The 56540-nt window shown below is 62.5% G+C and carries 54 protein-coding genes and 1 pseudogene (2 of these 55 running past the window's edge); 41 read left to right on the top strand and 14 right to left on the bottom strand.

Annotation, left to right across the window (positions count from 1 at the left end; genetic code table 11):
• Both H6M51_RS06805 and H6M51_RS06800 read left to right on the top strand, forming a co-directional pair.
• Positions 1-241, top strand: partial view of an ABC transporter permease gene (locus H6M51_RS06805; RefSeq protein WP_185809131.1) — the end only. The gene continues 731 nt to the left of window position 1, outside the view; the window shows 241 of its 972 coding nt (coding positions 732-972); its start codon lies beyond the left edge, outside the window; the stop codon is at positions 239-241.
• Positions 242-320: 79 nt separating this feature from the next.
• Positions 321-1337 carry a zinc-binding alcohol dehydrogenase family protein gene (locus tag H6M51_RS06800; protein ID WP_185809130.1) on the top strand — a complete coding sequence of 339 codons (1017 nt, stop codon included), beginning with the start codon at positions 321-323 and terminating at the stop codon, positions 1335-1337.
• A 64-nt stretch (positions 1338-1401) separates the two neighbouring features.
• On the opposite strand, the gene H6M51_RS06795 is transcribed toward H6M51_RS06800, so the two are convergent.
• Both H6M51_RS06795 and H6M51_RS06790 read right to left on the bottom strand, forming a co-directional pair.
• Entirely contained in the window at positions 1402-2010 is a 609-nt protein-coding gene (locus H6M51_RS06795) for an alpha/beta hydrolase (RefSeq protein WP_185809129.1), read from the bottom strand.
• 58 nt (positions 2011-2068) lie between these two features.
• A complete protein-coding gene (locus tag H6M51_RS06790; protein ID WP_185809128.1) occupies positions 2069-3001 on the bottom strand; it encodes a ring-cleaving dioxygenase in 933 nt (310 codons plus the stop codon).
• A 123-nt stretch (positions 3002-3124) separates the two neighbouring features.
• Between H6M51_RS06790 and H6M51_RS06785 the strand changes: the two genes are divergently transcribed.
• Complete coding sequence (locus H6M51_RS06785) at positions 3125-4036, top strand: LysR family transcriptional regulator (protein WP_185809127.1); 912 nt, start codon at positions 3125-3127, stop codon at positions 4034-4036.
• 6 nt (positions 4037-4042) lie between these two features.
• Here the strand turns inward: H6M51_RS06785 and H6M51_RS06780 are convergent, their stop codons facing one another.
• Positions 4043-4729, bottom strand: a complete 687-nt coding sequence (locus H6M51_RS06780; protein ID WP_185809126.1) for a type 1 glutamine amidotransferase — start codon at positions 4727-4729, stop codon at positions 4043-4045.
• Between the two features lie 158 nt (positions 4730-4887).
• Between H6M51_RS06780 and H6M51_RS06775 the strand changes: the two genes are divergently transcribed.
• Entirely contained in the window at positions 4888-5565 is a 678-nt protein-coding gene (locus H6M51_RS06775) for a GntR family transcriptional regulator (RefSeq protein WP_185809125.1), read from the top strand.
• Between the two features lie 26 nt (positions 5566-5591).
• Here the strand turns inward: H6M51_RS06775 and H6M51_RS06770 are convergent, their stop codons facing one another.
• On the bottom strand, positions 5592-8297 hold the full coding sequence (locus tag H6M51_RS06770; protein ID WP_185809124.1) for a cation-transporting P-type ATPase: 2706 nt from the start codon (positions 8295-8297) through the stop codon (positions 5592-5594).
• Between the two features lie 376 nt (positions 8298-8673).
• Here H6M51_RS06770 and H6M51_RS06765 point away from each other — a divergent pair, with 376 nt between their 5' ends.
• Positions 8674-12921, top strand: coding sequence for a hypothetical protein (locus tag H6M51_RS06765; RefSeq protein ID WP_185809123.1), 4248 nt, complete (start codon positions 8674-8676; stop codon positions 12919-12921).
• Positions 12922-12992: 71 nt separating this feature from the next.
• Here the strand turns inward: H6M51_RS06765 and phnF are convergent, their stop codons facing one another.
• On the bottom strand, positions 12993-13712 hold the full coding sequence (phnF, locus tag H6M51_RS06760) for a phosphonate metabolism transcriptional regulator PhnF (RefSeq protein ID WP_185809122.1): 720 nt from the start codon (positions 13710-13712) through the stop codon (positions 12993-12995).
• A gap of 103 nt (positions 13713-13815) precedes the next feature.
• Here phnF and phnG point away from each other — a divergent pair, with 103 nt between their 5' ends.
• The 18 genes from phnG (at position 13816) to H6M51_RS06670 (ending at position 28561) form a co-directional block, all read left to right on the top strand.
• Positions 13816-14286 (top strand): phosphonate C-P lyase system protein PhnG, encoded by a 471-nt coding sequence (gene phnG, locus H6M51_RS06755; protein WP_185809121.1) that lies wholly within the window; start codon positions 13816-13818, stop codon positions 14284-14286.
• Complete coding sequence (gene phnH / locus H6M51_RS06750; RefSeq protein ID WP_185809120.1) at positions 14286-14894, top strand: phosphonate C-P lyase system protein PhnH; 609 nt, start codon at positions 14286-14288, stop codon at positions 14892-14894. The genes phnG and phnH overlap by 1 nt, the downstream gene beginning before the upstream one ends.
• Positions 14895-14897: 3 nt before the next feature.
• Positions 14898-16004: a carbon-phosphorus lyase complex subunit PhnI gene (locus H6M51_RS06745; RefSeq protein WP_185809119.1), complete on the top strand. Its 1107-nt coding sequence runs from the start codon at positions 14898-14900 to the stop codon at positions 16002-16004.
• An 11-nt stretch (positions 16005-16015) separates the two neighbouring features.
• Positions 16016-16894: an alpha-D-ribose 1-methylphosphonate 5-phosphate C-P-lyase PhnJ gene (locus tag H6M51_RS06740; RefSeq protein WP_185809351.1), complete on the top strand. Its 879-nt coding sequence runs from the start codon at positions 16016-16018 to the stop codon at positions 16892-16894.
• 253 nt (positions 16895-17147) lie between these two features.
• Entirely contained in the window at positions 17148-17924 is a 777-nt protein-coding gene (gene phnK, locus H6M51_RS06735) for a phosphonate C-P lyase system protein PhnK (RefSeq protein WP_185809118.1), read from the top strand.
• A gap of 37 nt (positions 17925-17961) precedes the next feature.
• Positions 17962-18669 (top strand): phosphonate C-P lyase system protein PhnL, encoded by a 708-nt coding sequence (phnL, locus tag H6M51_RS06730; protein WP_185809117.1) that lies wholly within the window; start codon positions 17962-17964, stop codon positions 18667-18669.
• Positions 18666-19280 (top strand): DapH/DapD/GlmU-related protein, encoded by a 615-nt coding sequence (locus H6M51_RS06725; protein ID WP_185809116.1) that lies wholly within the window; start codon positions 18666-18668, stop codon positions 19278-19280. The genes phnL and H6M51_RS06725 overlap by 4 nt, the downstream gene beginning before the upstream one ends.
• A 121-nt stretch (positions 19281-19401) precedes the next feature.
• Positions 19402-20259, top strand: a complete 858-nt coding sequence (gene phnC / locus H6M51_RS06720; protein ID WP_185809115.1) for a phosphonate ABC transporter ATP-binding protein — start codon at positions 19402-19404, stop codon at positions 20257-20259.
• Positions 20260-20337: 78 nt separating this feature from the next.
• Positions 20338-21243 carry a phosphonate ABC transporter substrate-binding protein gene (gene phnD, locus H6M51_RS06715; protein ID WP_185809114.1) on the top strand — a complete coding sequence of 302 codons (906 nt, stop codon included), beginning with the start codon at positions 20338-20340 and terminating at the stop codon, positions 21241-21243.
• A 78-nt stretch (positions 21244-21321) separates the two neighbouring features.
• Complete coding sequence (gene phnE, locus H6M51_RS06710) at positions 21322-22284, top strand: phosphonate ABC transporter, permease protein PhnE (protein ID WP_113459021.1); 963 nt, start codon at positions 21322-21324, stop codon at positions 22282-22284.
• 7 nt (positions 22285-22291) lie between these two features.
• Entirely contained in the window at positions 22292-23830 is a 1539-nt protein-coding gene (gene phnE / locus H6M51_RS06705; protein ID WP_185809113.1) for a phosphonate ABC transporter, permease protein PhnE, read from the top strand.
• Between the two features lie 53 nt (positions 23831-23883).
• Positions 23884-24585: a DUF1045 domain-containing protein gene (locus tag H6M51_RS06700; protein WP_185809350.1), complete on the top strand. Its 702-nt coding sequence runs from the start codon at positions 23884-23886 to the stop codon at positions 24583-24585.
• A gap of 4 nt (positions 24586-24589) precedes the next feature.
• The gene (locus H6M51_RS06695; protein ID WP_185809112.1) at positions 24590-25726 is read left to right on the top strand and encodes an alpha-D-ribose 1-methylphosphonate 5-triphosphate diphosphatase; all 1137 of its coding nucleotides are present in this window, start codon (positions 24590-24592) and stop codon (positions 25724-25726) included.
• The gene (gene phnN, locus H6M51_RS06690) at positions 25726-26328 is read left to right on the top strand and encodes a phosphonate metabolism protein/1,5-bisphosphokinase (PRPP-forming) PhnN (RefSeq protein ID WP_185809111.1); all 603 of its coding nucleotides are present in this window, start codon (positions 25726-25728) and stop codon (positions 26326-26328) included. The genes H6M51_RS06695 and phnN overlap by 1 nt, the downstream gene beginning before the upstream one ends.
• Before the next feature lie 263 nt (positions 26329-26591).
• Positions 26592-26906, top strand: a complete 315-nt coding sequence (gene rplU, locus H6M51_RS06685; RefSeq protein WP_185809110.1) for a 50S ribosomal protein L21 — start codon at positions 26592-26594, stop codon at positions 26904-26906.
• Between the two features lie 36 nt (positions 26907-26942).
• Complete coding sequence (gene rpmA / locus H6M51_RS06680; RefSeq protein ID WP_185809109.1) at positions 26943-27212, top strand: 50S ribosomal protein L27; 270 nt, start codon at positions 26943-26945, stop codon at positions 27210-27212.
• 126 nt (positions 27213-27338) lie between these two features.
• Positions 27339-27977: a GNAT family N-acetyltransferase gene (locus H6M51_RS06675; RefSeq protein ID WP_185809108.1), complete on the top strand. Its 639-nt coding sequence runs from the start codon at positions 27339-27341 to the stop codon at positions 27975-27977.
• Positions 27974-28561, top strand: a complete 588-nt coding sequence (locus H6M51_RS06670) for a GNAT family N-acetyltransferase (protein ID WP_185809107.1) — start codon at positions 27974-27976, stop codon at positions 28559-28561. Before H6M51_RS06675 ends, H6M51_RS06670 begins: the two co-directional genes overlap by 4 nt.
• 35 nt (positions 28562-28596) lie before the next feature.
• Here the strand turns inward: H6M51_RS06670 and H6M51_RS06665 are convergent, their stop codons facing one another.
• Positions 28597-29457, bottom strand: coding sequence for an endonuclease/exonuclease/phosphatase family protein (locus tag H6M51_RS06665; protein ID WP_185809106.1), 861 nt, complete (start codon positions 29455-29457; stop codon positions 28597-28599).
• 87 nt (positions 29458-29544) lie between these two features.
• On the opposite strand from H6M51_RS06665, the gene obgE reads away from it, so the two are divergent.
• The 10 genes from obgE to H6M51_RS06615 all read left to right on the top strand — a co-directional run bounded on the left by obgE (position 29545) and on the right by H6M51_RS06615 (position 39542).
• Positions 29545-30633: a GTPase ObgE gene (gene obgE, locus H6M51_RS06660; protein ID WP_185809105.1), complete on the top strand. Its 1089-nt coding sequence runs from the start codon at positions 29545-29547 to the stop codon at positions 30631-30633.
• Positions 30633-31808, top strand: a complete 1176-nt coding sequence (gene proB / locus H6M51_RS06655; RefSeq protein ID WP_185809104.1) for a glutamate 5-kinase — start codon at positions 30633-30635, stop codon at positions 31806-31808. The genes obgE and proB overlap by 1 nt, the downstream gene beginning before the upstream one ends.
• Complete coding sequence (locus tag H6M51_RS06650) at positions 31801-33084, top strand: glutamate-5-semialdehyde dehydrogenase (RefSeq protein WP_185809103.1); 1284 nt, start codon at positions 31801-31803, stop codon at positions 33082-33084. Before proB ends, H6M51_RS06650 begins: the two co-directional genes overlap by 8 nt.
• Positions 33085-33121: 37 nt before the next feature.
• Positions 33122-33718 (top strand): nicotinate-nucleotide adenylyltransferase, encoded by a 597-nt coding sequence (locus H6M51_RS06645; RefSeq protein ID WP_210314751.1) that lies wholly within the window; start codon positions 33122-33124, stop codon positions 33716-33718.
• Positions 33719-33825: 107 nt separating this feature from the next.
• Complete coding sequence (rsfS, locus tag H6M51_RS06640; RefSeq protein WP_185809349.1) at positions 33826-34257, top strand: ribosome silencing factor; 432 nt, start codon at positions 33826-33828, stop codon at positions 34255-34257.
• A gap of 103 nt (positions 34258-34360) precedes the next feature.
• Complete coding sequence (rlmH, locus tag H6M51_RS06635; protein WP_185809101.1) at positions 34361-34843, top strand: 23S rRNA (pseudouridine(1915)-N(3))-methyltransferase RlmH; 483 nt, start codon at positions 34361-34363, stop codon at positions 34841-34843.
• Between the two features lie 71 nt (positions 34844-34914).
• A complete protein-coding gene (locus tag H6M51_RS06630) occupies positions 34915-36426 on the top strand; it encodes a murein hydrolase activator EnvC family protein (RefSeq protein WP_407073560.1) in 1512 nt (503 codons plus the stop codon).
• Positions 36416-37735, top strand: a complete 1320-nt coding sequence (locus H6M51_RS06625) for a S41 family peptidase (RefSeq protein ID WP_185809100.1) — start codon at positions 36416-36418, stop codon at positions 37733-37735. The genes H6M51_RS06630 and H6M51_RS06625 overlap by 11 nt, the downstream gene beginning before the upstream one ends.
• An 84-nt stretch (positions 37736-37819) precedes the next feature.
• A complete protein-coding gene (locus H6M51_RS06620) occupies positions 37820-39001 on the top strand; it encodes a divergent polysaccharide deacetylase family protein (protein WP_185809099.1) in 1182 nt (393 codons plus the stop codon).
• A gap of 7 nt (positions 39002-39008) precedes the next feature.
• Positions 39009-39542, top strand: coding sequence for an RNA pyrophosphohydrolase (locus H6M51_RS06615; RefSeq protein ID WP_185809098.1), 534 nt, complete (start codon positions 39009-39011; stop codon positions 39540-39542).
• Positions 39543-39560: 18 nt separating this feature from the next.
• Here the strand turns inward: H6M51_RS06615 and H6M51_RS06610 are convergent, their stop codons facing one another.
• Complete coding sequence (locus tag H6M51_RS06610) at positions 39561-39959, bottom strand: rhodanese-like domain-containing protein (protein ID WP_185809097.1); 399 nt, start codon at positions 39957-39959, stop codon at positions 39561-39563.
• Between the two features lie 68 nt (positions 39960-40027).
• Here H6M51_RS06610 and ftrA point away from each other — a divergent pair, with 68 nt between their 5' ends.
• Positions 40028-41050: a transcriptional regulator FtrA gene (gene ftrA / locus H6M51_RS06605; protein WP_185809096.1), complete on the top strand. Its 1023-nt coding sequence runs from the start codon at positions 40028-40030 to the stop codon at positions 41048-41050.
• Positions 41051-41074: 24 nt separating this feature from the next.
• Here the strand turns inward: ftrA and H6M51_RS06600 are convergent, their stop codons facing one another.
• A complete protein-coding gene (locus tag H6M51_RS06600) occupies positions 41075-41518 on the bottom strand; it encodes a metallopeptidase family protein (RefSeq protein ID WP_054150240.1) in 444 nt (147 codons plus the stop codon).
• A gap of 160 nt (positions 41519-41678) precedes the next feature.
• Here H6M51_RS06600 and H6M51_RS24585 point away from each other — a divergent pair, with 160 nt between their 5' ends.
• From H6M51_RS24585 to bfr, 5 genes and pseudogenes are all read left to right on the top strand, one after another.
• Positions 41679-42608: a hypothetical protein gene (locus tag H6M51_RS24585; RefSeq protein WP_246780426.1), complete on the top strand. Its 930-nt coding sequence runs from the start codon at positions 41679-41681 to the stop codon at positions 42606-42608.
• Positions 42508-44076 (top strand): DNA polymerase Y family protein, encoded by a 1569-nt coding sequence (locus H6M51_RS06595; protein WP_348644428.1) that lies wholly within the window; start codon positions 42508-42510, stop codon positions 44074-44076. Before H6M51_RS24585 ends, H6M51_RS06595 begins: the two co-directional genes overlap by 101 nt.
• A gap of 10 nt (positions 44077-44086) precedes the next feature.
• Positions 44087-47449, top strand: a complete 3363-nt coding sequence (locus tag H6M51_RS06590) for an error-prone DNA polymerase (protein WP_185809094.1) — start codon at positions 44087-44089, stop codon at positions 47447-47449.
• Positions 47450-47484: 35 nt separating this feature from the next.
• Positions 47485-47889 (top strand): annotated as a pseudogene (locus tag H6M51_RS06585) (bacterioferritin-associated ferredoxin).
• A 224-nt stretch (positions 47890-48113) separates the two neighbouring features.
• Positions 48114-48599, top strand: coding sequence for a bacterioferritin (bfr, locus tag H6M51_RS06580; RefSeq protein ID WP_166601653.1), 486 nt, complete (start codon positions 48114-48116; stop codon positions 48597-48599).
• 81 nt (positions 48600-48680) lie between these two features.
• Here bfr and H6M51_RS06575 read toward each other — a convergent pair whose 3' ends face one another.
• Together H6M51_RS06575 and leuC are read right to left on the bottom strand one after the other, a co-directional pair.
• The gene (locus H6M51_RS06575) at positions 48681-49511 is read right to left on the bottom strand and encodes a DMT family transporter (protein WP_185809092.1); all 831 of its coding nucleotides are present in this window, start codon (positions 49509-49511) and stop codon (positions 48681-48683) included.
• Positions 49512-49694: 183 nt separating this feature from the next.
• Entirely contained in the window at positions 49695-51104 is a 1410-nt protein-coding gene (gene leuC / locus H6M51_RS06570; protein ID WP_185809091.1) for a 3-isopropylmalate dehydratase large subunit, read from the bottom strand.
• 345 nt (positions 51105-51449) lie between these two features.
• On the opposite strand from leuC, the gene ppk2 reads away from it, so the two are divergent.
• Positions 51450-52343 carry a polyphosphate kinase 2 gene (gene ppk2, locus H6M51_RS06565; protein ID WP_185809090.1) on the top strand — a complete coding sequence of 298 codons (894 nt, stop codon included), beginning with the start codon at positions 51450-51452 and terminating at the stop codon, positions 52341-52343.
• Between the two features lie 7 nt (positions 52344-52350).
• Here the strand turns inward: ppk2 and H6M51_RS06560 are convergent, their stop codons facing one another.
• The 3 genes from H6M51_RS06560 to H6M51_RS06550 are packed head-to-tail and all read right to left on the bottom strand — an operon-like array spanning position 52351 to position 55005.
• Positions 52351-53355, bottom strand: coding sequence for a glycosyl transferase family 90 (locus H6M51_RS06560; protein WP_185809089.1), 1005 nt, complete (start codon positions 53353-53355; stop codon positions 52351-52353).
• Positions 53352-54170, bottom strand: a complete 819-nt coding sequence (locus tag H6M51_RS06555) for an amino acid ABC transporter permease (RefSeq protein ID WP_185809088.1) — start codon at positions 54168-54170, stop codon at positions 53352-53354. The genes H6M51_RS06560 and H6M51_RS06555 overlap by 4 nt, the downstream gene beginning before the upstream one ends.
• A gap of 37 nt (positions 54171-54207) precedes the next feature.
• Complete coding sequence (locus H6M51_RS06550; RefSeq protein ID WP_185809087.1) at positions 54208-55005, bottom strand: basic amino acid ABC transporter substrate-binding protein; 798 nt, start codon at positions 55003-55005, stop codon at positions 54208-54210.
• A 222-nt stretch (positions 55006-55227) separates the two neighbouring features.
• Here H6M51_RS06550 and H6M51_RS06545 point away from each other — a divergent pair, with 222 nt between their 5' ends.
• Positions 55228-55734, top strand: coding sequence for a nuclear transport factor 2 family protein (locus H6M51_RS06545; RefSeq protein ID WP_210314733.1), 507 nt, complete (start codon positions 55228-55230; stop codon positions 55732-55734).
• Positions 55735-55799: 65 nt separating this feature from the next.
• Here H6M51_RS06545 and H6M51_RS06540 read toward each other — a convergent pair whose 3' ends face one another.
• A protein-coding gene (locus H6M51_RS06540) for an aldo/keto reductase (protein ID WP_185809086.1) crosses the window boundary here: on the bottom strand, positions 55800-56540 show its 3' portion. The gene runs 90 nt beyond the window's last position; 741 of the gene's 831 nt are visible here — the last part of the coding sequence; the start codon falls outside the window, past its right edge — the gene reads right to left on this strand; it ends in the stop codon at positions 55800-55802.

The raw sequence follows: 56540 nt of genomic DNA, 5'->3' as shown, positions 1-56540 counted from the left end.
CGCCACCCAGGCCGAAGGCTGGGAACTGCAGGCGATCGCGTCTTCGGTCATCGGCGGGACCAGCCTTTTCGGCGCGGTCGGCTCGGTCCAGGGCCCGCTGCTCGGCGCCTTCATCCTGGCGACGATCAACAACGGCGCCAACCTGATGAACGTCAATTCGTTCTGGCAGCGCATCATCACCGGTGCCCTGATCATCCTGATCGTCTATTTCGACCAGCTCCGCCGTCGCGGCAGCCGCTGATTTTCCCAAGGTGGGGGTGCCGCGAATGGCATCCCCCTTTTTTTCATCAGAACTTGCCGGGCAGCCGAAAGGAACCAGGATGAAGGCCGCATTGTGTGTCGAACCGGGCCGTCTCGAGATCGTCGAGCGCGTTCCCGCACCCCGACCGAAGCCGGGCGAAGTCCGCATCGCCGTCAGCCATGTCGGGATCTGCGGAACGGACTATCATATCTTTGAGGGCAAGCACCCCTTCCTCGAATATCCGCGCGTCATGGGCCACGAGATCTCGGCAACGGTTCGCGAAGCCGGCGAAGGCGTGGACATCGCGGTCGGCACAAAGGTCATCGTCAATCCCTACATCGCCTGCGGCACATGCATCGCCTGCCGCAAGGACAAGCCGAATTGCTGCACGAATATCCGCGTGCTGGGCGTGCATACCGATGGCGCCATGTGCGAGGAAATCACCGTTCCCGCTGGCAATCTCTATCCGGCAGACGATCTGTCACCCGAGGCAGCGGCCACCGTCGAATTCCTGGCGATCGGGGCGCATGCAGTCCGTCGCTCCCTGTCACCTGCGGGTTCAAGGGCACTGGTCATTGGCGCCGGTCCGATCGGCCTCGGCACGGCAATCTTCGCCCGCATCGCCGGCCATGACGTCACCCTGCTCGACACCAGTCCGGAACGCCTCTCCATGGCAGCGGACCGCCTCGGTTTCACATCAGGCCTGCTTGCCGATGATCGCCTGGACGCAGCGGTCGAGAAATTGACCGGTGGCGACGGCTTCGATGTGGTCTTCGATGCCACGGGCTATCGAGCCTCCATGGAACGCGCTTTCCGCTTCGTCGCCCATGGCGGCGCTCTCGTGCTCGTCAGCGTCGTGAAGGAGGACATCACCTTCTCCGATCCGGAATTCCACAAGCGTGAGATGATGCTGATCGGCAGCCGCAACGCCACCCGCATCGATTTCGACCATGTGCGCCAGTCGATTGCGGACGGTCTGGTGCCGATCGACCAGCTGATCACCCACCGCACTACGCTGGACGATCTGGCGGAAGACCTGCCGCGCTGGGCGCGCGAAAAGTCCGGCCTGATCAAGGCCCTTATCCGGATCGGCTGAAAACCCCGAAACGCGAAAGGCCCGAAGCTCTGCCTCGGGCCTTCTCAAGTTGATGAGACTGGGCTCACGCCTTCTGCAGGAAGGCGGCGATCGCATCGATCTCACCTTGCGAGACCTCGTGCCCGCCCTGATGCAGGAACGTCTCGACCGATGCCCCCTGCCCCTCGAAGTAGGAAATCAGACGCTCGGTGAGCGGCAGCGGGCAGATCGGGTCGCGTTGACCAGCCGTGATCAGCGCGGAAAGCGATCCCAGCCCCGGCTGAACCGGCGGGTCGAAGGGGATCAGCGGGTGCATCAGCACCACGCGGTCAAAGAGATCGGGCGCTTCGAAAAGGACGGAGGCCAGGATATTGGCACCGTTCGAATAACCGAGCCCATAGATCGGGCGATCCGGGCTCTGCGCCTTGTGAGCGCGGATGAATGCCGCCATCTTCGCCGTCCGCTCGGCGAGGTCGGCCATGTCGTAGACGCCTTCGCCGGTGCGCTTGAAAAAGCGGGCTGCCCCGTATTCCGAGACATCCCCGCGCGGCGAGACGATACCCGCCTCGGGCAGGATCCGGTTTATGAGTCCCGGAAACTGATGTTCGTCTCCACCGGTCCCATGGAAGGTGAAGACCAGCGGTGCGGCACCCTGGGGTGCCTGATAGTGATGGATATAACTGTCGATTGCCATGATGATTTCCTCTGCAACAGGGACGACGCCTGGGTGGCAGGCATCGTCCTCTGTGCGTTCAGTCCTGGATCGGGGGCAGATGGGCTTCGATCTGCGAGCGATACTGCTGGTAACGGGTCGGCAGCTTCAGCGCCTCGCCGAGATGAGCGGTGTCTTCATCACGGTTGAAGCCCGGTTCGTTCGTGGCAATCTCGAACAGCACGCCACCCGGGGTGCGGAAATAGATCGCCCAGAAGTAATCGCGGTCGATAACCGGCGTGACCTGGTAACCCGTGTCGAGCAGCGCCTTGCGCACGTCGAGCTGGGCGGCCCGGTCTTCGACGGCAAAGGCCACGTGATGGACCGATCCGGCGCCCTGCTGCGCACGCGATGCACCGGGCAAGACTTCGAGATCGATATAGTCGGCGCCATTGCCGCCGGGGACTGCGTAGCGCACGAAGTCACCCTGTTTGTCGACCGGCTGATAACCCATGAACTTGAGGAGTTCACCCGTAGCCCCTTCGTCGCGCAACCGCATGGTCACGCCCCGGAAGCCATGAATGCCTTCGGAGACTCCGACCGGACCACCGGCAAACGGCACGCGGCTGTCGCCATCGACTTCGGCAAGGGCAAAGCCATCGCCATCGGGACCGGCGAAACGCAGGCGGTCTTCACCGAAGAGCGAATAGGAGCCAAGCTCCTTGACACCTTCCTTCGACAGACGCTCCTGCCAGAAGCCGAGCGTGCCCTTCGGCACGGAGAAGACAGTCTCCGACACTTCACCGGCGCCGCGGCCACCCTTGCCCATATTGGCAAAGGGGAAATAGGTCATGACCGATCCGGCATTGCCGACTTCGTCGCCGTAGTAGAGGTGATAGACATCGGGAGCGTCGAAGTTGACGGTCTTCTTGACGCGGCGCAGGCCGAGCGTCTTGGTGAAGAAGTCATTGTTTTCCTGGGCATCCGCGGCCATCGAGGTAACGTGATGCAGGCCTTTGATCTGGGTAATCATGGCTTTGATCCTTTCCCGGCACTCGCGCCGGTCTTGTTCTGTTGAACGGAATATGGGCCATGGCTTTCCTGTTGTGAACAGTTGTAATATTGTGGATATTATTTCACTGGGAGCAATAATCCAATGGGCGAGCTCGAAGCGATCAGAACCTTCCTGACGGTCGCGGACCAGAGCAGCTTCACCGCCGCCGCCCGCCTGCTCGGCATGACGCCTGCCTCGGTGACCCGCACGGTTTCAGGTCTTGAGGAACAGCTCGGCGTGCAGCTGCTGTTGCGCACCACCCGCAAGGTCTCGCTCACCTCCGCCGGCGCCGCCTATGCCGCCCGTGTCGCCCCGCTGGTCGAGGGCCTCGCCCGCGCCACGGAAGAAACCCGGGACCTGCAGAAGGTAACCGCCGGTTCGCTGCGGGTCTCGGCCCCGATGTCGCTCGGCATGAAGGTCCTGCCGACGGTCCTCTCACAGTTTGCGATCATCCATCCGCGCACCAGCGTGGCAATCGAACTCTCCGACCGCTTCATCGATATCGTTCAGGAGAATTACGACCTTGCGATCCGCATTTCCGGCCCGCCGACCGACAAGTCGACGATCTGGCGCAAGATCCGCCCCGTGCCCCGGCTGCTGGTCGCCTCACCCGCCTTCATTGCCCGCCATGGCATGCCTGTTATGCCTGAGGACCTGAGTGCGCTCGAATGCCTGAGCTACAACGATCAGCTGAAAACGGAGACCTGGGTGCTGAGCCGGCCCGGGCAGACCAGAACCATCGAAGCCAAGGGCCGCTTCGCGATCAACAACGGCGATTTCCTCTGCAAGCTGGCTGTCGCAGGCGAGGGCATCGCCCTTCTGCCGCATTTCATCGTCGAGGAGGACTTGCGTGCCGGCCGGCTCGTGGAAGTGCTCCCCGACTGGAGCACGCCGGAAATCTGGCTCACCCTGTACTATCCGCCCTATGAGCAACTGCCGCTGCGGGTCGCGACATTCTCGGACTTCTTCGAAGCCTTCATCAAGGAAAGCTGGGACGCGGGACGAAGCGCCTGACCAAGATCAGCGGTCGCGTCCGAGAAATTCGCCGATTTCCCGGGCGATGCGGTCCGTCGCAATCGGTACGTCGACCTTTTTCACCTTCTCGAACAGCGGCTCGGGGATCGCGGACTTGCGGGCCTCGGCGAGCCCCTCGAAGAAACGCGGTGAAAACTCCGGATGCGGCTGATAGGAAAGGCCCCAGTCGCCGTAGCGGAGAACGGCATTTTCGCAGGTGTCGGTCTTGCCGACGACTTCGGCTCCCTCGGGCACCGTGATCACCTGATCCTGATGCCAGGCAAGCAGTACCTGCTCCTCGCCCGTATCCGAGCGCTTGTAGGTCACCGGCCCGGCAGACCAGCCGCCCTTGAACTTCTCGACATGACCGCCGAGCGCCTTGGCCATGACCTGGTGACCGAAACAGATGCCGACCATCGGCACCTTGGCTGCATGCACCTGGCGGATGAAATCCTCGAGCTTGCGGATCCAATCGTGATCTTCATAAACCCCGAACTTCGATCCCGTCAGAAGCCAGCCGTCCACTTCGGTGGGGCTTTGCGGAAACTCGCCGTCAACGACGAAATAACGCTTGAACGAGAAGTCGAAACCGCCAAGCAGCGCCGCGAACATGTCGGCATAATTGCCGTATTCGGGCGTGAGTTCTGCCGGGGAATGGCCCGTAACGAGAATGCCGATGGTCTTGGCGGTCATGTGATGTTCCTGATCCATGCGAAAAGAGGCACTTCAGGCCTTGCGCTGTCTTCTTCTATACCAAATGTTAGTTTGATCAAATTTCAAGAGGGTGAACGCGCTTCGGGTAAATGTCCGGGCTGCCAATCTTGATCTGAGACGGAGATATCGGCTGAACGATGGCAAGCGAAGAGCGCAGGGCTGAACAATCGCTGAAGCAACGGGTCTACCGCACCATGCGGGCACGCGTGATGTCCGGTGCCGTAGCCCCCGGTCTGCCGATCACCATCAACGGCGTTGCAGATGACCTTGGCGTCAGTGCCATGCCGGTGCGCGAAGCGCTGCATCGGCTTGTCGCGGACGGGGCCCTGGAATATCTCGACAACCGCCGGGTCCGCGTGCCGGAAATGACGCTTTCGAAGTTCGAGGAAATCATCGCGGCTCGCATTGCCCTGGAAACGCTCGCCGCTGTCAGGGCACTGCCGCACATCGACAACGAGCGCCTCGACCGCCTGCAGGCGATCGACCGGTCCATAGACGAGGCCTATGCGGCCGAAGATCTTCTTCGTTCGACCGAACTCAATTTTCTCTTCCACCGCACCCTTTACGAACCCGGCGCGAGTGGTGTCCTTCTCGACCTCATGGAATCCGTCTGGTTGCGGCTCGGGCCTTTCATGCGGCTCGCAACCGCAAAACTTGAGGACAGCTACCGCATCGACCGCCATGCCGAGGCCATGGATGCGATCCGCGCGAGCGATCCGATCGCCCTGTCGAAGGCGATCGAAGCCGATATCCAGGACGGTGTAGGCCACCTGGGGCGGCATTTTCTGCGCGAGGCCGATTCCACGCGAATTTGATCTGGAACGCGGCACAGCCAAACGACTCAGAACCGCTTTCGCAGGGCTAAACGCATCTGCTTCTCGACCTCGACCAGGGCGAAGAACACGATACCCAGTCCAACAATCAGCACTCCATCTTGCAGCGGAACGCTCTGCGTGCCGAACAAGGACTGCATGATCGGCAGATAGGTGACGGCAAACTGGGCAAGCGTCACCGAGATCACGCAGATCCAGACGACCTTTGTTCCGCGAACCGCCCGCCATGTGAGCGAGGTGCCGTAGATGTTTCGGATGAAGAAGACATGGAAGATCTCCATGACCACCAGCGTATTCATCGCCATGGTGCGGGCAAGCTCGATCGAATGGCCCTTGTCCAAGGCATAGAAGAAGATGCCGAAAACGGCAGCGGCGAAGAGGGCGGAGACGAGCAAGACATGCCAGATGAGATCGGCAGTCAGCAACGGCTCGTTGCGCGGGCGCGGAGGCCGACGCATCGTTCCCTCCTCCGAAGGTTCGAAAGCCAACGCGAGCCCCAGCGTGATCGCCGTCACCAGATTGACCCAGAGTATCTGGACGGCGGTGACCGGAAGAGCCAGTCCGGCAAACAGCGCGATGATGATCGTCGTGGCTTCCCCGGCATTGGTCGGCAAGGTCCAGCTGATCACCTTCTTGATGTTGTCATAGACGGTGCGGCCCTCCCGCACCGCAGCCGCGATGGACGCGAAATTGTCGTCCGCAAGAACCAGCTCAGCCGCTTCCTTGGCCGCTTCGCTGCCCTTCACGCCCATCGCGATGCCAGCATCGGCTCGCTTGAGAGCGGGAGCATCATTGACGCCATCACCGGTCATCGCGACAGTCAGACCCTGGGACTGAAGCGCCATCACCAGACGGAGCTTGTGCCCAGGAGATGTCCTGGCAAAGATGTCCGTCTCGGAAGCGGCCAGAGAAAGGGTGGCATCGTCCATCCGGTCGAGATCCGCTCCCGTCAGCACCTTCTCGCTGTTCCTCAGACCGATCAACCCGCCGATCGCCCGCGCGGTTGCGGCATGATCACCGGTGATCATCTTCACGCGGATACCTGCGTGATGACAATCCGCCACCGCAAGAACGGCTTCCGGACGCGGCGGATCGATAAGCCCGACCAGGCCGACCAGCGTCAAGGTGCCCGCGATGGTCTCCTGGCAAAGCGAAGTTTCACCAGGCGGGGGGACGCCCACCGCCACAGCCAGCACTCGTTGCCCCTCCGCAGCCAGCGTCTCGACCATCCGGTCCCAATACGGCAAGTCGAGCCCGGCTGTCGCACCATCGGGCATGCGCTGCAGGGTACAAAGAGCAAGCACGGCTTCGGGTGCGCCCTTCACATGGATATGATGCTGATGGTGCTCGTCCACATGCAGCACGGCCATGTATCGATGCGCCGCATCGAAGGGAATGGCATCCACGCGCCGCCATCCCTCTGTGAAAGGATCGTGCCCGCGGCCGGTGATCTTGCCGGCAAGCGCCATCAACGCCCCTTCCATCGGGTCGCCTTCCACGCGCCAGGCCCCATTCGCCGAGCGCAGAACCGCATCGTTGCAAAGCCCGGCAGCGCGCGCAAATTCAATGAGAACCGCGTGGTCCTGAGGATGGGCGTCTGCATCGTTCCATCGCACGGCCCCGCGAGGTGCGTAGCCCTCACCGTCCACGGCATAGACATGCCGGGCCGACACAAGGCTCGCAACGACCATTTCATTGCGCGTCAGCGTGCCCGTCTTGTCCGTGCAGATCACGGACACAGATCCGAGCGTCTCGATCGCCGGCAGACGCCGCACGATCGCGTTGCGGCCCGCCATGGCCTGGACGCCGACCGCGAGCGTGATGGTCATCACCGCGGGCAACCCCTCGGGAATGGCCGCAACGGAGAGACCGACAATGGTCATGAACAGTTCACCGAACGGCAGATGCCCGACAACTGTACCGTAGACGAGCAGCAGCCCTGCGATGATCAGGATGAACAGGGTCAGCCAGCGGGCGAAGACATCCATCTGCCGAACGAGGGGCGTCGAGAGAGGCTCGACCGTCTCCAGCATGCCACTGATCCTGCCGATCTCCGTGGCCATGCCCGTTGCGACCACAAGCCCGCGGCCCGTTCCCGTGGCAACCAGCGTACCGCTGAAGAGCATGGAACTGCGGTCGCCCAGAACGGCGTCGCATGAGACAGGTTCAGGGGACTTGTCCACCGGCACGGATTCGCCCGTGAGGGCCGCCTCCTCCACTTTCAGGCTCCGCGCCTCCAGGAGTCTCATATCTGCCGGTATCCGGTCTCCGGCCTCCACAAGCACGATATCGCCGGGGACGAGTTCTGCCGCATCGACGGACGTCCGGCGGCCGTCCCTGAGAACGGCGGCATGTGGCGCCAGCATGACCCTGATCGCCGTCATCGCATCTTCTGCACGGCCCTCCTGCAGGTATCCGACGATGGCATTGCCGATCACAACGGCAAGGATGACCCCTGTATCGATCCAGTGCTGCAGGAAGCCGGTGACGGCCGCAGCGCCGATCAGCACATAGATCAGCACATTGTGGAACTGTGACAGGAACCGGAGAAGCGCGCTGCGCGTGGGAGCGGCAGGAAGGCGGTTTGCCCCGTAACGCGCCAGCCTGCGCTGCGCCTCCTCGGTATGCAGCCCTGCGGCATTCGTTTTCATGGCCGCGAGGACCTCTTGTGCCGACAGGGCATAGGGCATTGAGGGCGCGAGGTGATCTGTCATGCCTTTTCCTTCGTGCTCTCGTCTCTTCAAAACGAAAGACGCTTGCTGTCGTAGGCCCCCCAGAGGCCCGATCTGTTTCTAGATGAACTCAGCATGCCCTCACGGTCCGGGGCTCACCTTGATTTAAGACAATTCTGGCCGGTTCCGCGCCAGCCTGCGGGCCGCCTGGCCTCTCCAACCGGGGGCTGTGGAAGCACAGGCTCGGGCAAGCCTAGGGAACTAGAAACGTGCCGTCTGGGCGGCACCCCGTGACCCGCCCGGCAAGACTTTGTGCCGGAAGGCGTTGGGAAGATCGAAACCTCTCGTCTCGGTCGGCCGGATACTGACCGGTCCACCCCTTTTAAGCACATTCGTTTTAAACCAGAGGCCGATTGACATGACGTCGCCGATTTCCCAGCTCAGCCCCGCCCAGATCCGGACACTCTCCAATCAGACGGTCAGTTCGTGGTCCGACGATGAAGTCCGCCAGCTGTCGAGCGCACAAGTCGGCGCCCTGACCTCGTCGCAGGTCGGCGCATTGCAGACCGAGGCGATTGCCGGACTGTCGACGTCGCAGCTGAGAGCGATTGCGCCACGCTCCATCACGGGTCTGACGCTCGACCAGATCGCGGCTCTGTCGACGGAGGACGTCTCCAGTCTGGCAACGACTCAGATCGCCGCGATGACCTCGACCCAGCTCGGAGGCCTGGATACTGCCCAGTCGGAAGCGCTGACTTCAAGCCAGATTGCGCGCCTGACGGCCACCCAGCTGGCTGCCTTCAGCCCCGAAGATCTCGCGACCTTCTCAGGATCGGATATGGCAGCCATCAACACCGCTGCGCTGAGAAGTATGTCGACGCAGGTGCTTTCGGGCCTCTCCACCACGCAGATCGCAGCGCTCAAGACGACCCAGATCGCTGCCTTGACGCCTGCTCAGATTGCCAGCCTGACACCCCAGCAGGCCGCCGCTCTTACCCCGGCGCACATACAGACTTTAAGCGCCACCCAGGTCGCGGCCTTCACCACCGACCAGCTGGGTGCCATGTCGACCACCCAGTTTGCCTCGATCAGCGCCCGTGGGATCGTCGGCTTGACGACCGCGCAGATCACTTCGCTCGCAAACGATAAGATTGCGGCCATGACACCGGCGCAGATGGCCGGACTGACGTCCAGGCAGCTCGGGTCGCTGACGGTCGCGCAGGTCGCGGGCTTCTCCACGACTCAGATCGCGGCAATCAATCCCCGGGCAATCTCTGGTTTGACGACGGAACACATTGCCGGGATGAGCCCGGAGCAGACAGCAGCACTGACCGCGCCCCAGATGGCCGCCCTGACCGGCACCCAGATGTCGGCCTTCTCCGAGGCCCAGCTGTCAGCCCTGACGCCCACCCAGATCCGCGCCCTTGGGGCAACCCAGGTCGCGGCCCTGCCGACGGCGACGGTCGCCGGTTTCACCGCGACACAGATTGCCGCGCTGGTGCCGCGAGCAGTGGCAGGTCTGACGGCCGGCCAGCTGCAGGCCATGAGCACCGAGCAGCTGCAGAGCCTGAGCACGTCGCAGATCGCCGCCATGTCCGCGACTCAGGTATCGAGCCTGTCGCCCACACAGGTCGCAGCTCTCTCGCCGGCTCAGGTCGCAGCCTTCAGCCCGCCGGCAGTGACGGGGCTGACGACGGCACAGATCGGATCGCTCAGCCTCGCACAGCTGGGGGCGATGGCGACGAATCAGATCTCGGCTTTGAAATCGACGCAGGTGGCTGCCTTGACACCTGATCAGATCGCAGGGCTGACACCGGCCCAGATTCGTGGTCTGACAGGCACTCAGGTTGCAGCCATGCCCGCGAATGCACTGGCCAGCTTCTCGGAAGAGCAGGTTGCCGCGCTGAACGCGAAAGCGATTGCGGGGTTGACCGCCGACCAGATCGGCGCCATGTCGGCGGACCAGTTGGACGCGCTTTCGACCGCCCAGATCAGCGCTTTGAGTGCGGCTCAGATCGCGGCACTGCCGGCACAGACGGTCGCAGCCATGACGCCGGCGAAGATCGCGGCGATCAGCGCCAAGGGCATCACCGGCCTGACGGCAGAGCGTATGGCAAATCTTGCGCCGGAGCAGATCGCGGCACTGACCACGACCCAGATCAAGGCCCTCAAGGCTGATCAGCTTGCTGGTCTGACGGCGTTCCAGACAGAGGCGATGACCACCGCACAGATCGGAGCATTGAGTGCGGCCCAGATCACGGCCCTCTCCGTCCAGGCCGTGAAGGCCTGGTCGCCCTCCCAGATCGCAGCAATTGCCCCCGCCGCCATCGCAGGTCTGACGACCGATCAGATCGCAGCCTTGGATGACAGCCAGATCGATGGCATGACAACCGCGCAGATTGCAAAGATGAGCGGCGAGCAGATTGGTGCATTGTCCGAAGTCCAGCTATCCGCCCTGTCTGCGGCCGAGATGGCAGCGATCTCGCCAAGCGCCATCTCCTCGATCGCGGCCGGCAAGATTAAAAGCCTGAGCATCGAACAGATCTCCCGCCTGACGACTGCGCAGATTGCTGCGATGAAAAACGAGCAGATCGTCGCCTTCACGCCGACCCAGCTTGCTTCACTCAGTGCAACTCAGCTCCAGGCCGTCACTGCGGCACAGATCGCCTCACTGTCTCCCAGCAACATCGCCTCCCTCTCGCGCGAGCAGATCGCAGGTCTTTCCGCCCGCACGATTTCCGCCCTGAGCAAGGATCAGATTTCCGCTTTGTCTGCCAGCCAGATCGACGCAATGACGGCAACACAGATCGCTGGTTTGACCGCTGAACAGCTTGGCGTCATGCGCAATGCGGATATTCTGGCATTCGAGCCCGCTGAAATCGCGGCGATCACCACGAATGCTCTAAGCGGTCTCGACACCGAAACCATCGCCGCGTTGAGCCTGGACCAGATCGGGGCGCTCACACCGGCCCAGCTTGGCGCCATGAGCGCGCAACAGATTGGTGCGCTGACGGCGACGCAGGTGGACGCCCTGAGCACGAAGCAGATCGCCGGCCTGGGCGCGACTCAGGCAGCGGCGCTGACGACGGGAGCGCTCGGTGTCATGTCGCAGGAACAGATCGCGGCACTGAGCACGGCCGCAGTGGCCGCCCTGTCGACCACACAGATCGCAGCATTGTCGACCAACCAGATTGAAGCCCTGACGACGGCGCAGATGGGCGCCCTCACTGCCACCCAAGTGGCGGCATTCACGCCCACCCAGCTCTCCAATCTTCCGGCCGCCAAATTTGCGGCAATCGGTGTCGCGGGGATTGGCGGCCTGACGCCCCAGCAGATCGCCGCCTTGGGCTCCGATCAGATCACAGGCATGACGGCCACTCAGCTGGCGGCTTTGAGCGCGAGCCAGGTCGGGGCGCTCACACCGCAGCAGGTGACACTGCTGTCGGCGACCCAGATCGGCGCCTTGACCGCCACACAGGTGGCAGCGCTCTCCAATGACAGCCTTGCCACATTGACGAGCGACAAGATTGCCGCGCTGAACGTCAAGACGATGCCGGGTCTGACGGCCTCGCAAATCGCGTCCATGTCGACAACCCAGATCGAGAGCCTCAGCCAGGCGCAGATCGCTGCTCTCGTCGCGACCCAGGTCAGCGCGCTTTCTGCAGCCCAGCTTGGCACGTTCTCCAATGCGAAGCTTGCAGCCATAGCGCCTGCGGCAATTTCCGGGCTGTCGGCGAGCAATGTCGCCGCATTGAGCCAGGAACAGATCGGCGCTCTGACCCAGGCACAGATCGGCTCGCTGACTTTCGACCAGTTGAATGCACTAAGACCGGACCAGCTCGGTGTGATGACAGCTGCGCAGATCGGCGCGCTGACAGCAACCCAGGTCGCCTCCCTCTCGGCTGGGACGATCTCCGCGCTGACGACGACCCAGATTGCAGCCTTGTCCGCAAAAGCCATTCCCGGCCTGAGCACGGCACAGATCGCCACGCTGACACCAGGTCAGATCGACGCGATGACGTCTGCCCAGTTCGGAGCCTTGAATGCCACCCAGCTCGCCGCCTTCAGCCAGACGGCGCTGGAAACCCTGACCTCGGCGGATATCGCGGCGCTCTCGCCCAACGCCATCGGCGGCCTATCGCCCACCATCTTCGCCACATTGCAGCCTGAACAGATCTCTGCACTGACCACCGGGCAGATCTCGGCAATCAGCTACCACCAGCTGAGAGCGATGACCCAGCCCCAGATCGGTGCGATGACGTCGGCACAGGTCGGCGCGATGAATGCCATCCAGTTGGCAACCCTCGGCACGGATCGGATGGGTTGGCTGAGCACGTCCCAGATTGCGGCCATGGATCCGAAGGCCATTGGCGGTCTGACCGTGGCGCAGATCGGCGTGCTGACGGCGGCGCAGGCTGAGGCCTTTACGCCGGCTCAGGTCGCGGGGCTGAGCTCCACGCAGTTGACCGCGCTCGGAGCCAACAATCTGCGGACCTTCTCGACGGAGGATCTTGCGGCCTTGAGCCAGCAGGCCATTCCGGGCCTGACGGTCAGCCAGATCTCCAACATGACGACCTCGCAGCTCCGGGCGATTACGGCTACCCAGTCGAACAACCTCAGCCCGGAACAGATCGCTGCGATTCTCGCCGCCTATCAGGCCGTCTGATCGAGCTCGAGACACCAGGAGGTCGACCTCCTGGTGTCGCAACCGTTCAGGTGGTCCATATCGGCACCAAGTCAATTCCGGATCGTGAACTGCACCCGATCCGCCGGAAACCGCGTGACTGCAAACTGGATCGGCCGACCGTCAGGATCCGTATTGACCGCCCGCGTCACCAGCACGATGGCGCCCGGCGTCAGCTCGAGATGGGCAACATCGTCCGGCTCGGCATGAACAGCCGAGATCTCCGTCACGTCGCGCAGATAATCCTCGACCCCGCAGTATGATAGCGCCCGCGTGATCGAGCCCGTATCGGCGAACGCCTTGTCGATGCCTTCGAAGCGCTCGGCCGGAAACCACATCGTGGACCGGGAGACGGCACGTCCGTCCGCCTTCCTGATCCCGTCCAGCCTCAGCACCTCGTCACCCGGAGCAAGCTTCAGCCGCTCGATGAGCTCGGGCGTCGCAACCTCCCGTCCGGAGGACAGGAGGATGCCCTTGAGATCACGGGCCTGCTCGCCGATCCCCTCGGTGAAGCGGGTTCGGCGTCCGATCGGAAAATCGAATTTGTCGCGCTGGGTGATCATTGTGCCGCGCCCCTGGGCTGCCCGGACGATCCCCTCCTGAGCAAGCGCCGCCAAGGCTGCCCGCACGGTATGACGGTTGACACCGAATTCCTCCGCCAGCGCCGTTTCCGCCGGCACCATGCCCGTCTTGTCATAGAGACCTGCGAGAATGTTGGCGCGAATCCGGTCGGAAATCTGGCGCCAGAGAGCGACACCCTTTTGTCTCTGCATCACGGAAATACCGGCTCCCTGTCACAAGCTTGTCACGACCACGGGTTACTCCTAAAGTAACTTGTATGGTTGTCTATATTACTAGACATTTCGAGGACTGACAATGCACAGAGCCAACGAAATCGACCCCGGTGCACAGGCCAATCGCAAGCGGATCGTCGATCTGCTGGCGAAAGCCACGCTGACCGAACTTCAAGAAACCCTTGCCGCCTTTGACCAGGCGCCGGCTCACAAAACGCTGCGCGGCCCGGAGACTGGCCTCGTCATGGTCAAGGGCCGTATCGGCGGTGGCGGCGCGCCCTTCAACCTCGGCGAAGCGACGGTCAGCCGGGCAAGCGTGCGGCTCGCAGACGGACGGATCGGCCATGGCTACCGCCTCGGAACCGACCGCAAGGCAGCTGAGCTCTCGGCCGTTCTCGATGCCATGGCGCAGGACGATGCCGCCCGCGCTCTGCTGGAGGCCCGCCTCCTGACGCCTCTCGAAACACGCCTCGCGGCGGAAGCAGAACGGCTCGAAGCCGAAACGGCCGCCACGAAGGTCGATTTCTTCACCATGGTTCGCGGAGAAGACTGATGCTCGACGTGACTGAAAGCCTCGACGGCGGTTTCCCGGATGCCGTCACCCATGCTCAAGCTGTCTTCCGCAGCGTGATGGACGCCATGGCCCGCCCCGGCAGCATCGGTGTCGTCGACGTCGCCGTCGCACCACCCGCACCGATCGGCATTGCGGCAGGCGCCCTGCTGCTGACGCTCTGCGACCACGACACGCCGATCTGGGTCACGCCTTTGCTCGCCAAATCCGCCCTGCCAGGCTGGATCGGCTTCCACACCGGCGCCAGCCTGACGTCCACAAAGACCGATACCAAATTCGCCTTCGTCGAAGCGGGAGCACCGTTCCCTTCGCTCTCACAATTTGCATTGGGAACGCAGGAATACCCGGACCGTTCAACGACGCTGGTCGTAGAGGTCGCATCGCTGGAGGGCGGCCAGCCTCTGCAGCTGTCGGGCCCCGGTATTCGCGACACCGCCACGATCGCCCCGAAGGGTGTGCCTGATACTTTCCTGCGCCAATGGGCCGACAATCGCGCCCTGTTCCCGCGTGGCGTCGATCTGGTGCTGACGGCAGGTCGACGTTTCATCGCGCTCCCGCGCACGACAAAGATCCGCGAGATGGAGGCCTGAGCCATGTATGTTGCCGTCAAGGGTGGCGAGAAAGCCATTGCCAACGCCCACAAGCTGCTCGCTGACCGCCGCCGTGGCGACAGGTCGCTGCCGTCAGTGACGATCGACCAGATCGTTGCCCAGCTCGGCCTCGCCGTGGACCGCGTCATGGCCGAAGCCTCGCTCTATGACTGCGCGCTCGCAGCACTCGCCCTCAAGCAGTCGCGCGGCGACATGATCGAAGCGATCTTCCTGCTGCGCGCCTACCGCACCACGCTGCCGCGCTTCGGCACGTCGCGACCGATCGAAACCGGTGAGATGCGCGTCGAGCGCCGCGTCTCCGCCACCTACAAGGATCTGCCCGGCGGACAGTTGCTCGGCCCCACCTTCGACTATACCCACCGCCTGCTCGACCCCTCGCTGCTCGATGACGAGACGGTGGATATGGGCGAGCAGCGTGAGGAAGGCCTGGATTATGTCATGCGGGTCTCGGACATCCTCGACGGCGAAGGCCTGATCGAGCCGGATGGCGAGATGCCCGAGGATCACATCGCCGGCGACATCACCCGCGAGCCGATGGAATTTCCGATGCCCCGCGACCTGCGCCTCCAGGCGCTGGCCCGTGGCGACGAGGGCTTCCTGCTCGCCCTCGGCTATTCGACCCAGCGCGGTTATGGCCGCACCCACCCCTTTGTCGGTGAAATCCGCATGGGTCTGGTCGAGGTCGAATTCGACGTGCCGGAGCTGGGTTTTGCCGTTTCGCTCGGCGAGATCCGCGTCACCGAATGCCAAATGGTCAATCAGTTCAAGGGTTCGGCCAAGGCCCCGCCGCAGTTCACCCGCGGCTACGGCCTCGTCTTCGGCCAGAGCGAACGCAAGGCCATGTCCATGTCGCTGGTCGATCGGGCGCTACGCACGCAGGAATTCGGCGAGGACGTCGTGGCACCGGCCCAAGACGAGGAATTCGTGATTTCCCATTGCGACAACGTCCAGGCGACCGGTTTCGTCGAACATCTGAAGCTGCCGCATTACGTCGACTTCCAGGCCGAACTCGATCTCGTCCGCCGCATGCGGACAAAGCACGATGCCGCCAAGACAGAACAGACAGATCTGAAGGAGGCCGCAGAATGAGCGCGCCGGCAATGGAACTCGCCACCTACAATTTCGCCTATCTGGACGAACAGACCAAGCGTATGATCCGCCGCGCGATCCTGAAGGCGATCGCCATTCCTGGTTATCAAGTGCCGTTTGCAAGCCGCGAAATGCCCATGCCCTATGGCTGGGGCACCGGCGGCGTGCAAGTCACCGCCTCGATCATCGGGCAGGACGACACGCTGAAGGTCATCGACCAGGGCGCCGACGACACGACAAACGCCGTCTCCATCCGCGCCTTCTTTCAGAAAGTCGCCGAGGTCGCCGTCACCACCAATACCGGCGAAGCGACGATCATCCAGACGCGCCACCGGATACCGGAGGAGACGCTGAAAGAGGGCCAGGTTCTGGTCTACCAGGTGCCGATCCCGGAACCCCTACGCTTCCTTGAGCCGCGCGAGACCGAGACCCGCAAAATGCATGCGCTGGAAGAATACGGCCTTATGCATGTGAAGCTCTACGAAGACATCGCCAAGCATGGCCGCATTGCCACGACTTATGCCTATCCGGTGAAGGTCGAGGGCCGCTACGTGATGGATCCGTCGCCGACACCGAAGTTCGACAATCCGAAGATGCACATGTCGCAAGCCCTGCAGCTCTTCGGCGCGGGCCGTGAAAAGCGCATCTATGCGGTGCCGCCCTATACCGACGTCGTCAGCCTCGACTTCGAGGATCACCCCTTCGAGGTCCAGACCTTCGACAAGCCCTGCGCCCTCTGCGGCGCCCGGAACGTCTATCTCGACGAGGTCGTGCTCGACGACAAGGGCGGCCGGATGTTCGTCTGCTCGGATACCGACCACTGCGAGACACGCCAGGCGGAAGGCCATGTCGGCGAGATGCTCTTCCAGAAAAAGGAGGCCGCGGAATGAAGGTTGCATTCGCGGCTCACCCCCCTCTGCCCTGCCGGGCATCTCCCCCTCAAGGGGGGAGATCAGCTCACGGCCTCGTCGGCTGGCCAACCACCACCGGTAGACAAATCTCTTCTGAGAGATCGACCGAACCTAGGGCGTTTACTGGCTGGACGCGCAATCGCCGCCAACCGATCTCCCCCCTTGAGGGGGAGATGGCCGGCAGGCCAGAGGGGGGTAACGCCCAGCTCAAAATTACCTGGAGGATCGCCCGATGAGCGAGCAACCGCTTCTGAAAGTTCGCAACCTCTCGAAATTCTACGGCAGCCGGATCGGCTGCTCGAACGTCTCCTTCGATCTCTGGCCGGGCGAAGTGCTCGCCATTGTCGGCGAAAGCGGCTCGGGCAAGACGACACTTCTGAACTGCCTCTCGACCCGGCTGATGCCGACGACGGGCAGCGTCGACTACCACATGCGCGACGGCCAATACCGCGAGCTCTACCATATGGGCGAGGCGGAACGCCGATTCCTGATGCGCACCGACTGGGGCTTCGTGCACCAGAACCCGTCTGACGGTCTGCGCATGACCGTCTCGGCCGGCGCCAATGTCGGCGAGCGCCTGATGGCCATCGGTGACAGGCACTATGGGAAGATCCGCCAGACGGCGAGCGAATGGCTGGAACGCGTCGAGATCTCGACCGACCGCATCGACGACCAGCCGCGCGCCTTTTCGGGCGGCATGCGCCAGCGCCTGCAGATCGCCCGCAATCTTGTGACAGGACCCCGCCTTGTCTTCATGGACGAGCCGACCGGCGGTCTCGATGTCTCGGTTCAGGCACGCCTGCTCGATCTCGTCCGCGGCCTCGTCAACGACCTCGGCCTCTCGGCCATCGTCGTCACCCACGACCTCGCGGTCGCCCGCCTGCTCTCGCACCGGATGATGGTGATGAAGGACGGTCATGTCATCGAACACGGGCTGACCGATCGCGTGCTCGACGACCCCCGCGAACCCTATACCCAGCTGCTCGTCTCCTCGATCCTCCAGGTCTGACATCCAAGTCTGACGGACGTCGCGAAAGGAAAATATCATGCCGACCCCGCTCATCGTTTCGGAAGTGGCGAAAAGCTTCACCATGCACCTGCGCGGTGGGCTGGTCCTTCCGGTCGTGGCCAATGTCTCGTTTTCTGTCACAGCCGGGGAATGCGTCGTGCTCGGCGGCCCCTCGGGCATCGGCAAGAGTTCGATCCTGAAGATGCTCTACGGCAACTACGCCGTCGACCAGGGCCAGATCCTCATCAACCACGGCGGCCGCATTGTCGACATCGCCTCGGCAGATCCCCGCACGGTGCTCGAAGTCCGACGCGGCACGCTGGGTTATGTCAGCCAGTTCCTGCGCACCGTCCCGCGCGTCTCGACCCTCGACGTGGTGGCCGAACCGCTCGTCGCCCGCGGTGTTTCGACGGACGAAGCACGCGACCGCGCCGCTGAGCTCCTGAGCCGGCTAAACTTGCCGCGCGATCTCTGGCAGCTGCCGCCCTCCACCTTCTCCGGTGGCGAACAGCAGCGCGTCAACATCGCCCGTGGCTTCATCACCGACCACGCCGTGCTGTTGCTGGATGAGCCGACCGCCTCGCTCGACGCGGCCAATCGCGCTGTCGTGGTCTCGATGATCCGCGCGAAGAAGGATGCCGGTGTTGCCCTGCTTGGCATTTTCCACGACGAGGAAGTGCGCGAAGCCGTCGCCGACCGCATTCTCGACGTCATGCAGTTTTCACCGCGAAAGGTCGCGGCATGACGAAGAAGCTCGGGCTTGAGCCCCTCGTCCACGAAACCGCCCGGGTCGTCAATTCGACCCTTGGCCGCTACACCGAAGTCGCCGATCGATGCCGTCTCGATGAAGTCGAGATGGGCGACTACTCCTACATCATGCAGGACGGCGCCGTCTGGTGCGCGACGATCGGCAAGTTCGCCAACATCGCAGCCGCCGTCCGCATCAACGCCACCAATCACCCGACCTGGCGCCCCACCCTGCACCACTTCACCTATCGCGCCGCCGACTATTTCGACGGCGCGGAAAACGACCACGACTTCTTTGCCTGGCGCCGCGATAACAGGGTGTCGATCGGCCACGATGTCTGGATCGGCCACGGCGCAACCGTGCTGCCCGGCGTCACTGTCGGCGATGGCGCGGTGATCGGAGCGGGCGCCGTCGTTTCCCGCGATGTTGCCCCCTACACCATCGTCGGCGGCGTGCCGGCAAAGCTGATCCGCGAGCGTTTTCCAAAGTCGGTCGCCGAGCGCATGCAGGCGCTTGCCTGGTGGGACTGGGATCACGACCGTCTCTTTGGCGCGCTTGAGGATTTCCGTCACATGGACGCGGAAAACTTCCTCGAAAAGTACGCCTAAGCCCAAGCATTTCAGCGGCTTGGCTGGTTTCACAAATCCTACACGAAACTGACATTCGCATTTCACGGGCCAAGGCTAATGCCTATCCAGCACCGCAATCAATGACGGCGAAGGAAAGACGATGCTCTTCAGGCTGGACAACCTCACCCGCCAGTTCGGAACCAACAAGGCCGTAGACTCGGTCACGCTTGAGATCCCGGCTGGCCAGATGGTCGGCGTGATCGGCCGCTCCGGCGCCGGCAAATCGACGCTGCTGCGCATGATTAACCGCCTGGTCGACCCGACCTCCGGCAGCATCCGTTTCGGCGATCTCGAGATCTCCAATCTGCATGGCACGGCGCTCCGCAACTGGCAGCGCGACTGCGCCATGATCTTCCAGCAGTTCAACCTGGTGCCGCGTCTCGACGTGCTGACCAATGTCCTGCTTGGCCGCCTCAATCACCGTTCGACGGCCCTCTCGATCCTCAATGTCTTCACCCGCGAGGAGCGCCTGATGGCGATCGCCGCTCTCGAGCGTCTGGGCATCGAGCAGACCGCCCTCCAAGCAGCCGGCACCCTGTCGGGTGGCCAGCAGCAGCGCGTGGCAATTGCCCGCGCCCTGATGCAGTCGCCGAAAATGGTGCTGGCTGACGAGCCGATCGCCTCGCTTGATCCCCTCAACGCCAAGATCGTTATGGATGCGCTCCGCGACATCAACGAGAGCGAAGGCATCACCGTCATCACCAATCTCCACACGCTGGATACCGCCCGCAATTACTGCGAGCGCATCATCGGCATGGCCCGTGGTCGCGTGGTTTTCGACGGCTCGCCGAACGAACTCACGGCCGAGGCTGTGCATGAAATCTACGGCGCCGACCAGCATGGCGCCGGCATCGACGAGACCATGACCTCGACGAGCATCAACATTGCGCATCAGGACAATGTGCAGCGCAAGATCCCATCCGCTGGCCTCCGCCCTCTCGCCGTCGCTGAGGCCTGAGCCACGAAGATCGCTGGCCCTGCGACACGGGCGATACGTCAAGACATACCCTCATCCTACGAAACAGGAGATGAACTCATGTTGAAGAAGACCCTGCTCGCCACGGCGGCTCTCGTTGCTCTGGCCTCCGGCGTTCACGCCGAAGACCTCAAGGAATTCCGGATCGGCATCCTCGGCGGCGAAAACGAAGCCGACCGCCTGCGCAACTTCCAGTGCATGACCGAAAAGCTGCCGTCGGTTCTCGGCGTAGAAAAGGTCTCGCTCTTCCCGGCCGCCGACTATGACGGCGTCGTTCAGGGCCTGCTCGGCGGCACGCTCGACTACGCCGAACTCGGCGCATCGGCCTTCGCCAAGGTGTACCTCGCCAAGGCTGACGCCGTCGAGCCGATCCTGACCACCGTTCAGACCGACGGCTCCAGCGGCTACTATTCGATCATGGTTGCCCGCAAGGACAGCGGCATCACCAAGATCGAAGACATCAAGGGCAAGAAGCTCGGCTATGCCGATCCGGACTCCACCTCCGGCTACCTCGTGCCGCTCGTCACCTTGCCGGAAGCCCTCGGCGCCCCGGTTGACCAGGTTGTCGCTTCCACCGGCTTCGGCGGCGGTCACGAGAACCTCGTTCTCGAAGTGGTCAAGGGCACCTTCGACGTCGGCACGACCTGGGGTTCGGGCGTTGGCGAATTTAAGGACGGCTACACCTCGGGCAACCTGAAGAAGATGGTCGACAAGGGCATCCTGAACATGGACGACCTGGTCGAAGTCTGGAAGTCCCCGCTGATCCCGAACGGCCCGGTCGTCGTTCGCACCTCGATGAACGAAGACATGAAGGCGAAGTTCAAGCAGTTCATGATGGACCTGCCGACCTCCGACCCGGCCTGCTTCTCGGCTATTCAGGGTGGCGACTTCAAGGGCTTCACCGAAGTGACGGTCGACTTCTACAAGCCGATCATCGACGCTCGTAAGGCCACCATCGGCGGCTGATCGCAACGCATCCCAGAAGACCGCCGGTGGATACCGCCGGCGGTCTTTCCTTTCCGTCTATTCGAAGGACTTGCGGCAATGGCCATGATGGCGACCCAGCCCCCATTGAGCGAACGCGGCGCCATTGTCGAGCGCCACTGGCAGGAACTTGCCGCAAAGCGGCGGATGTATACGGGCTTGAGTCTCGTCATCCTGTTTCTCGCCGTCACCGGATCGCTCTGGTTCGCCAACGAGACGAATGCCGGCAAGTTCTTTGACAGGCTGCCCTATCTCTTCGATTTCGTCGGCGAGCTCGTCCCCCGCGATGGCTGGGAAATCTGGCGCGCCCTCTTCGACCTGCCGTCGCCCTATGACGATGGGAGCCTGAAATACAATTATCCGGAAGGCCGGTTCTACATCACCGAGAGCCTCTACATCCCGGAATACTTCCACAAGATGCTCGAGACGGTGAACATCGCACTGCTCTCGACCGTGATCGCCATGATCTTCGGCTATGCACTGGCATTCCTGGCGGCGAAGAACACCATGCCGAGCGCCTGGATCCGCTGGCCGGTGCGCCGCGTCATGGAAATCCTGCGCGCCTTCCCGGAAGTCGTCATTGCCGGTTTCTTCCTGGCGATCCTCTCGCTTGGACCGATTCCGGCGATCATCGCCGTCACCGTCCACACGATCGGCGCCCTCGGAAAGCTCTTCTTCGAGGTGATCGAAAACGCCGACATGCGGCCGGACGAGGGGCTGAGAGCGGTCGGCGCCAACTGGTTCGAGCGCGTCTGGTTCGCCATCACGCCGCAGGTCATGCCGAACTTCATGAGCTATTTCCTGCTGCGCCTGGAGATCAACGTCCGCGCCTCGACCATCATCGGCGCGGTCGGCGGCGGCGGCATCGGCGAAGCCCTGCGCCTGTCGATCGGCCAGGGCCATGAAGCCAAGACGCTCGCGATCATTCTCCTTCTTCTGTCGACGGTGATTGCCGTGGACCAATTCTCTGCCTGGCTCCGCCGCAAGCTTGTCGGCGATCAGGCCTTCCAGTCGGTCACGTGAGGTTTTGATGTCCATGATGAACGCCGCCGAACTGAACCGTCTGGCTGAACGCTATCCGCAGGTGCTGGAGCGCAGTTTCTGGCAACGCTATCGGATCCCCGTCTCGGTCGGGATTGTCGCGCTCTATTTCCTGTTCTGCTGGTGGTTCTTCGCCATTGGCAAGACGCTCTCTGAAGCCAATTGGGGCATCGCGGGCAATTACCTCGCCGACTGGGTGTCCTACGAAATCCGTCCGGAATTCGACATTGACCGGGATGGAGCGCTGACGATCAGCTATCCCCGCTTCGATCCGATCGGTCCCAATCCGAACCCCGACTGGATTGAAACGACACGCGAAACGATAAACCGGTCAGAGACGGCTACGCCGTCGGCTGCCGCCCCGGCTTCCGCTGCCCCGAAAGCCGGCTCCTCTTTCAGCTTCATGGCATCCCCGACACCGCAGGCACCGGCACCGGCCGCAACCACCGGAACGCAGTCAGCAGCACCGACGACAGCGGCGGCGGCGACATCGCAAGAGGTCATCACGGAAGCCCGCGTCGCATTGTCGGATAGCGCTTCACTCGATATCTCGGGTGGTAGAGTGACGCTGAAGCGAGGCGACGAGACGGTCACTCTGCTGCTTGATGCAGTCAGGGATACCGTCACGATTGAAGGCAGCAGTCCGGACTGGGTGGAGCAACGCCTCGAGGGCGGTCGTGTTGTCGCCTATTTCGGTTCCGCCGGCTGGATCGACGTTTCCTCTGACCGTGTCCGCGTCCGCAAGCGCTTCTTCGGCTGGGAAAACTTCATCTTTGATACCAACTCGCCTTTCTTCGGCCTCTCCACGGGCGAAGTCTGGCAGAAGATTACCTCGGATGAACGCATCGATCCGAAGATGAGCAATCTGGCACTGGCCTGGAACAACATCCTCTATAACGCCTCCTGGCAGCATCTCGACGTCTGGACCAAGCTGCTTCAGACCATCGTCATGGCCTTCATGGGCACGCTTCTCGCGGTTCTCGTCGCCTTCCCGCTGTCCTTCATCGCGGCGCGCAACATCACCCGCAACCGCCCCGTCAACCAGTTGACCAAGCGCTTCTTCGACTTCGTCCGGTCGGTCGACATGCTGATCTGGGCGCTGTTCTTCACCCGCGCCTTTGGTCCCGGACCACTCGCTGGCATCTCGGCGATCTTCATTACCGATGCAGGCACGCTTGGAAAGCTCTACGCCGAAGCGCTTGAAAACATCGACGACAAGCAGCGCGAGGGCGTCAAATCCGTCGGCGCCCCGTCGGCAGCCGTGCAGCGATTCGGTGTGCTGCCGCAAGTCATGCCGGTCTTTGCCTCCCAGGCGCTCTACTTCTGGGAATCGAACACCCGCTCGGCCACGATCATCGGTGCCGTCGGTGCCGGCGGCATCGGTCTCAAACTCTGGGAAGCCATGCGCACCAATTCCGACTGGGAAAATGTCGCCTACATGGTGCTCTTGATCCTGATCGTGGTGTTTCTCTTCGACGCCATCTCCAATAGCCTGCGCTCACGCCTGATCGGCAAGAGTCGCCACTGACATGAAAGGCGCGGGGATAGAACCCCGCGCTACCTGACACGAAAGACATGCACGTGCGTTACGCCCTCTATTTCGCCCCTTCCGCCGACGATCCGCTCAACCTGACGGCAGCGGAGTGGCTCGGACGCGATGCCTACACCAATGTCGGCTATGCAAGGGCAGCGGAAGGCGGTCTTTCGGCCGAAAACCTGGATGCGCTGACGGCCGATCCCAGGCGCTACGGCTTTCACGCAACACTCAAGGCTCCCTTTCACCTGGCAGAGGACAAAAGGGAAGCAGATCTCCTGAAGGCGATGGAAGCCTTTGCTGCGGATACCTCCGCCTTCGATATCCCATCCGTGACCGTCGGCCAGCTTGGTCAATTCTTCGCACTGGTTCCCGAAAGCCTTCATCCGCCGCTGCAGCAATTCGCAGCCGATGTGGTCGAAACCTTCGAGCCCTTCCGCGCCCCGCTGTCCGAAGCGGATATCGCAAGGCGCAAGCCGGACACACTGCCGCCCGGTCAACGTGAAAACCTCATGCGCTGGGGTTATCCTTACGTCTTCGACGACTTCCGCTTCCACATGACGCTAACCGGGCCCGTGCCGGAAGCCCAGGCGCCTGTCATGGCCGGCATCCTTGCCGACAGATTTGCATCTTTCATCGGACGTCCCCTGCGGATCGACGGTCTTGTACTCTTCGTCGAGCCCGAGCGCGGCGCGCCCTTTCTCGTCCATTCATGGCTGCCGTTGAAGGCTGCCCAACAGAACGGCTGATCCCATGTCCGAACAGATCTTTTCCAATGCCCGCATCGTCCTTGAAGACCGGATCGTCGACGGCAGTGTCGTGGTCCGCGACGGCCTGATCGCCGAAATCGATGAAGGCCCGAGCAGCACCGGCGAGGACTTGGGCGGCGACTACCTGATCCCGGGCCTCGTCGAACTGCACACCGATCACCTGGAGTCCCATTACTCGCCCCGCCCCGGCGTGCGCTGGCACATGACCTCGGCCATCCAGGCCCATGATGCACAGATCGTCACTTCCGGCATCACCACCGTCTTCGACTGCCTGCGCATGGGCTCGGACGAGGACGGCGGCTTCGACAAGGGCGAGATGCGCGACATGGCGGATGCGATCCAGGCCGCCGAACGCGACGACCGCCTGCGCGCGGAGCACCTCATCCACCTGCGCTGTGAAGTCGCCTCCGACAATGTGCTGGAGCATTTCGCTGACTTCGAGAACGACCCGCATGTGCGCCTGGTATCGCTGATGGACCATTCCCCGGGCCAGCGTCAGTTCCAGACGATGGAGCAGTACACGCTCTACTACAAGACCAAGCGCGGCCTGACCGACGAACAGTTCGCCCGCTTCGTCGAAAGCCGCCTGCAGCTCTCGCAGCGCTTTTCGACATTGCATCGCGATACACTCGCCAAGGCCTGCGCCGAGCGTGGCATCACGGTCGCAAGCCATGACGATGCGACGCTCGCCCATGTCGAGGAAGCGAAGGGCCATGGCGTGAAACTCGCGGAATTTCCGACCAGCATCGAGGCCGCAGAGGCCTCGCACCAATCGGGCATGAGCGTGCTGATGGGGGCCCCCAACGTCGTGCGCGGCAAGTCCCATTCCGGCAACATCGCCGCCCGTGACCTCGCCAAGCGCGGCGTGCTCGACGTCCTCTCCTCCGACTACGTACCGCTCAGCCTGCTGCATGCGAGCTTCGTTCTGGCAGACGAGATCGATGGCATCTCGCTCCCCCAGGCCATCGCCATGGTCACGGCGACGCCCGCCCGCACCGTCAGCCTCGACGACCGCGGTCGCATCGAAACCGGGCTGCGTGCCGATCTCGTCCGCTTACGCCGCGATGAAGGCGTGCCGGTGATCCGCGCCGTCTGGCGCGAAGGGCGCCGGGTGGCCTGATGACACAAGCGGCGACAGGCGTGGCACCGGAAGGAGATCCGCCGGCACGGGGCGCGGTGATTGCCGTCGTCGGCCCGAGCGGCGTCGGCAAGGACAGTCTTATGGACTTCGCCCGCAAGCGGTTCTCCGGTCTCACGGATATACACTTCGTACGCCGAATGATCACACGCCCGAAGGATTCCATCGGCGAGGACCACGAACCCGTCACCGCTGAGACCTTCGAGACCCTCGCGCGGTCAGGCGCCTTTGCCGTGCACTGGAAGGCCCACGGCCTCGGCTATGGCATTCCGGCCAGTGTCCATGACGACCTTGCCGCCGGCCATATCGTCATCGTCAACGGATCCCGCTCTGCACTTGATGCGTTTCGGACCGCCTTTCCCCGTCTGCTGGTGATCAACGTCACGGCCCACCCGGAGGTGCTGGCAAAGCGTCTCTCAGCGCGCGGACGCGAAACGGCAGCCGATATCGAGGCAAGACTTGCCCGCGCAACGGATCCCTTGCCCGAGGACATGCATGTCGTGACCATCGACAACAGCGGGGATCTGGCTGTGGCAGGCAGGCGACTGGTGGACATCGTCGAAGGTTTGCGGAGCGAAGTCTGAGCGCAATTGCGCGTGAAAATTGATTGTGATGCCACACGGCCTGCTCTAAGCGCTGCGCGCGCGGGCTTTTTGCCGCTTTCTCCTTGACACCCCGCCCACCCTCACGTATGCGACCCTCGACTTAAAGCGTGGGCGAACTGCGCCTTTCGTTCTTCGCGATCCGCGAAGCCCAACCGGCGGGACCCAAAAGTCCCGCTCCTCCGACTGGCAAAAAGACGGCCCCTCGCAAGGGGAGAGCCGGAACGAACATGAAAGGATAAAAAATGTTCGCAGTCATCAAGACCGGCGGTAAGCAGTACCGCGTGAACGCCAACGACGTGCTGACCATCGAAAAGCTGGAAGCCGAAGCTGGCGCAACCATCGAATTCACCGAGATTCTCGTCGTCGGCGAAGGCGAAACCGCAACCATCGGCGCGCCCTTCGTGGCTGGCGCCAAGGTCAAGGCCGAAGTTGTCGAGCAGACCCGCGGCAAGAAGGTCATCGCCTTCAAGAAGCGTCGTCGCCAGAACTCGAAGCGTTCGCGCGGCCATCGTCAGCACCACACCGTGGTGCGCATCACCGACATCGTCGCTGCCTGAAGCGCGTCTAACTACAAGGTTTAAAGGAGAACTCCCATGGCACACAAAAAAGCTGGCGGTTCCTCGCGCAACGGTCGCGATTCCAATTCCAAGCGCCTCGGCGTGAAGAAGTTCGGTGGCGAAATCGTCATTCCGGGCAACATCATCGTGCGTCAGCGCGGCACCCAGTGGCATCCGGGCGCGAATGTCGGCATGGGCAAGGACCATACCCTCTTTGCACTTACGGCCGGCAACGTGGACTACCGTACGAAGTCGAACGGTCGAGTCTACGTGTCTGTAATGCCGAAAGCCGAAGCAGCGGAATAAGCCGGTAGCGCTCTAAAACAGCCGGCGTCTCATCGACCCGGCTGACCGCACCAGGTTCAGTCTAGAAAAAAGGGGAGATGGGGCGCCATCTCCCCTTTTTTCTTGTCCAACGAAGGAGACTGAACCATGGAAAGCTTATTGATGAGGGATGACCAGTCACGGTCGCCCGAAGAGCGGCCAAGGCCCGATCGGCCGAGGAGCGATTGCCCTGTCTTGTTGTCGCAAAGGCTGGTCCTGCGCGCACCCCACATCGAAGACATCGACGCCCTTGCCCATCTCGCCAACAACGCCGCCATCGCCACCATGGTGGCGCGCATGCCGCATCCCTACACGGCAAAAGACGCGGCCGACTTCGTGCGACGCACGAATATCGGCGAGATTGGCAAGTGCGTCTATGCCATCACGAAAGCGGACAATGGCGAGTTTCTCGGCTGCTGCGCGCTGGAGCCCAATCCGGCCGACGATACCATCCTGGAAATGGGCTATTGGCTGGGCGAACCCTACTGGAACAAGGGTTATGCGACGGAAGCAACCCATGCGTTGATCGACATGGCCTTCCGCACCCGCGAATGGGTTTCCCGCATCGATGCGCGCTGCCGGGTGACCAACATCGCCTCGCGCCGTGTCATCCAGAAGTGCGGCTTCCAGTTCCAGGGCACCGGCATGGTCGGCAACCTCGCCATGGGCGGCACTGTGCCCGTCGAATGGTACAGGCTCGACCGCAAGACCTGGTTGTCCCTGAAGAGCTGGGGGGAAATGCGATGAGCGCGATGCTGGCCGAAAGACCGGTCACGGCACCGACAATGCCGGGCCCCTGCCCGGTCATCGAAACCCAACGGCTCGTCCTGCGCCCGCACCGGATGCAGGATGCGGACGCCATCGCCAACTCGCTCGGCGATTTCGCCGTCGCCCGCATGCTGACCCGCGTACCCGTTCCCTATGATCGGGAGGATGGGCGCGATTGGCTCAACATGGTGACCGCAGGCCTGAAGCCGGATTGGCACTTCGCCATCACCTTGGATGGGGTGCATGTCGGCGTCGTCTCGCTGGAAGTCCGCCATGGCCTCTGGCACCTGGGATACTGGCTGAACCGCTTCTATTGGGGCAAGGGCATCATGTCCGAAGCGGTCGAGGCAGCTCTTGAGCGCTTCTTTCGCCGTATGCCCGGGGTCGAGATCGCAAGCGGCGCCTTTGCCGACAACCCGGCTTCGCTCCGGGTGCTGGAAGGCCGCGGCTTCCGCATCATCGGGGTGCGTGACGTCTACTCGAAAGCGCGCGGACAGATGGTGCCGCTCGTTGAGACGCGCCTTAGCCTGACGGATTTTTCAGGCAGACGACGAGAAGCATAGCCAGCAATACTCCGGGCGCTCGTCGCCCGGAGCCACTACTCCCTAAGCTCAACCCAAACAGGCAGATGGTCAGATCCCACGGCCGACACGTCCACCCGGCAGGTCTTGAGCCGGGAAACCAGACCACCACTGACGAAGCAGTAGTCGAGATGCATACGCCGCGAACCGTCCTCGCTGATCCAGCTATGACCGCCCTCGGGACGGGCCTTGAGATATGCTTCGGCATCGGTCGGAAATCCCGCCCTCGGCGCGCGTCCGTAATAGGCGTCGTTGCGCCCGACCATGGCGATGTATTCGGGGCTCTCCGGCTCCATGTTGAAATCGCCCATGATGACAAAGTCCTCCGGCAGCGGCGGATCCGAAACCGCGAACTCGATCGCACCCGTCAGTGCCCCTCCCTCGGAGAGATAGCCGCAGACACGCTCCTTGAGAAAGGCGATCTGCGCGATGCGTTCGTCCGGGGAGACATGGTCGAGATGGACCGAATATACCCGCAACGCCCCGCCTGGCGCGTCGATGACCGTCTCCAGCGCACCCCGCTGGAGGTTCAGCTTGTCGAAGGTGCGGTTACGCGGCAGCAGCAGGTTGCGGGTGGCGCGAATCGGGAAGCGCGACAGCACCATATTGCCGAACTGGAAGCGCCGCTCGCGCAGCCGGCCATCGGCGACGGTGTGATCCACCAGCACGTCGCAGGCTGCCCCGAAGGCCGCAAAGTAATCGGGAAACTGTGCGGAAAAGATCTCGACCAGATCGGCATGATCGTTTCGGCTGTATCCGCGCGTGACCTCCTGCAGCGCAATCACATCGGCATCGCGGATGCTATCTGCGATTCGAACAGGGTCGAAACAACCGTCCTGACCGAAGCCATACTGGATGTTGTAGCTGACGAACTTCACGATACTCTTTGACCTCCGCTTCAAGCGGCTATATCGATGGCCGCAACTCTCCGCGCAGAACCTGACAGAAGAATTGACGGCAGCAAGATGAAATTTCTCGACGAGGCTAAGGTATATATTCGCTCGGGCGACGGTGGCGCCGGCGCTGTATCGTTTCGGCGCGAAAAGTTCATCGAGTTTGGCGGACCGGACGGTGGCGACGGCGGCCGGGGCGGTGATGTCTGGGTGGAGGCCGTCAACGGCCTGAACACGCTCATCGACTTCCGCTTCCAGCAGCATTTCAAGGCCAAGACCGGCACGCATGGCATGGGTCGAAACCGCACCGGCGCCAATGGCGAAGACGTGACGCTGAAGGTTCCCGTCGGCACGCAGATCTTCGAGGAAGACAACGAGACCCTGATCGTCGACATGACGGTCGAAGGCCAGCGCTTCCGCATCGCCAAGGGCGGCAATGGCGGTTTCGGCAATGCCCATTTCAAGACTTCGACCAACCAGGCGCCCGATTGGGCAAACCCCGGCCTCGAAGGCGAGGAAAAAACCGTCTGGCTGCGGCTGAAGCTGATCGCCGATGCCGGCCTTGTCGGCCTGCCCAATGCCGGCAAGTCTACCTTCTTGGCATCCGTCACGCGTGCACGGCCGAAGATCGCCAACTATCCCTTCACCACGCTGCATCCGAACCTCGGCGTTGCCACCATCGACGACCGCGAGTTCATCCTCGCCGACATTCCCGGCCTGATCGAAGGCGCGCATGAAGGGGTCGGCATCGGCGACCGCTTCCTCGGCCATGTGGAGCGCACCCGCGTGCTCCTGCACCTCGTCTCCGCCCAGGAAGAAAAGGTGGGCAAGGCCTACAAGACCGTGCGTCACGAGCTCGATGCCTATGGCGGCGGCCTCGAAGACAAGCCCGAGATCGTGGCCCTCTCGCAGATCGACGTGCTCGATGAAGCGGAACTGAAGAAGAAGGCGACGGAACTGAAGAAGGCCTGCGGCCAGACGCCGCTTCTTCTGTCGGCAGTCACCAACAAGGGCATGACGGACGCGTTGCGCGCACTCCGCGATGTCATCGTCGCCGCCCAGGGCAACCTGCCGCTACCGGAAAAGCGTGAAAAGAATCGCCACAAGCGGGACGAAGACGGCAGCCTGGACCCTGGGCTCGACGGAGAAGGCGACGACTGATGTCCACCAGGCTCCGTTCGCTCTCCCGCGTCAAGCGTGTCGTTATCAAGATCGGCTCCGCTTTGCTGGTCGATCGTGGCTCAGGCATTCGCAAGCCCTGGCTCGACGCGATCTGCGATGACATCGCCGCGCTCAAGGCCCGCGGCACCGATGTTCTCGTTGTCTCCTCGGGCGCGATCGCGCTCGGCCGCACCGTACTCGACATGCCCTCGGGCGCGCTGAAGCTCGAAGAGAGCCAGGCCTGTGCCGCTGTCGGCCAGATTGCGCTGGCCCGCCACTGGTCTGAAAGCCTCTCGCGCCACCAGATCGTCGCCGGCCAGATCCTGCTGACGCTGGGTGATACCGAGGAGCGCCGCCGTTATCTCAATGCCCGCGCCACCCTCAATCAACTCCTGAAGATCGGTGCCGTGCCGATCATCAACGAGAACGATACGGTAGCGACGACCGAGATCCGCTATGGCGACAACGATCGCCTGGCCGCGCGCGTTGCCACCATGGCCGGTGCTGACCTGCTCGTCCTGCTCTCCGACATCGACGGCCTTTATACGGCGCCGCCCCATATCGACCCGACCGCGCAGTTCCTCGATACGATAAACGAAATCACCCCCGCCATCGAAGCCATGGCCGGAGGGGCAGCGTCGGAACTGTCACGCGGCGGCATGCGCACCAAGATCGACGCTGGCAAGATCGCGACCAGCGCCGGCTGCGCCATGATCATCGCCTCCGGCAAGACCATGAATCCGCTCTCGGCCATCGAGAATGGCGCCCGCCATTCCTGGTTTGCCGCGTCCAAGTCCCCGGTCACGGCGCGCAAGACCTGGATTGCCGGTCAGCTCCAGCCGGCCGGTACGCTTCAGGTCGACAACGGCGCTGAAGGCGCGCTGCGCTCTGGCAAAAGCCTTCTGCCGGCGGGCGTTCGCTCCGTATCCGGCGCCTTTCATCGCGGCGACACCGTCTCGATCGTCACGACCGAGGGCCGCGAGATCGCCCGCGGGCTGGCAGGTTACGATGCCGACGAGGCACGCCGCATCTGCGGACGCAAATCCAACGAGATCGAGAAGATCCTCGGCTATGCCGGCCGCGCTGCGATGATCCATCGCGACGATCTCGTCATGACAGAACTCGGCCAGCGCGGCGCTAACGCCGGCGACCGGAAGGATGCAGCCCATGCTTGATACCGTGTCGAACCAGAATTCCGTCGATGGCCTGATGCTCGACATCGGTCGCCGTGCCCGCGCAGCCGCCCGTCCGCTGGCGATCGCGTCCACGGAGGCGAAGAACAAGGCGCTGCTTGCCATGGCTGATGCCCTGGTGAAGGCCGAGGCCGAGATCCTTGCCGCCAATGCGATCGACCTGAAGAATGCCGCAGAATCCGGCGTTGCCGCATCCTTCATCGACCGCCTGACCTTGAATTCCGCCCGGGTTGCGGCCATCGCCCAGTCGATGCGCGAGATTGCCGAACTGCCGGATCCCGTCGGCACCGTCATCACCGAATGGGACCGCCCGAACGGCCTGCATATCGAGCGCGTCCGCACGCCGCTGGGCGTCATCGGCGTCATCTATGAAAGCCGCCCCAACGTCACGGCCGATGCCGGGGCTCTCTGCCTCAAGGCTGGCAATGCCGTTATCCTGCGCGGTGGCTCGGATTCGGCCAATTCATCGCGCGCTATCCATGCCTGCCTGGTTAAGGGCCTCGTTTCCGCCGGCCTGCCGGCCGATGCGATCCAGCTGGTTCCGACCACCGATCGTGCAGCCGTCGGCGCGCTTCTGTCGGGTCTCGAAGGCTCGATCGATGTGATCGTGCCCCGTGGCGGCAAGAGCCTTGTGGCGCGCGTCCAGCAGGAAGCCCGCGTCCCGGTCTTCGCCCATCTCGAAGGTCTCTGCCACGTCTATGTCGACGGCTCCGCCGATCTCGACATGGCAAAGAAGATCGTCGTCAACGCCAAGATGCGCCGCACCGGCATTTGTGGTGCCGCCGAGACGCTGCTGGTCGACAGCGCGGCGATTGCCACCCATCTCCAGCCCCTGATCGAGGCGCTGACCGAAGCCGGCTGCGAGATCCGCGCCTCGGCCACAGTGCTGCGCATCATTCCAGGCCTCAAGGCCGCAACAGAAGAGGACTGGCGCACCGAATATCTCGACGCGGTGATCTCGGTCGCAGTCGTAGACGGCATCGGCGGTGCCATTGATCATATCGCCCGTTATTCATCGAACCACACCGAAGCGGTGATCGCCGAAGATCCGCAAGTGGTCGAACGTTTCTTCAACGAGATCGACTCTGCGATCCTGCTGCACAATGCCTCGACCCAGTTCGCCGATGGCGGCGAATTCGGCATGGGTGCGGAAATCGGCATTGCGACCGGCAAGATGCATGCGCGCGGCCCCGTCGGCGTCGAGCAGCTGACATCCTTCAAATACCGCGTGCGCGGCAACGGCCAGGTCCGTCCCTGACGTGGCGGACGAGGCGCTCGCCCATCGCCATCTCGTGATGCCGCATGTCGAGCGCGGCATGGTGGTCGGCCTGTTCGGCGGCTCCTTCAATCCGCCGCACCAGGGCCATGTGCTGGTCGCCGAGATTGCCCTGCGGCGCCTCGGTCTCGATCAGCTCTGGTGGCTGGTGACGCCGGGCAACCCCTTGAAAAGCCGCCGGGAACTTGCCCCGCTCGCAGAGCGCCTCGCATCGTGCGAAGCCATGGCGTCTGATCCCAGGATCAAGGTGACCGCCTTCGAAAAGACGCTCGGCACGAGCTACACCGCCCGCACGCTGGACTTCATTCGCGCCCGCAATCGGAATGTGCATTTCATCTGGATCATGGGTGCCGACAATCTCGCCGGCTTCCATCGCTGGCAGCGCTGGCAAAAGATCGCCACGACCTTCCCGATCGCCGTGATCGACCGCCCTGGGTCGACACTCGCCTATCTCTCCTCGAAGATGGCACGCACCTTCGACTATGCACGCATAGATGAGGAGGATGCCGGCGTTCTCTGGCAGAAGCGGGCACCGGCCTGGACCTTCATCCATGGCCCCCGCTCCACCTTGAGCTCATCGGCGATCCGCGCCGCTGGCGCACCGAAGACATCGTGAAGGTCCAATCCTTGCACCTTTTCGACCATGCCTTGAAACTTTATTGGATCGATGCCACCTTTTGGTGGCGATCGAAGTTATGAGAATCGCAGACGTGCTGTTCTGTTATTCCAAGGAAAGGACGAACTCTGACAACAGTACACACCAAGGGACGCGCACCCCGCGTTATCCCGAAGAGCGTGGAACGTGGCGCCGATGCCGCAGCCCGCGCACTTGAGCTGGTCCTCGCAAGCCTCGAGGACTCGAAGGCAGAAGATATTGTCTCCATCAACATTGCCGGCAAATCGGCCCTGGGCGACTACATGGTGGTCGTGTCCGGACGCTCGAACCGTCATGTGACGGCGATCAGCGAACACCTGATTTCCGACCTCAAGGACGAAGGCCTGGGCTCCGCCCGCGTCGAAGGCCTGGAGACCGGTGACTGGGTCCTGATCGACACGGGAGACATCATCGTGCATGTGTTCCGACCCGAAATCCGCGAGTTCTACAACATCGAAAAGATGTGGGCCGCTCCGGACATCGAGGATCGCCTGCACTGAAAACGGCCGGCCGTCCGGTGGACGGTCCCGAAGCCGAATTGACACGGCGGGTCTCTTCCTGCCGATAGAGATGGTTTTGTGACCTGAACCAGGGACTGCCCGCATGAAGATAGGCATCTATGCCGTGGGCCGGCTGAAAGCCGGGCCGGAGAAGGAACTCGCGTCCCGCTATCTGGACCGCTTCGCCAAGGCCGGACCGCAATGCGGCCTGGAATTCACCCGCTCGGTCGAGTTGACCGAAAGCCGCGCCGGCAATGCCGACACGAGAAAGCGCGAGGAAGGCCAGGAGCTTTCCCGCCAGATCCCCGATGGCGCGCTCATTGTCGTCCTCGACGAGCGCGGCAAGGCCTTCGACAGCGCCGAGTTTGCAAAGTTCGTGGGCGATGCCGCCGATAACGGCCAGCGCGACATGGCCTTCGTCATCGGTGGCGCCGATGGCATCGATCCGGATCTGCGCGATCGCGCCCGACTCGTCCTCAATCTCGGCAAACTCACCTGGCCGCACCAGTTGGTGCGCATCCTGATCGCCGAGCAGCTTTATCGCGCCGTGACCATCCTGACGGGACATCCCTATCATCGCGTTTGAGCGCAGGGTTGCCACCTGGCGAGCAATGCTTTGCCTTGTGCGCAAATCAGCGTATTTTCCCGCCGAACCGGATGAAGCCCTTGCCCACTGCAGCCAATGAAAACGCAAGTCTGATCGAGGGCAGCCGCCGCAAGGCTGGCTTGACGGCGGCCTGTGTTCTGGCAGCACTTATGGCGTCCGCATCACCGCTTTCAACCCGTGCGCAACAGAACACGCCTCCGGTTGTCGGGCCAGGATCGCCTGCGGATGCTGGCACAACCACCGGCGCGCTGCCGACGGCGCCGGTGACTGCGGGTGACCGCATCGTATCGGCTCCGCCCCCCGACCCGGCACTGGAACTGCGCGCCAAGCGCGACCAGGTGAGTTCCGAGCTGCAGGAAATCGCAGCCAGCATGAAGCTCTCGGAAGAAAAGGCGAGCGAGCTCGAGAAGAGCATAGCGGAGCTGGAGAAGACGGCCCTGAGCCTGAAGACCGCACTGATCGACTCCGCCAAGCGTCGCAAGGACATCGAAAAGCAGATCAGCGAAGGCGAAAAGCGGCTCGCCGATATCGGCCTGCGTGAAGACCAGATCCGTGGCTCCTTCAGGGAACGTCGGGCTGTGCTCGCAGAAGTTCTGGCCGCTCTGCAGCGCATGGGGCGCAACCCGCCGCCGGCCCTTCTCGTCAGCCCCGAGGATGCGCTGGGCTCGGTCCGGACAGCCATTCTGCTCGGTGCCGTCGTGCCCGGCATCCGCCATGAGACGGACAAGCTGGCCGCCGATCTCGAAGAGTTGATAGCGCTGCGCGACGCCGGCAAGAAGGAAATGGACGGCCTGGTGGCGGCCATCGCCAACCGCCAGGAAGAAGAGCGGCGCATGGATCTTCTGGTAGCGGAAAACGAGCGCCTCGCCCGCACCAATTCGCTCCAGCTGCAGGCGGAACGCAAGCAATCGGAAGCACTTGCCGAGCGCGCTTCGACCATGGAAGCCCTCATCCGCTCGCTCGAAAGCGAGATCACCTCCGTTCGTCAGGCAGCCGAGCTGGCCCGCGCCGAAGAGGCCAGGCGCAACCAGATGAGCGAGGAGCAGAGGGCCCGTGCGCTGGAGCTCGCCCAGTCCGGACTGCCCGATAAAAACCGCATTGCGCCAGCATATCCTTTCTCCGAACTGAAGCAGAAACTGGACTTGCCGGTTGCCGGCGAAACCCTGCGTCAGTTCGGCGATCCGGACGGGACAGGCCACCAGGCACAGGGCATCGTGATTGCCTCTCAGCCCGGCGCGCTGGTCACCGCACCGGCCGATGCATGGGTGGTGTTTGCTGGAAATTTCCGAAGCTACGGCCAGATGATCATTCTGAACACGGGCGACGGCTACCATATGGTGCTGTCCGGTATGGACCGGATCAGCACCAGCCAGGGCAAGTTCGTGCTCTCGGGGGAGCCGTTGGCGACCATGGGTGAGAAAAGAGTGGCAAGTGCGACAGCATTCGCGCTGGAAACAGATCGGCCAACTCTTTACATTGAACTTCGGAAAGACGGTAAACCGGTTGATTCCCGTCCCTGGTGGGTCGGAGGCGATTCTGGAAAGGCACAGAATGATACGTAGGGTCTCTCTTCTCCTCGTCGGCGCACTGATGGGCGCAACCGCGATGAGCGTCATCTATTCCGCAGGTGTCCCGGCCCAGGCGGCGGGAAATTCCACCTACAAGGAATTGTCAATCTTCGGCGACGTCTTCGAGCGCATTCGCGCCCAATACGTGACGCCGCCGGATGAGAACAAGCTGGTCGAAAGTGCCATCAACGGCATGCTGACCTCGCTCGACCCGCATTCGGTCTACATGAACGCCAAGGACGCGGCCGACATGCAGACCCAGACGCGCGGCGAGTTCGGTGGCATCGGTATCGAAGTCACCATGGAAGAAGAACTCGTCAAGGTCATCACCCCGATCGACGACACGCCGGGCGCCAAGGCCGGCATCCTCGCCGGCGACTTCATCTCCGAGATCAACGGTGAATCCGTCCGCGGCCTGAAACTTGAGGAAGCCGTCGAGAAAATGCGCGGCGCGGTCAACACGCCGATCAAGCTCACCATCCTGCGCAAGGGTGCGGACAAGCCGCTCGACATCACCGTCACCCGCGAAATCATCCCGATCCGCGCCGTCAAGTCGCGCGTCGAGGGCGATGTCGGTTATCTGCGCGTCATCTCCTTCACCGAGAAGACCTATGACGACCTGGAAGCCGCGATCGAGAAGATCAAGAAGGAAGTCCCGGCCGACAAGCTGAAGGGCTATGTTCTCGACCTTCGCCTCAACCCGGGCGGTCTGCTCGACCAGGCGATCTACGTGTCCGACGCCTTCCTGGAGCGTGGCGAAGTGGTTTCGACCCGTTCGCGCGACCCCCAGGACACCCGCCGCTTCAACGCGACGGCAGGCGATCTGACCGACGGCAAGCCGGTAATCGTTCTTGTCAACGGCGGCTCCGCCTCCGCATCGGAAATCGTCGCCGGCGCGCTGCAGGATCTGAAGCGTGCGACCGTTCTCGGCACCCGCTCCTTCGGCAAGGGCTCCGTCCAGACCATCATTCCGATGGGTGACAAGGGCGCTTTGCGCTTGACGACGGCGCTCTACTACACGCCCTCGGGCAATTCGATCCAGGGTACGGGCATCGCGCCCGACATCACGGTCGAACAACCGCTTCCGGAAGAGCTCCAGGGCAAGGTCCGCACCGAAGGTGAATCGGCATTGCCTGGCCACATCAAGGGCCAGAACGAAAACGAAGAGGGCTCCGGCTCCGTCGCTTACGTACCGCCGGAAGCCAAGGACGACGTCCAGCTCAACTATGCACTCGACCTGCTGCGTGGCGTGAAGACCGATCCGGCCTTCCCGGCTGATCCGCAGAAGGCAGCACTGCAGTAAAACTCATCCATCGACCGCCCCCGTATCTGAGATGCGGGGGCGGTCGTTTTGCATCTGCACCGCCGGCATCACTGGAAGTTTCGCATGGACCTGCATGCACCGCTCGGTCAGGAGCGAAAGGACAAATCCGAGCGCAAGAGCCGCTTTGGCCTGTCCACGGTCACCTCTGCCTTTGCCGTGCTCACACTGGTCGGCCTCTCCGCCTGGACCTCGCTCTCCCCATCGGCCTTGCGCAGCGAACCGCCGATCAATCTGACCCCTCGTCCCCCGGAAACGGCTGTTGTCGCAGAAGACACGGCAGACCGCCGCCCAACCGATCCGCCGGCCGGCCTCGCGACCAGCGGCCCGAACGATGGTGCCGTGGTCCGTCGCACCACCACGGCCGATGGCAATGTCGTCACCACGTTCAGCCCCAATGCCCGCACGGGTCCGGTTATCATTGGGAGCGCCCCGACGCAGGACCCGAGACTGGCCGGCCAGCCCAATGAAGACCTGATCGAATTGACCGATACGGGTGAACTGCCGACGGTCGCCGCCTCGGGTCTGCGTCCGGTGGATTTCTACGCCCGGCCGTGGTCGGGAGCGCGGGGAACCCGTATAGCCATCGTCATCGGCGGCATCGGGCTCAGCCAGACCGGCAGCCAGATGGCGATCCGCGACCTGCCCGAAGACATCACGCTTGCCTTTGCCGCGACCGGCAACAGCCTGCAGCGCTGGATGCAGGAGGCCCGTCGCAAGGGCCACGAGATCGTGCTTCAGGTGCCGATGGAACCCTTCGACTATCCGGCCAACGATCCCGGCCGGGGCACCCTGCTTGCCGAAAAGACGGCGGCAACCAACATCGCCAATCTGCACCAGGCCATGGCGCAGATCACCAACTACACCGGCATCATGAACTATATGGGCGCCCGCTTCCTCTCCGATGACAAGGCGATGGACCCGATCATGCGCGATATCGGCAAGCGCGGCCTGATGTTTCTCGACGACGGCTCGACAGCGCGCTCCCTGTCGGGTGATTTCGCCAAGGCGATCGGTTTTCCGCATGCCTATGCCGACGTCATGATCGACGCACAGGTGGATCGCCAGGCAATCCTCTCCAAGTTGGACGAGCTGGAACGGATCGCAAGACGCAACGGCCAGGCAATCGGCGTCGGCGCCGCCTTCGATGAAACGATTGCAGCGGTCGCCGAATGGCGTGATGAAGCGGTTGCCCGCGGCATCGAATTCGTCGGCGTCTCCGCGCTCGCCAACGACAACAGACCCTGAGGACATCATGACCGAGCCCCAATCCACGAAGCCCAAGGTGAAGGCCGAAGACCTGCCCTATCGCCCCTGTGTCGGTATCATGGTGCTGAACCGGGAGGGCCTTGTCTGGTCGGGCAGACGCATTCCGGAAGGCAATTCCGAGTATGACGGTTCGCCGCAGCTCTGGCAGATGCCCCAGGGTGGGATCGACCCGGGTGAGGATCCGCTTCCCGCCGCCATGCGCGAACTCTACGAGGAAACCGGCATCAGGACGGTGTCGCTGTTGGCCGAAGCCAGCCGGTGGATCAATTACGACCTGCCTGCCGAACTGATCGGCATCGGCTTGAAGGGCAAGTTCCGTGGCCAGACCCAGCGCTGGTTCGCCTTCCGCTTCGAAGGTGACGAAAGCGAGATTGCCATCAACCCGCCGCCCGGTGGGCACGAAGCGGAATTCGACGCCTGGGCCTGGAAGCCGATGCAGGACCTGCCGGGTCTCATCGTGCCCTTCAAGCGCCGCGTTTACGAAGACGTCGTTGCCGAGTTCGCCCATCTGGCAGGATGAGCGAACCGGCGGCCAGGATCAGGCCCCGCTTGCGATGTCAAACCCTTCGTCGGCCCAGCCGGTCATCCCGCCGATCATCACCTTGACGCGGCGCCCGAGCCGCGCCAAGCGGAGTGCTGCCCGATCGGTTCCGTTGCAATGCGGCCCGGCGCAATAGACGACGAACAGCGTATCCTCGGGCCATTCCGCCATCTTGCGTTCGGTCATCTTGCCATGCGGCAGGTTGATGGCGCCCGGCACATGTCCCCGCTCGTAAAGCTTCGGTCCGCGCACGTCGAGAAGCACGAAGTCCGCCTCGCCCCGGCTCATCACCTCATGCACATCCCAGCAGTCCGTCTCGAAGGCGAGCCGCGCCTGATAGTGCTGCGCGACGAGGGCGGGATCGGCGGCGGGAATTTCACTGACGAGGCTTGGCATGGCAGGCTCCTTTCGATGTTTGATGAAGAGACCTTGCCTTTTCAGAGGATTTTGGAAAACTGGCGTGAATGACAACATGCGTAAAGATCACGCCAATGACGCCGGCATCGCTTTTTCCCTCCTCTACGCTGACGGGACCCCGCGTCGTCACCCTCGCCTATGACGGCCTCTGCACTTTCGAATTCGGGGTTGCCGTGGAAGTCTTCGGCCTATCGCGACCGGAAATGGGAGAGCGCTGGTATCGCCACGCGACGGCTGCGATCGAGCCCGGACCTCTGAGGGCCGCCGGCGGTCTGACGGTTAGCGCTTCAGGCGGGCTGGAACTTCTGGCAGAGGCAGACCTGATCGTCGTTCCGGGCTGGCGGGGGATCGACGAGCCTGTTCCTGCCTCGTTGATCGAGGCGCTGCGGGCGGCCCATGCCCGGGGTGCGCGCCTGATGTCGCTGTGTTCCGGCGTGGCGGTGCTGGCCGCGACCGGCCTCCTTGATGGCCGGAAAGCCACGACCCACTGGCGCTATGCCGAAAAGGTTTCACGAAGGCATCTAGACATCCATCTCGATCCCGATGTGCTCTATGTCGACGAAGGCCAGATCCTGACGGCCGCCGGCAGTGCTGCCGGTATCGATCTCTGCCTGCATGTCGTCCGCCGCGATTTCGGCGCAGAGGCCGCCAACAGCGTTGCCCGTCGTCTTGTGGTCCCGCCCCATCGGGAAGGCGGACAGGCGCAGTTCATCGTAAGGCCCGTGCCACATGAGCGCGAAGGACAGCGCATGGGCCCGCTGATCGACTGGATCGAAGCCAATCTGCAGCGCGAGGTGACACTCGCCGAAATGGCGGCACGGGCGGGGATGAGCAGCCGGACCTTCCAGCGCCGCTTTCGCGACCTGACAGGCCAAAGCCCCGGCGAATTCCTGATGACCCGCCGGCTGCGCCATGCCTGTGACTTGCTGGAGCACAAGACAAGCCTGTCACTCGATGACATCGCGGTCGCCTCAGGCTTCGGCACACCGGCAACGCTCCGCCATCATTTCCGCACCCGGCTGCAAACCAGCCCCGCCGCCTACCGGGCCCGGTTCGGCCAAGCCGGCTGAAAACCCTGGGATGATGGGCCGAAATTACCGCTCGGCGGCAGCGGCCTCTTCGGCGCTTTCCTCGATCCGCTCCATGTCGTCATCGGAGAGACCGAAATGGTGACCGATCTCATGGATCAGAACATGGGTGATGATGTCACCCAGCGTTTCCTCGTTTTCGGCCCAGTAATCGAGAATCGGCCGACGATAGAGGATGATGCGGTTCGGCATCATGCCGGTTTCCATCGAAAAACGCTCGGAAATCCCGCGTCCTTCGAACAGGCCGAGCAGGTCGAAAGGCGTCTCGAGCGCCATGTCTTCGAACACTTCATCGGTGGGAAAATCGGCGATCTCGATGATGAGATCGCGGCTCAGATCGCGAAACTCCTGGGGCAGGTGCCCATAGGCCTCGATCGCCAGCGACTCGAATGTGCTGATCGTCGGGGCGTGCCGTTCGCGCCAATCCTCGCTCTGGTCTATGCGGGCCATGGATACTCCTTACTGCCCGCAGATATAGGATGTTTGCAGCAGCATTTCGAGAGTGAATTCAAGCAAGGAATAAATTCTTATCTGAATCCGGTTGACTCTTTTAGAAAGCTCTGGAATCCATAAGGAACAAATAGAGAACAATTCACCAGGAGAGATCGTCATGGGCGAGAGCCCTCAGGCGCGCGAGACGCTTTTTGCCTTGCGGGAGGCGATTGCCCGGATCGAGGGAAAGCCGGATCATGCCGCACGCCTGACGGCACAAGACACGACTGCCGGATCGTCATCCGTCCATTCCGGCGGACAGCGCGAAAAGCAGGATCTCTACGACACCCTGATGCGGGACATGCTGGCCCGCGGCACATTGCTGGAGCTGCGCGGGCGAAAGCTGCAGCAGGCAGGAAGCGTGACCGGTCTCGGCCTGGCCATGGCCCTGATGGCGGCGGACTCGAAGGATCCCGGCCGGCAAAGGCTGCTCTTAATCGCCGATCACCAGGTGATGCGCGAAGCAGGCCTTGCCTATGCCCCCGGCCTCCTGGATTTCGGCCTGGCCTCCTGCGCCCTGGTGCATGCCATGCCCCGCCGCATTGAGGATGCACTCTGGCTCGCCGAGGCAGCCCTTGCCTCGCGCGCCTTTTCGACCGTGCTTCTCGAAGTGCACGGCAATCCGAAGAAATTCGGCCTCACCGAGAGCCGGCGCCTGAGCCTCAAGGCACGTGCCACCGGTGGCAGGCTGCTCACCCTCCGTCAGGCCGGCGAAGAAGAAGCATCGAGCGCCCTTCTTCGCCTGTCTGTCGAACCCGCGCCGGCGGCGGCGCGGCATCTCGCCGACGGGTCCCTGCTGGGCGGCAGCATCGGGTCTCCCGTCTTTCGCATCACACTTGAAAAATCCCGCATGCCGGGCTCACCCGAACTCATTCTGGAGTGGAATTCCGATGACCGCCGCCTTCGCCTTTTCGAACAGCTCGCACCCTCAGGCCTCGGATCGCCGCATTCTGTCGCTGTTTTTCCCAAGGCTCCCGACCGATCGCATCGCCCGGCGTCGCTGGGGTCTCTCCTGGCGTTTACCCCCCGCCTCGACCGCGCATCCTGAGCGCGCGCCCCTGGTCTGTGCCGGCCGTTCGACCAATGCCATGCGCATCACGGCGCTGGATGAAAGCGCCGAAGGCTTCGGCCTGCGTGCTGGCCAGGGGCTGGCGGAAGCCCGCGCCATCTGTGCAAACCTCGACGTGGTCGAGGCGGATCCCGCCGCCGACCGCGCTCTTCTCGATGCCATCGCTGACTGGTGTGACCGCTATACGCCGCTGGTCGCCCTCGACGGCGACGACGGCCTGATGCTGGATATCACCGGCTGCGCCCATCTTTTTGGCGGTGAGGAAAAGCTGATAGAGGATGTCGATCGCCGCATGACGGCTTTCGGTCTTGCGGTCCGCATCGCGGTCGGCCCGACGCCGGGTCTTGCCCGGGCCTGCAGCCGCTTTGACGGTCCCCGTCGCGTCGCCCCCGCGGAGGCAGTGTCTGCACTCTACCCTTTGCCGATCTCGGCCCTGAGGCTCGATCCGCAGACAGTGATGAACCTCGCCCGTGTCGGCCTGAAGACCATCGGTGACATCATCCCTGCCCCGCGCCCTCCGATCACGCGTCGCTTCGGCCCGGAACCCATGCTTCGTCTTGACCAGGCGCTCGGACGGGAAGGGGAGCCGATTTCACCCAGGCGGCACGTCCCCATCTTGTCGGCCGAACGACGTCTTGCAGACCCGATCATGACCGAGGATCAGATCCTCGATATAGCCGGCCGTCTCGCAGCAGGTTTGAAGACGTCGCTCGAAGCCCGGGGGGAAGGCGGACGCTTGTTCGAACTCCTGGTCTTCAGGGTGGATGGAAAGGTCTTTCGCATCGAGGTCGGGGCCTCCGCACCCTTGCGCGATCCCGTCCGCATCAGGGCTTTGTTCCAGGAACGGCTTTCCGTCATCCATGATGATCTCGACGCAGGTTTTGGTTTCGAACTCGTCCGGTTGAATGTTCTCCTGAGCGAGCCTTTCGAAGTCCGCCAGGCCGCTCTCGACAGCCAAGAGGATGGCCGGGAAGATCTCACTCGTTTCCTTGATCAGGTCGCGGCCAGGCTGGGCGAACGGGCACTTCGCCTTCCCGTGCCGCTGGCCAGCCATTGGCCGGAGAAAGCATCGATCCACGCGCCGGCCGCCGATGCACTCAAGACGACCGATCTTGCCGTGGCCTGGCCGCCGACATCCCTGCGGCCGATGCGTGCGCTGCGCCCCTTGCGCCTGCTTCATCGACCGGAGGAAGTGGAGGTCATGTCCGTCGTGCCGGACGGCCCGCCGGCCAGCTTTCGCTGGCGCCGTGTCCAGCGTCGCGTCGTCAGGGCGGAAGGTCCTGAACGCCTGTCGCCGGAATGGTGGGTTGACGGCGAGGATGCCCCGCCACGGGACTATTTCCGCATCGAGGACGCCGAAGGCCAGCGCTTCTGGCTCTATCGCGAAGGTCTTTACGAGCGGCGCACGGTGACGCCGAACTGGTTCCTCCAGGGCTTCTTCGCATGAGGCCTGGCCCATGAACACCCAACCCTTTTACGAGATCGGATTGCGCAGCAACTTCTCCTTCCTGGAGGGAGCCTCCCATGCCGAGGAACTGGTGGAGCGGGCCCTTCTTCTCGGCCTCTCGGGTCTCGGTCTCGCCGATCGAAACACCGTCGCCGGCGTGGTGCGCCTGCATGCGGCCGCCAAACTGAACGGTCTCGAATTCCGGCCAGGTGCCCGTCTTGCCTTCGACGACGGCACGCCCGAGCTTCTCGCCTATCCGATGAACCGCAGGGGATGGGGCAATCTGTGCCGCATGCTGAGCGAGGGCAATCTGCGCTCGAAGAAGGGGATCTGCACGCTCTGGGAAAGGGATCTTCTGGCATGGGACAAGGAAATCCTGTTCGTCGTCATGCCGCCCTCCATGCCGCAGAAAGCCGATGTCGACGCCTTCGAGGCAAGCCTCTCTTCCATCCGTCATCGGTTGGGGGATCGTCTGTATCTGGCGCTCGTGCCCCGCCATGACGGTTTCGACGAGAAGACGTTTGCGGAGCTCGACGGGATTTCCAGACGGCTGCGGATCCCGCTGATTGCCACGAATGACGCGCTGTATCACGCCCCGGACCGAAAACCCGTGGCCGACGTGGTCGTCGCCATCCGCGAGCATGTCACGATCGCCGAAGCAGGGCTTCGTCTTCATGCTCACGCAGAAAGGCACCTGAAGAGCCCGGCCGAAATGGCCCGTCTGTTGCGCGCCTGGCCGGAAGCTCTCGACAACAACGTCAATTTCTTTAGTCGGCTTCAGTTTTCTCTGGACGAGCTGTCACATCAATATCCCGACGAGATCTTCGAGGGCGAATCTCCCGCACGCGCACTGCGCCGTCTGACCTATGAAGGCGCCGGCAAGCGCTATCCGGAGGGCATTCCGCGCAAGGTGCTCGGTCTCCTCGATTACGAACTCAAGCTGATCGCCGAAAAGCGTTACGAGCCCTATTTTCTCACCGTCTACCGCATCGTCTGCCATGCGCGCGACGCCGGCATCCTCTGCCAGGGGCGCGGCTCGGCCGCCAATTCCGCCGTCTGCTTCTGCCTTGGCATCACCGAGGTCGACCCGCAGAAGACGACCCTGCTGTTCGACCGCTTCATCTCCACCGAACGCGACGAGCCACCGGATATCGACGTCGATTTCGAGCATGAGAAGCGGGAGGACGTGATCCGCTTCATCTACGACACCTATGGAAAGGAGCATGCCGCCCTGACCGCGGCCGTGATCAGCTACCGCGCCCGCTCTGCCGGCCGCGAAGTCGCCAAGGCCTTCGGACTGTCGGAAGACGTACAATCGGCGCTGGCCGGATCGATCTGGGGCTGGTGGACCAGCGACTTCACCGAGGAACAGGCGAATGCCGCAGGCCTCGACCTCAAGGATCCGACGACCCGCCGCGTTTTGACCTATGCCCAGGCCATGCAGGGCTTTCCCCGCCATCTGTCGCAGCATGTCGGCGGCTTTGTCATCACCCGCGACCGGCTGGACGAGGTTGTGCCGATCATGAACACGGCCGATGGGCGCTATATGGTGGAATGGGACAAGGACGATCTCGACACGTTGAAGATCCTGAAGATCGACGTGCTCGCGCTCGGCATGCTCACCTGCCTTGCCAAGGCCTTCAAGCTCTTGTCCGCCCATTACGGCGTCGAGGAGACACTCGCCTCGGTCAACGAGGACCAGCGTCCCGAAGTCTACGACATGATCTGCCGTGCCGATACGATCGGCGTTTTCCAGATCGAAAGCCGGGCCCAGATGAGCATGCTGCCGCGATTGAAGCCCCGCCGCTTCTACGATCTGGTCATCGAGGTTGCGATCGTCCGTCCCGGTCCCATTCAGGGCAACATGGTTCATCCCTATCTGAAGCGACGGGAGGACGTGCTGGCCGGCCGGCCGATCGACTATCCGAGCGATGAACTGCGCAGTGTGCTGGAACGCACGCTGGGCGTCCCCCTTTTCCAGGAGCAGGCCATGCAGATCGCCATCACGGCTGCCGGCTTCACCCCGGGAGAGGCCGACAAGCTGCGCCGTGCCATGGCCACCTTCCGCCGTACCGGCCAGGTCTCCAGCTTCCAGAAGCGCATGATCGAGGGCATGGTGGCCAATGGCTATGATCCGGATTTCGCCGCCCGCTGCTTCAGCCAGATCGAAGGCTTCGGCGAATACGGCTTCCCGGAAAGCCATGCGGCCTCCTTCGCCCTGCTGGTTTATGTCTCCTGCTGGTTCAAGGCCTTCTATCCGGATGTCTTCTGTGCCGCGATCCTCAATTCCCAGCCCATGGGTTTTTATGCCCCGGCACAGCTTGTCCGCGATGCGCGCGAACACGGCGTCGAGATCCGTCCCGTCGACGTCAACCATTCCGCCTGGGATTGTCTTCTTGAAGCGGATGAGGAGGAGAAAAGCGCCTTCGATCCCGCCCGCATCGCCAGCCGGCATCGATCGATGACGTCGGTCATTCGCTCGAAGAAAGCGGTCCGTCTCGGCTTCCGCCAGATCAAGGGCGTGCCGAAACAGGCCATGGATCATCTGGTTGAAAAACGGGGCGCCGGTTACGATTCCATCCGTGATCTCTGGCTGCGCACAAGACTGCCACGTGCGGTCATCGAGAAGCTCGCCGATGCGGATTGCTTTTCCTCGCTGGGGCTGAGCCGCCGCGACGCCCTCTGGGCGGCCCAGGCGCTTGACGGGGATGCGGCGGTCGAAGTGCTGCCCCTCTTCGAAAGCACCCCCCAGGATGATCTTCAGCGCGAAACGGAGATGGTCCTGCCACGCATGCTGCCCGGGGAAGAAGTGTTGAGCGATTACCGTAGCCTGACCTTCTCGTTGAAAGCCCATCCCGTCTCGTTTCTGCGTGAAGCCATGCAGCGTGCAGGGCTGAAATCCGCGGCCGATCTCGAAACCCTTCCCCATGGCACCAAGGTGGCGATTGCCGGCCTGGTGCTGGTCCGCCAGAGGCCGGGTTCGGCCAAGGGGGTAATATTCATGACGCTCGAAGATGAAACCGGCACGGCCAATGTCATCGTCTGGCCGAAGGTGTTCGAGCGCTACCGCCCGATCGTCATGGGAGCCCGACTGGTCAGCCTGCGCGGACGTCTGCAAAAGGCGCACGGCGTCATTCATGTCGTCGCCGACCATTTGGTCGATGCAAGTTCCAGGCTCGGCCTGCTGCTGGAAGACTTGAAGAGTTTCGAAACGCTCGCCCATGCCGACGAGGTACGCCGTCCAGGCGTGGATCAACGCCAGACGAAACGCGAAAAGCTTGTCCGCGCGCCGCTGCCGGCAGCCCCGCCGCCAGGCCATCCCCGCCGCAGCGCCATGGCGGATCTGATGCCGAAGGGGCGCAACTTCCACTGAAGCCCGCCATTGGCCGGCGATCACATCTCCCGGGCATGCCGCGATTTTTCTTGACAAAGGCCATCTGGTTTACGAGAAAGGCGACAGTGAATGTCATGTTTGACGAGTGCCCGACCATGCTGGTCTGCAGCTGCAATTACATCACCGACAAGGACATCAAGGCCGTCATCACCGAGATGCTCGATGAAGACTGTTGGCAGCTGATCGTCCCCGGCAAGGTCTACCATGCCATGGGCAAGCGCGGTCGCTGCTGCGGCTGCTTCCCCAATGTCGTCGATCTCATCATTCGCACCACTCAGGAATACCACGCCGCGCTCCAGACCGAGGAAACCAAGGTCATCAACTTCATGGAACGCCTAAAGCAGTTCCATGAAGAACAGAAGGTCGCCCTGGCCGAACGTCGCCAGGCCATGCTTCAGGCCCGCCGCGCTGCCGGCTGACACCTGCAGTCGCCGCAACACTTGCCCCGGCCTCTTCCATTTTTTCCGCCTTCGACCGAATTCCTGTCTTGTCCGGCTTGAAACCTACCGGCAGGATTGGCGTTGTCGCACGCAATCGCCCTGCACGCCGTCTCGCAAGAATTAGAATCCTTCTAAAAGTTCTCGACAGGGTTCCACGGTGACGCTAGAGTTCCACCATTCAATTCACGTAAAGGACGAAATTCATGAAGGGTGATCCGAAGGTCATTGAACGGCTAAACGAGGCGCTGTTCCTCGAGCTTGGTGCTGTCAACCAATACTGGCTGCACTACCGCCTGCTCAACGATTGGGGCTACACCAAGCTCGCCAAGAAGGAGCGTGCCGAATCGATCGAGGAAATGCAGCATGCTGACAAGATCATCGACCGCATCATCTTCCTCGAAGGCCACCCGAACCTGCAGACGGTAGCGCCTCTGCGCATCGGCCAGAACGTCAAGGAGGTGCTCGAAGCCGACCTCGCTGGCGAATACGACGCCCGCACGTCCTACAAGGCCTCGCGCGACATCTGTTATCAGGCAGGCGACTACGTCTCGATGAAGATCTTCGAACAGCTGCTGATCGACGAAGAAGGCCATATCGACTTCCTCGAGACCCAGCTCGAACTTCTCTCAAAGATCGGCGAAGAGAAATACGGCCAGCTCAACGCGGACTCCGCCGACTCGGCCGAGTGATCTGATCGAACACCCCCTATGGAAGCCCCGTTCGCGGGGCTTCTTTTTTGGCCGCTTAGAGCCGTTCATTTCTAGACGGCTCTAGAGGCTGATGCTGATTGCCCCGCCGGCAACGACAAGGCAGGCGAGAAGGCGCCGCAGGGTCAGCGGCTCGCCCAGGAGAAGCGCCCCGATCAGGACGGCAAAGACGACGCTCGTCTCGCGCACGGCCGTGACAAGACCTGCCGGTGCGTAGGCATAGGCCACCACCACCAGACCATATGCGAGCATGGCCACCACGCCACCACCGACGGCCTTCCAGGTCGCCGGGGATTTCAAATCGATGACAAGGCCCCGGCGGGTGATCATGAAGGCGATCGTGATCATCAGGCCGAAGAGAAAGAGAACCCAGAGCGCATAGGCCGCCGGCTGCTCGACCATTTTCACGCCGCGCGAATCCACCGTCGAATAGCAGGCAATGATCAGGCCCGTGGCGAGCGCAAAGAGGATCGAGGATGTGGCAGCTCTCGTCCTGCCGAGCGACAGGCTCATGATGCCGGCCGCAATCATGGCAACGCCCAGCGTCTGCCAAAGCCCGAGAACTTCTCCGAAAAAGAGGAAACCTCCGAGCGTCACCAGGAGCGGCACGGTGCCGCGCACGATTGGATAGACCTGGCCAAGCTCCCCATGGCGATAGGCAGCGACCAGAAACAGGCTGTAGCCGACCTGCAGGCCCGCCGAGACCAGAATATAGGGCCAGGCGGCAGCCCCCGGGACCGGCAGGATGAAGAGAAAGGGCAGGCAGATGATGCTGCCCGCAAGGCTCATCACCGTGATCGACCAGAGACGATCCGCGCCCGTACGCAGGAAGGCGTTCCAGCTCGCATGCAGGATTGCGGCAAGCAGCGCGAGGCCGACGGCAACCGTGCTCACGACCGCGGCCTGCGGGGCGGGAGGGGAAGTTCACGGACGTTCATGGGGGACCTGTGCGCGGCATATGACAGTTTTGTGACACGGCGACGATAGTCGCTTCACCTGTGTTTGCAACCGGCGGGCAAAAAGAAACCGCCCGCTGTGTGAGCGGGCGGTCAATCTGGGTCAGCTCAGCGCCGTGACTTACTGAAAGTCGCGGATATCGACAAAATGGCCGGCAACGGCAGCGGCGGCTGCCATGGCGGGCGAGACGAGATGCGTGCGGCCCTTGAAGCCCTGACGTCCCTCGAAGTTGCGGTTCGAGGTCGAGGCGCAGCGCTCGCCCGGCTTCAGGCGGTCGTCGTTCATGGCGAGGCACATCGAGCAGCCCGGTTCGCGCCAGTCAAAGCCGGCTTCCTTGAAGATCTTGTCGAGACCTTCGGCTTCCGCCTGCTCCTTCACGAGGCCGGAGCCCGGAACGATCATGGCCGACACGGTGGAGGCCACCTTCTTGCCCTCGACGACCTTGGCCACTTCGCGCAGGTCTTCGATACGACCATTGGTGCAGGAGCCGATGAAGACGCGGTCGATGGCGATATCGGTGATCTTGGTGCCCGGCTTCAGGCCCATATAGTCGAGCGCACGCCACTTGGAAGCGCGTTTCGTCTCGTCCTGGATATCGTCAGGGTTCGGAACGACGCCCTGAACCGAGACGACGTCTTCCGGCGAAGAACCCCAGGAGACGATCGGCGGCAGGTTGGCGGCATCGAGAACGACGACGCGATCGAAATGCGCGCCTTCGTCGGACTTCAGCGTCTTCCAGTAGGCGATCGCCTGCTCAAGGGCTTCGCCCTTCGGCGCGCGCGGCTTGCCTTTGATGTATTCGAAGGTCTTTTCATCCGGCGCGATCAGACCGGCGCGGGCGCCGCCCTCGATCGTCATGTTGCAGACCGTCATGCGGCCTTCCATCGACAGCGCCTCGATCGCTTCGCCTGCGAATTCGATGACGTGGCCGGTGCCGCCGGCCGTGCCGATCTCGCCGATGATGGCGAGGATGATGTCCTTTGCGGTAACGCCTTCGGGGAGTTTCCCGTCGACGCGCACCAGCATGTTCTTCGCCTTCTTCTGGATCAGCGTCTGGGTCGCGAGCACATGCTCGACTTCAGACGTGCCGATGCCGTGCGCCAGCGCGCCGAAGGCGCCATGGGTTGAGGTGTGGCTGTCGCCGCAGACGATGGTCATGCCCGGCAGCGTGAAGCCTTGCTCCGGACCGACGATGTGCACGATGCCCTGACGCTTGTCGGAGGCCGAGTAGTATTCCACGCCGAATTCCGCCGCGTTGTTGGCAAGCGCCTCGACCTGGATGCGGCTTTCCTCGTTCTTGATGCCGAGGTGGCGATCCGGCGAAGTCGGCACGTTGTGGTCGACAACGGCGAGCGTCTTCTGCGGCGCACGAACCTTGCGGCCGGCCATGCGCAGACCTTCGAAGGCCTGCGGGCTCGTCACTTCGTGAACGAGGTGACGGTCGATGTAGAGGAGACAGGTGCCGTCGTCCTGGCGATCGACGACGTGGTCGTCCCAGATCTTGTCGTAAAGGGTGCGGGGTGCGCTCATGGGGTAGGTTCCGTCCAGACTGAGGATAAAGGGATTTTGTTTTTCGAGAATGCCGAGGTGCAGCTTCGGGAGCCGATGTCACGGCCGAAGGCGATCAGCCGCGAAGGCTCGCAAGGGCCCCTTGAACGCGCGCGAAAAAGCGTGCCGGCAGACGCTTGTGGTCCTGCAGCACGATGAACTGGTTCGCGAGGCATCCGAATTTCGATCCCATGGCCGGCGTCATACCAGTTTTCGCTCATGTCGGCAATTGCCTCGCAACGGCGCTGACATGGCTCTGTCATGAAGCAGTCGTGCAAGCATGCTTGATCTTCGTCAGTCAAAGATCGCCCTGCCGGAACCCGCGCCATGAACGAAGACATCCACCGCATCAAGACCGAAATCCTCGACAGCTTCGACGAGGAACTGGAGCAGCAGTTGGACGAGGAGCGCCTCGATCAGCTGGTTGCCGACGGCATGGCAGAGCCAACGATCGATCGCAGGATCTATTTCCGCGAGCTCTTCCGCCTGCAGCACGAACTGGTCCGGCTGCAGGACTGGGTGCAATACAAGAAGCTGAAGATGGTCGTACTCTTCGAAGGTCGCGATTCAGCCGGCAAGGGCGGCGCGATCAAACGTGTCACGCAGCGGCTCAACCCGCGCGTCTGCCGGGTGGTGGCGCTGCCGGCACCCACTGAGCGCGAGCGCAGCCAGTGGTATTTCCAGCGTTACGTCCAGCATCTGCCGATGGCTGGCGAAATGGTCCTCTTCGACCGCTCCTGGTACAATCGCGCCGGGGTGGAGCGGGTCATGGGCTTCTGCACGCCGGATGAACTTGAAGAATTCTTCCGCTCCGTCCCCGAATTCGAACGCATGCTGGTGCGCTCCGGGATCATCCTCGTCAAATACTGGTTCTCGATCACAGACGAAGAGCAGGAATTCCGCTTCCGGATGCGCATCAACGACCCGCTGAAACAATGGAAGCTCTCCCCGATGGACCTCGAAAGCCGGATTCACTGGGAAAGCTATACCCGCGCCAAGGAAGAGATGCTGGAGCGCACGCACATCCCGGAAGCACCCTGGTGGGTGGTTCAGGCCGTCGACAAGAAGAAGGCGCGCCTCAACATGATCGCCCATCTGTTGAAGCAGGTGCCATACGAGCATGTCCCGAAGGAACCCGTGGAGCTACCCGCCCGGGTGCGCAATGCCGACTACATTCGCCATCCCGTGCCCGCCGAGATGTATGTTCCCGACATATACTGAGCGTTGATCAGGCGCGCGCATCCGTCGCATCGGGAAAGAAGAGAGGGCTGAGCGGCGACGGCGGGAGCTGTCCGGTCGCCTCGAAATACTTCTGCAGCACCAGCAGGGAGACCTTCCGCTCGGTCTCCCGGTCGCTGAAGGAGGCGACATAGGCGTTCGCATTGGCCACGATATCCTGCGCCCATTGCGGGTTCTTCTCGAGGCTTGCGATCTGGTCTTCAAGATCGCTGAAATCCGGGCGCAGTTCGACAAAGTGGTGATCCGGGATCAGGGCTCCTTCCCTGAACCAGGTCTCGAAGCGCCCCTTCGGCATCAGGCAGACGCTGCCGGACGCCATGATCCATTTCAGATTGGTCGCGACGTCGAAGCCCTCGATGGAGATGATGTAGCGATAGCCCATCTGCTGCCTCGGGCTCAGGAAGCCTTTGGGAGCCAACCCCTCGATCGTTTCGTTGACCTGGCCGACATCGGCTACGACGCTGTTTCGGTGACGCTTGATCAGTTCGATGCGCAGCGGATTGTTCGGCGCCCCACGCCAGACCGCCAGCGGCTTCTTGCTTTCCCAGGGTGTCTCGTCCCTGGGGAACCTGAAATGTCGAAGCTTGTCGAGATTGAGCAGCACCGAATTGGCATTTGGCTGGTCGGTTGGTCTGCTCTTGACCAGGCACGGAGAGCTCGGCACCCAGGTCACGTCGCCGAAGAGATAGTCGATCTTCAGGTGGCGGTCGAAATAGCGAAGATATTCATCCAGATCGAGGTAATATCGGCTCTGCCCCCGGTCGACGGCATCAAGCCGCACACCGGGCTTGGCAGCATCGCGCGACAATCTGTTGTAGTAATTCGCTCTTCCAACGAGGTCCGCAAGTTCCGGCGCGTCTTCGAGATCTCTGAGGATCGCCCTGCTTTTTTGCAGGAACCACGACCTGGGCAGTGCATGACGGGTAATCCCGGCCGCATAGTATCGGAGCCGATTGATCGTGGTCGCGGCACGGTCCAGCGAGGGGAACCTCATCCGCGGCGCTCCCGCATGCGCTTCTCGAAGCCTCTGAGCAGGATCGAGAGGCCAATGGTCAGCACAAGATAGACATAGGCAACGATCGAATAGGTCTCGAAGAACCGGAACGATCCGGATGCATAAACCTTGGCCATCTGGGTGATGTCGGCCACGCCAAGCACCGATACCAATGAGCTGTCCTTCACCATGGCGACGAAATCGTTCGAGAGTGGCGGGAAGATAACCCTGATCGCCTGCGGAAAGATGACAAGACGGAAACGCTGGCTCCGGCTGAGGCCCAAGGCCTTGGCCGCCTCGATCTGCCCCTTGTCGATGGACTGGATGCCGGCACGGAAAATCTCGGCGATGAAGGCTGAGTAGCCGATCATCAACGCGATGATCGCACGCCACATCAGGGAGACGTCGCGCACGATCATGGCGTCGAACATTCCTGCGGAGATGAGTGGCGACATCACCAGATTGTAGAGGGCAACGAAACCCGGTGCCCCGACAAAGGCGATGTAGAAGAGCAGCACGATGATCGGTATGCCACGCACCACTTCGACATAGAAGCGGGCGATCTGGCGAAGAACGATACTGTCGGACATGCCGAGCAGGGCGATCAGCAAGCCAAGGGCCGTCGCAAGCGAGAAGCCGACAAGAGTGACGAAGACCGTGACCCACAGGCCTTTGACCACCGTGTTGAAGACCTGGGCATAGAGATCGCTGACAAAGATCACGCCGGCCAGCGCAACCGCCATCAAGACGAAGGCGACCAGCCACCAAGGCCGGTCGCCCTTCTGATCACCCTGAGGAAGGGTCTGGAATGCCATCAGTCACCCGCCTTCAGGTCGCAGGGACGCAACTGGCTCATTCGCCCATCTTGTAGTCGAGGAACCACTTCTTGTTGAGCGCATCGATCGTGCCATCGGCCTTCATCGAGGCAATCGCGGCGTTGATGGGCGCAACGAGATCGGATCCCTTCGGGAAAATGAAACCGAAGTCCTCCGACCCCAGCGGGCCGCCGATCAGCTTCAGGCCGCCATTCGAGGAATCGACGTAACCCTTGCCAGCAGTACCGTCGGTCAGCACCACGTCGACGTCACCCGTCTTCAGGGCCTGAACCGTGGCCCCGAAAGTTTCGAACAGCTTGATGCGCGGATTTTGCTCATTGCCGTCGAGAATTTCATAGACGGCCGTGTAGAAGGGTGTGGTCCCGGGCTGGGCACCGACGAGGCCATCCGTGAACGCCGCGAAAGTCTTGGAATCGGTAAAGCGGCTTTCGTCACTGCGCACCAGCATGAACTGCTCCGAACGCATGTAAGGATCGGAGAAGTCGACCTTCTCCTTGCGATCTTCCTTGATGGTGATGCCGGTCATGCCGACCTGATACTGACCGTCGGAAACAGCCTGGATCATCGCGTCCCACGACGTATTCTGGTACTCGACCTTGAAGTTCAGCCGCTTGGCGATCTCGTTCATCGCATCATATTCCCAGCCGATCTGCTCGCCTGATTTGGGATCGACGAATTGCAGCGGCGGATAGGCGTTTTCCGTCACGACGACGACGGTCTTGCCAGCGAGATCCGGCAGGTCGCTGGCCTGGGCGGCAAAGGGCAAGACGGCAAGGGCGGACAGACCGGCAAGGACAGCGCGGCGAAACAGCATGGAAATCTCCCGAATTGTGGCAGCGCACAGTGTCACATCTCCTTCCCCGCTGGCAAGAAGCGGAGTTCTTGATGAACAGGATGCAATTCTACTGCAGAACTACGCATGGTTGGTTCTCTCTTGCTGACCATATCCGGAAAAACTGCCTTCTTTCAGCAATTCCCGTGAGTATCTATTTCTGTGCCTTAGCTTCCGGGCCATTCGCCAACAAGAGGAACCATCATGCTCTTCAGACCAAAGCATGCCTTGCTCGCATTCGCCCTGATCGCCGGGGCCATGACACCGCTCGCCGCCTCGGCGCAGGAACCCGTCGTCGCCGCGGTAGACAAGGAGGCGCTCTTCACGAGCCCCGATCCGCAGCTGCATGCCAACAAGCAGGTGGTCTACCGTATTCTCCGGGATCTCCTGGAGGCCGGACACTGGGACAAGGCCGATGAACTCCTGAGCGAGCGCTACATGCAGCACAATCCCAACGTCGCGTCCGGGCGGGACACGGTCGTGCGCTTCTTCACAGAGGTGCTAAAGGTCGAAAAAAAGCCAATCCCGGAAAAACTGTCGATGCCGGTGGCCTTCGTAACGGCCGAGGGCGATCTCGTCACTGTGGGAATTGTCAGGGAAGAGAAGGACCCGAAGGATCCCTCCAAGACCTATACGACGACCTGGTACGACACCTGGCGGATCGTCGACGGCAAGGCCGACGAGCATTGGGATTCTGCGCTCAGGCAATAAACAAAAAACGGGCCGCTTTCCCAGGAAAAGCGGCCCGCACTTCAACTGTGCTTATACAAGGCGGATCAGAAGGTCGCCGTCTTGGGATCCGGTCCGATGCGGGCCGCAGCGTCATCCAGGCCGTTCAGCTTGGCAAGATCCTCGCTCGACAGCTTGAAATCGAAGACCTGGAAGTTTTCGATGATGCGCGACGGCGTGACCGACTTCGGGATGACCACGAGGCCATTATCGATGTGCCACCGGATGATGACCTGAGCGGGCGTGCGACCAAGCTTGCTGGCGATCTCGGCGATCGCCGGATGACCGAGAAGCTTGCCCTGGCCGAGAGGGCTCCAGGATTGAGTCGCGATGCGATGCTTGTCGTGGAATTCCCGGGCCGCACGCTGCTGGAAATCCGGATGCAGCTCGATCTGGTTGATGACGGGAACGACGCCCGTCTCGGCGACGATCTTCTCGATATGCTCTGGATAGAAGTTGGAAACGCCGATCGATTTGACGCGGCCTTCTTCCTTCAGCTTGATGAAGGCCTTCCAGGTGTCGACAAACAGGCCGCGATGGGGCGAGGGCCAGTGGATCAGATAGAGATCGACATAGTCCGTCCCGAGCCTCTTCAAGCTGGCGTCGAAAGCGCGCAGCGTCTGGTCATGGCCCTGGTCATTGTTCCAGAGCTTGGTGGTGAGGAAGATGTCGGACCGTGCAAGGCCCGACTGCCGGATCCCCTCGCCCACCCCCTCTTCGTTTTCATAGACCGCTGCGGTGTCGACATGACGGTAGCCGGCATCGAGAGCAGCTTTGACCGCAGGAGC

This window comes from Rhizobium sp. AQ_MP, from assembly GCF_014237835.1.
Lineage (GTDB): Bacteria > Pseudomonadota > Alphaproteobacteria > Rhizobiales > Rhizobiaceae > Allorhizobium.
Note: the sequence above shows the minus strand (reverse complement) of the source record. Positions and strands in the feature narration are given on the sequence as shown.

What these genes read in the sequence shown, in the direction of transcription:
- H6M51_RS06800 (WP_185809130.1), top strand. Translation starts at nt 321, where the DNA reads ATGAAGGCCGCATTGTGTGTCGAACCGGGCCGTCTCGAGATCGTCGAG.
- H6M51_RS06795 (WP_185809129.1), bottom strand. Translation starts at nt 2,010, where the DNA reads ATGGCAATCGACAGTTATATCCATCACTATCAGGCACCCCAGGGTGCC.
- H6M51_RS06790 (WP_185809128.1), bottom strand. Translation starts at nt 3,001, where the DNA reads ATGATTACCCAGATCAAAGGCCTGCATCACGTTACCTCGATGGCCGCG.
- H6M51_RS06785 (WP_185809127.1), top strand. Translation starts at nt 3,125, where the DNA reads ATGGGCGAGCTCGAAGCGATCAGAACCTTCCTGACGGTCGCGGACCAG.
- H6M51_RS06780 (WP_185809126.1), bottom strand. Translation starts at nt 4,729, where the DNA reads ATGACCGCCAAGACCATCGGCATTCTCGTTACGGGCCATTCCCCGGCA.
- H6M51_RS06775 (WP_185809125.1), top strand. Translation starts at nt 4,888, where the DNA reads ATGGCAAGCGAAGAGCGCAGGGCTGAACAATCGCTGAAGCAACGGGTC.
- H6M51_RS06770 (WP_185809124.1), bottom strand. Translation starts at nt 8,297, where the DNA reads ATGACAGATCACCTCGCGCCCTCAATGCCCTATGCCCTGTCGGCACAA.
- H6M51_RS06765 (WP_185809123.1), top strand. Translation starts at nt 8,674, where the DNA reads ATGACGTCGCCGATTTCCCAGCTCAGCCCCGCCCAGATCCGGACACTC.
- phnF (WP_185809122.1), bottom strand. Translation starts at nt 13,712, where the DNA reads ATGCAGAGACAAAAGGGTGTCGCTCTCTGGCGCCAGATTTCCGACCGG.
- phnG (WP_185809121.1), top strand. Translation starts at nt 13,816, where the DNA reads ATGCACAGAGCCAACGAAATCGACCCCGGTGCACAGGCCAATCGCAAG.
- phnH (WP_185809120.1), top strand. Translation starts at nt 14,286, where the DNA reads ATGCTCGACGTGACTGAAAGCCTCGACGGCGGTTTCCCGGATGCCGTC.
- H6M51_RS06745 (WP_185809119.1), top strand. Translation starts at nt 14,898, where the DNA reads ATGTATGTTGCCGTCAAGGGTGGCGAGAAAGCCATTGCCAACGCCCAC.
- H6M51_RS06740 (WP_185809351.1), top strand. Translation starts at nt 16,016, where the DNA reads ATGGAACTCGCCACCTACAATTTCGCCTATCTGGACGAACAGACCAAG.
- phnK (WP_185809118.1), top strand. Translation starts at nt 17,148, where the DNA reads ATGAGCGAGCAACCGCTTCTGAAAGTTCGCAACCTCTCGAAATTCTAC.
- phnL (WP_185809117.1), top strand. Translation starts at nt 17,962, where the DNA reads ATGCCGACCCCGCTCATCGTTTCGGAAGTGGCGAAAAGCTTCACCATG.
- H6M51_RS06725 (WP_185809116.1), top strand. Translation starts at nt 18,666, where the DNA reads ATGACGAAGAAGCTCGGGCTTGAGCCCCTCGTCCACGAAACCGCCCGG.
- phnC (WP_185809115.1), top strand. Translation starts at nt 19,402, where the DNA reads ATGCTCTTCAGGCTGGACAACCTCACCCGCCAGTTCGGAACCAACAAG.
- phnD (WP_185809114.1), top strand. Translation starts at nt 20,338, where the DNA reads ATGTTGAAGAAGACCCTGCTCGCCACGGCGGCTCTCGTTGCTCTGGCC.
- phnE (WP_113459021.1), top strand. Translation starts at nt 21,322, where the DNA reads ATGGCCATGATGGCGACCCAGCCCCCATTGAGCGAACGCGGCGCCATT.
- phnE (WP_185809113.1), top strand. Translation starts at nt 22,292, where the DNA reads ATGTCCATGATGAACGCCGCCGAACTGAACCGTCTGGCTGAACGCTAT.
- H6M51_RS06695 (WP_185809112.1), top strand. Translation starts at nt 24,590, where the DNA reads ATGTCCGAACAGATCTTTTCCAATGCCCGCATCGTCCTTGAAGACCGG.
- phnN (WP_185809111.1), top strand. Translation starts at nt 25,726, where the DNA reads ATGACACAAGCGGCGACAGGCGTGGCACCGGAAGGAGATCCGCCGGCA.
- rplU (WP_185809110.1), top strand. Translation starts at nt 26,592, where the DNA reads ATGTTCGCAGTCATCAAGACCGGCGGTAAGCAGTACCGCGTGAACGCC.
- rpmA (WP_185809109.1), top strand. Translation starts at nt 26,943, where the DNA reads ATGGCACACAAAAAAGCTGGCGGTTCCTCGCGCAACGGTCGCGATTCC.
- H6M51_RS06675 (WP_185809108.1), top strand. Translation starts at nt 27,339, where the DNA reads ATGGAAAGCTTATTGATGAGGGATGACCAGTCACGGTCGCCCGAAGAG.
- H6M51_RS06670 (WP_185809107.1), top strand. Translation starts at nt 27,974, where the DNA reads ATGAGCGCGATGCTGGCCGAAAGACCGGTCACGGCACCGACAATGCCG.
- obgE (WP_185809105.1), top strand. Translation starts at nt 29,545, where the DNA reads ATGAAATTTCTCGACGAGGCTAAGGTATATATTCGCTCGGGCGACGGT.
- proB (WP_185809104.1), top strand. Translation starts at nt 30,633, where the DNA reads ATGTCCACCAGGCTCCGTTCGCTCTCCCGCGTCAAGCGTGTCGTTATC.
- H6M51_RS06650 (WP_185809103.1), top strand. Translation starts at nt 31,801, where the DNA reads ATGCTTGATACCGTGTCGAACCAGAATTCCGTCGATGGCCTGATGCTC.
- H6M51_RS06645 (WP_210314751.1), top strand. Translation starts at nt 33,122, where the DNA reads ATGCCGCATGTCGAGCGCGGCATGGTGGTCGGCCTGTTCGGCGGCTCC.
- rlmH (WP_185809101.1), top strand. Translation starts at nt 34,361, where the DNA reads ATGAAGATAGGCATCTATGCCGTGGGCCGGCTGAAAGCCGGGCCGGAG.
- H6M51_RS06630 (WP_407073560.1), top strand. Translation starts at nt 34,915, where the DNA reads ATGAAGCCCTTGCCCACTGCAGCCAATGAAAACGCAAGTCTGATCGAG.
- H6M51_RS06625 (WP_185809100.1), top strand. Translation starts at nt 36,416, where the DNA reads ATGATACGTAGGGTCTCTCTTCTCCTCGTCGGCGCACTGATGGGCGCA.
- H6M51_RS06620 (WP_185809099.1), top strand. Translation starts at nt 37,820, where the DNA reads ATGGACCTGCATGCACCGCTCGGTCAGGAGCGAAAGGACAAATCCGAG.
- H6M51_RS06615 (WP_185809098.1), top strand. Translation starts at nt 39,009, where the DNA reads ATGACCGAGCCCCAATCCACGAAGCCCAAGGTGAAGGCCGAAGACCTG.
- H6M51_RS06610 (WP_185809097.1), bottom strand. Translation starts at nt 39,959, where the DNA reads ATGCCAAGCCTCGTCAGTGAAATTCCCGCCGCCGATCCCGCCCTCGTC.
- ftrA (WP_185809096.1), top strand. Translation starts at nt 40,028, where the DNA reads ATGACAACATGCGTAAAGATCACGCCAATGACGCCGGCATCGCTTTTT.
- H6M51_RS06600 (WP_054150240.1), bottom strand. Translation starts at nt 41,518, where the DNA reads ATGGCCCGCATAGACCAGAGCGAGGATTGGCGCGAACGGCACGCCCCG.
- H6M51_RS24585 (WP_246780426.1), top strand. Translation starts at nt 41,679, where the DNA reads ATGGGCGAGAGCCCTCAGGCGCGCGAGACGCTTTTTGCCTTGCGGGAG.
- H6M51_RS06590 (WP_185809094.1), top strand. Translation starts at nt 44,087, where the DNA reads ATGAACACCCAACCCTTTTACGAGATCGGATTGCGCAGCAACTTCTCC.
- bfr (WP_166601653.1), top strand. Translation starts at nt 48,114, where the DNA reads ATGAAGGGTGATCCGAAGGTCATTGAACGGCTAAACGAGGCGCTGTTC.
- leuC (WP_185809091.1), bottom strand. Translation starts at nt 51,104, where the DNA reads ATGAGCGCACCCCGCACCCTTTACGACAAGATCTGGGACGACCACGTC.
- ppk2 (WP_185809090.1), top strand. Translation starts at nt 51,450, where the DNA reads ATGAACGAAGACATCCACCGCATCAAGACCGAAATCCTCGACAGCTTC.
- H6M51_RS06560 (WP_185809089.1), bottom strand. Translation starts at nt 53,355, where the DNA reads ATGAGGTTCCCCTCGCTGGACCGTGCCGCGACCACGATCAATCGGCTC.
- H6M51_RS06555 (WP_185809088.1), bottom strand. Translation starts at nt 54,170, where the DNA reads ATGGCATTCCAGACCCTTCCTCAGGGTGATCAGAAGGGCGACCGGCCT.
- H6M51_RS06550 (WP_185809087.1), bottom strand. Translation starts at nt 55,005, where the DNA reads ATGCTGTTTCGCCGCGCTGTCCTTGCCGGTCTGTCCGCCCTTGCCGTC.
- H6M51_RS06545 (WP_210314733.1), top strand. Translation starts at nt 55,228, where the DNA reads ATGCTCTTCAGACCAAAGCATGCCTTGCTCGCATTCGCCCTGATCGCC.